Annotated in this window: 45 protein-coding genes; 13 read left to right on the top strand and 32 right to left on the bottom strand. The window is 36.6% G+C overall.

The features are described from left to right. Positions 1 to 141: 141 nt before the first annotated feature. Entirely contained in the window at positions 142 to 492 is a 351-nt protein-coding gene (locus tag JO950_RS05810) for a hypothetical protein (RefSeq protein WP_202701782.1), read from the bottom strand. Between the two features lie 473 nt (positions 493 to 965). On the opposite strand from JO950_RS05810, the gene JO950_RS05805 reads away from it, so the two are divergent. Continuing rightward, positions 966 to 1,715: a 4-hydroxy-tetrahydrodipicolinate reductase gene (locus JO950_RS05805; protein ID WP_202701781.1), complete on the top strand. Its 750-nt coding sequence runs from the start codon at positions 966 to 968 to the stop codon at positions 1,713 to 1,715. 248 nt (positions 1,716 to 1,963) lie between these two features. On the opposite strand, the gene JO950_RS05800 is transcribed toward JO950_RS05805, so the two are convergent. From JO950_RS05800 to JO950_RS05785, 4 genes are all read right to left on the bottom strand, one after another. Beyond that, entirely contained in the window at positions 1,964 to 2,710 is a 747-nt protein-coding gene (locus JO950_RS05800) for a succinate dehydrogenase/fumarate reductase iron-sulfur subunit (protein WP_202701779.1), read from the bottom strand. A 17-nt stretch (positions 2,711 to 2,727) separates the two neighbouring features. Further along, a complete protein-coding gene (locus tag JO950_RS05795) occupies positions 2,728 to 4,638 on the bottom strand; it encodes a fumarate reductase/succinate dehydrogenase flavoprotein subunit (RefSeq protein WP_202701777.1) in 1,911 nt (636 codons plus the stop codon). Positions 4,639 to 5,021: 383 nt separating this feature from the next. Next, positions 5,022 to 6,122 (bottom strand): hypothetical protein, encoded by a 1,101-nt coding sequence (locus tag JO950_RS05790; RefSeq protein ID WP_202701775.1) that lies wholly within the window; start codon positions 6,120 to 6,122, stop codon positions 5,022 to 5,024. A 146-nt stretch (positions 6,123 to 6,268) separates the two neighbouring features. Continuing rightward, entirely contained in the window at positions 6,269 to 7,549 is a 1,281-nt protein-coding gene (locus JO950_RS05785; protein ID WP_202701773.1) for an acetyl-CoA C-acetyltransferase, read from the bottom strand. 211 nt (positions 7,550 to 7,760) lie between these two features. On the opposite strand from JO950_RS05785, the gene JO950_RS05780 reads away from it, so the two are divergent. Continuing rightward, positions 7,761 to 10,142, top strand: a complete 2,382-nt coding sequence (locus tag JO950_RS05780) for a TonB-dependent receptor (protein ID WP_237732289.1) — start codon at positions 7,761 to 7,763, stop codon at positions 10,140 to 10,142. Between the two features lie 139 nt (positions 10,143 to 10,281). Here the strand turns inward: JO950_RS05780 and JO950_RS05775 are convergent, their stop codons facing one another. The 6 genes from JO950_RS05775 to JO950_RS05750 all read right to left on the bottom strand — a co-directional run bounded on the left by JO950_RS05775 (position 10,282) and on the right by JO950_RS05750 (position 14,386). Continuing rightward, the gene (locus tag JO950_RS05775) at positions 10,282 to 11,304 is read right to left on the bottom strand and encodes an LLM class flavin-dependent oxidoreductase (RefSeq protein WP_202701769.1); all 1,023 of its coding nucleotides are present in this window, start codon (positions 11,302 to 11,304) and stop codon (positions 10,282 to 10,284) included. Between the two features lie 257 nt (positions 11,305 to 11,561). Continuing rightward, positions 11,562 to 11,951, bottom strand: a complete 390-nt coding sequence (locus JO950_RS05770; protein WP_230001087.1) for a DUF1634 domain-containing protein — start codon at positions 11,949 to 11,951, stop codon at positions 11,562 to 11,564. A gap of 4 nt (positions 11,952 to 11,955) precedes the next feature. After that, complete coding sequence (locus JO950_RS05765) at positions 11,956 to 12,792, bottom strand: sulfite exporter TauE/SafE family protein (protein WP_202701764.1); 837 nt, start codon at positions 12,790 to 12,792, stop codon at positions 11,956 to 11,958. Positions 12,793 to 12,980: 188 nt separating this feature from the next. Further along, positions 12,981 to 13,223 carry a hypothetical protein gene (locus JO950_RS05760; RefSeq protein WP_237732288.1) on the bottom strand — a complete coding sequence of 81 codons (243 nt, stop codon included), beginning with the start codon at positions 13,221 to 13,223 and terminating at the stop codon, positions 12,981 to 12,983. 286 nt (positions 13,224 to 13,509) lie between these two features. After that, positions 13,510 to 13,947 carry a DoxX family protein gene (locus tag JO950_RS05755; RefSeq protein WP_202701760.1) on the bottom strand — a complete coding sequence of 146 codons (438 nt, stop codon included), beginning with the start codon at positions 13,945 to 13,947 and terminating at the stop codon, positions 13,510 to 13,512. A gap of 70 nt (positions 13,948 to 14,017) precedes the next feature. Next, positions 14,018 to 14,386, bottom strand: coding sequence for a helix-turn-helix domain-containing protein (locus tag JO950_RS05750; RefSeq protein WP_202701758.1), 369 nt, complete (start codon positions 14,384 to 14,386; stop codon positions 14,018 to 14,020). Between the two features lie 81 nt (positions 14,387 to 14,467). Here JO950_RS05750 and JO950_RS05745 point away from each other — a divergent pair, with 81 nt between their 5' ends. Together JO950_RS05745 and JO950_RS05740 are read left to right on the top strand one after the other, a co-directional pair. Continuing rightward, positions 14,468 to 15,346, top strand: a complete 879-nt coding sequence (locus JO950_RS05745; protein ID WP_202701756.1) for an NmrA family NAD(P)-binding protein — start codon at positions 14,468 to 14,470, stop codon at positions 15,344 to 15,346. Positions 15,347 to 15,515: 169 nt separating this feature from the next. Continuing rightward, positions 15,516 to 16,529: a zinc-binding alcohol dehydrogenase family protein gene (locus JO950_RS05740; RefSeq protein WP_202701755.1), complete on the top strand. Its 1,014-nt coding sequence runs from the start codon at positions 15,516 to 15,518 to the stop codon at positions 16,527 to 16,529. A gap of 18 nt (positions 16,530 to 16,547) precedes the next feature. Here the strand turns inward: JO950_RS05740 and JO950_RS05735 are convergent, their stop codons facing one another. Further along, positions 16,548 to 17,252, bottom strand: coding sequence for a LytTR family DNA-binding domain-containing protein (locus tag JO950_RS05735; protein WP_070908448.1), 705 nt, complete (start codon positions 17,250 to 17,252; stop codon positions 16,548 to 16,550). 4 nt (positions 17,253 to 17,256) lie between these two features. Beyond that, positions 17,257 to 18,345 (bottom strand): sensor histidine kinase, encoded by a 1,089-nt coding sequence (locus JO950_RS05730; RefSeq protein ID WP_202701754.1) that lies wholly within the window; start codon positions 18,343 to 18,345, stop codon positions 17,257 to 17,259. A 210-nt stretch (positions 18,346 to 18,555) separates the two neighbouring features. On the opposite strand from JO950_RS05730, the gene JO950_RS05725 reads away from it, so the two are divergent. Then, positions 18,556 to 20,907 carry a TonB-dependent receptor gene (locus JO950_RS05725; RefSeq protein ID WP_202701753.1) on the top strand — a complete coding sequence of 784 codons (2,352 nt, stop codon included), beginning with the start codon at positions 18,556 to 18,558 and terminating at the stop codon, positions 20,905 to 20,907. A gap of 34 nt (positions 20,908 to 20,941) precedes the next feature. Here JO950_RS05725 and JO950_RS05720 read toward each other — a convergent pair whose 3' ends face one another. Both JO950_RS05720 and JO950_RS05715 read right to left on the bottom strand, forming a co-directional pair. Beyond that, a complete protein-coding gene (locus JO950_RS05720) occupies positions 20,942 to 21,700 on the bottom strand; it encodes a LytTR family DNA-binding domain-containing protein (protein WP_202701752.1) in 759 nt (252 codons plus the stop codon). 99 nt (positions 21,701 to 21,799) lie between these two features. Then, positions 21,800 to 22,828: an alpha/beta fold hydrolase gene (locus tag JO950_RS05715; protein ID WP_202701751.1), complete on the bottom strand. Its 1,029-nt coding sequence runs from the start codon at positions 22,826 to 22,828 to the stop codon at positions 21,800 to 21,802. A gap of 394 nt (positions 22,829 to 23,222) precedes the next feature. Here JO950_RS05715 and JO950_RS05710 point away from each other — a divergent pair, with 394 nt between their 5' ends. From JO950_RS05710 to JO950_RS05695, 4 genes are all read left to right on the top strand, one after another. Next, positions 23,223 to 24,068 carry a LytTR family DNA-binding domain-containing protein gene (locus JO950_RS05710; protein WP_237732287.1) on the top strand — a complete coding sequence of 282 codons (846 nt, stop codon included), beginning with the start codon at positions 23,223 to 23,225 and terminating at the stop codon, positions 24,066 to 24,068. A gap of 70 nt (positions 24,069 to 24,138) precedes the next feature. Continuing rightward, positions 24,139 to 25,338 carry an intradiol ring-cleavage dioxygenase gene (locus JO950_RS05705; protein WP_202701750.1) on the top strand — a complete coding sequence of 400 codons (1,200 nt, stop codon included), beginning with the start codon at positions 24,139 to 24,141 and terminating at the stop codon, positions 25,336 to 25,338. A gap of 630 nt (positions 25,339 to 25,968) precedes the next feature. Continuing rightward, positions 25,969 to 27,255: a HAMP domain-containing sensor histidine kinase gene (locus tag JO950_RS05700; protein WP_237732286.1), complete on the top strand. Its 1,287-nt coding sequence runs from the start codon at positions 25,969 to 25,971 to the stop codon at positions 27,253 to 27,255. A gap of 12 nt (positions 27,256 to 27,267) precedes the next feature. Continuing rightward, entirely contained in the window at positions 27,268 to 27,699 is a 432-nt protein-coding gene (locus JO950_RS05695) for a response regulator (protein ID WP_202701747.1), read from the top strand. A 165-nt stretch (positions 27,700 to 27,864) separates the two neighbouring features. Here JO950_RS05695 and JO950_RS05690 read toward each other — a convergent pair whose 3' ends face one another. From JO950_RS05690 to JO950_RS05670, 5 genes are all read right to left on the bottom strand, one after another. Then, the gene (locus JO950_RS05690; protein ID WP_202701745.1) at positions 27,865 to 29,184 is read right to left on the bottom strand and encodes a RagB/SusD family nutrient uptake outer membrane protein; all 1,320 of its coding nucleotides are present in this window, start codon (positions 29,182 to 29,184) and stop codon (positions 27,865 to 27,867) included. Between the two features lie 11 nt (positions 29,185 to 29,195). Next, on the bottom strand, positions 29,196 to 32,540 hold the full coding sequence (locus JO950_RS05685; RefSeq protein WP_202701743.1) for a SusC/RagA family TonB-linked outer membrane protein: 3,345 nt from the start codon (positions 32,538 to 32,540) through the stop codon (positions 29,196 to 29,198). A 25-nt stretch (positions 32,541 to 32,565) separates the two neighbouring features. Then, positions 32,566 to 35,166: a zinc-dependent metalloprotease gene (locus tag JO950_RS05680; protein WP_202701741.1), complete on the bottom strand. Its 2,601-nt coding sequence runs from the start codon at positions 35,164 to 35,166 to the stop codon at positions 32,566 to 32,568. A 105-nt stretch (positions 35,167 to 35,271) separates the two neighbouring features. Continuing rightward, entirely contained in the window at positions 35,272 to 36,834 is a 1,563-nt protein-coding gene (locus JO950_RS05675; RefSeq protein WP_202701739.1) for a histidine kinase, read from the bottom strand. Positions 36,835 to 37,293: 459 nt separating this feature from the next. Beyond that, positions 37,294 to 37,848 carry a GNAT family N-acetyltransferase gene (locus JO950_RS05670; RefSeq protein ID WP_202701737.1) on the bottom strand — a complete coding sequence of 185 codons (555 nt, stop codon included), beginning with the start codon at positions 37,846 to 37,848 and terminating at the stop codon, positions 37,294 to 37,296. Between the two features lie 602 nt (positions 37,849 to 38,450). Between JO950_RS05670 and JO950_RS05665 the strand changes: the two genes are divergently transcribed. Both JO950_RS05665 and JO950_RS05660 read left to right on the top strand, forming a co-directional pair. Then, positions 38,451 to 39,425, top strand: a complete 975-nt coding sequence (locus JO950_RS05665; RefSeq protein WP_202701735.1) for a ribonucleotide-diphosphate reductase subunit beta — start codon at positions 38,451 to 38,453, stop codon at positions 39,423 to 39,425. Positions 39,426 to 39,442: 17 nt separating this feature from the next. Beyond that, a complete protein-coding gene (locus JO950_RS05660) occupies positions 39,443 to 41,140 on the top strand; it encodes a ribonucleoside-diphosphate reductase subunit alpha (RefSeq protein WP_202701797.1) in 1,698 nt (565 codons plus the stop codon). A gap of 114 nt (positions 41,141 to 41,254) precedes the next feature. Here JO950_RS05660 and JO950_RS05655 read toward each other — a convergent pair whose 3' ends face one another. The 11 genes from JO950_RS05655 to ribB all read right to left on the bottom strand — a co-directional run bounded on the left by JO950_RS05655 (position 41,255) and on the right by ribB (position 51,952). After that, a complete protein-coding gene (locus JO950_RS05655) occupies positions 41,255 to 42,094 on the bottom strand; it encodes a hypothetical protein (RefSeq protein ID WP_202701733.1) in 840 nt (279 codons plus the stop codon). Between the two features lie 4 nt (positions 42,095 to 42,098). Then, positions 42,099 to 42,683 (bottom strand): hypothetical protein, encoded by a 585-nt coding sequence (locus JO950_RS05650; RefSeq protein ID WP_202701731.1) that lies wholly within the window; start codon positions 42,681 to 42,683, stop codon positions 42,099 to 42,101. Between the two features lie 516 nt (positions 42,684 to 43,199). Further along, positions 43,200 to 44,414 carry a hypothetical protein gene (locus JO950_RS05645; protein WP_202701729.1) on the bottom strand — a complete coding sequence of 405 codons (1,215 nt, stop codon included), beginning with the start codon at positions 44,412 to 44,414 and terminating at the stop codon, positions 43,200 to 43,202. 24 nt (positions 44,415 to 44,438) lie between these two features. Continuing rightward, positions 44,439 to 45,341 carry a DUF4625 domain-containing protein gene (locus tag JO950_RS05640; RefSeq protein WP_237732285.1) on the bottom strand — a complete coding sequence of 301 codons (903 nt, stop codon included), beginning with the start codon at positions 45,339 to 45,341 and terminating at the stop codon, positions 44,439 to 44,441. A gap of 37 nt (positions 45,342 to 45,378) precedes the next feature. Next, positions 45,379 to 47,805 (bottom strand): TonB-dependent receptor, encoded by a 2,427-nt coding sequence (locus JO950_RS05635; protein ID WP_237732284.1) that lies wholly within the window; start codon positions 47,803 to 47,805, stop codon positions 45,379 to 45,381. A 10-nt stretch (positions 47,806 to 47,815) separates the two neighbouring features. Beyond that, positions 47,816 to 48,289: a DUF4625 domain-containing protein gene (locus JO950_RS05630; protein WP_237732283.1), complete on the bottom strand. Its 474-nt coding sequence runs from the start codon at positions 48,287 to 48,289 to the stop codon at positions 47,816 to 47,818. Between the two features lie 452 nt (positions 48,290 to 48,741). Next, a complete protein-coding gene (locus tag JO950_RS05625) occupies positions 48,742 to 49,089 on the bottom strand; it encodes a hypothetical protein (RefSeq protein WP_202701723.1) in 348 nt (115 codons plus the stop codon). 256 nt (positions 49,090 to 49,345) lie between these two features. Then, positions 49,346 to 49,672: a multidrug efflux SMR transporter gene (locus JO950_RS05620; protein ID WP_202701721.1), complete on the bottom strand. Its 327-nt coding sequence runs from the start codon at positions 49,670 to 49,672 to the stop codon at positions 49,346 to 49,348. A gap of 74 nt (positions 49,673 to 49,746) precedes the next feature. After that, on the bottom strand, positions 49,747 to 50,310 hold the full coding sequence (locus tag JO950_RS05615; protein WP_202701719.1) for a Crp/Fnr family transcriptional regulator: 564 nt from the start codon (positions 50,308 to 50,310) through the stop codon (positions 49,747 to 49,749). Between the two features lie 217 nt (positions 50,311 to 50,527). Then, positions 50,528 to 51,106, bottom strand: coding sequence for a Crp/Fnr family transcriptional regulator (locus JO950_RS05610; protein WP_202701717.1), 579 nt, complete (start codon positions 51,104 to 51,106; stop codon positions 50,528 to 50,530). A 183-nt stretch (positions 51,107 to 51,289) separates the two neighbouring features. Then, on the bottom strand, positions 51,290 to 51,952 hold the full coding sequence (gene ribB, locus JO950_RS05605; protein WP_202701716.1) for a 3,4-dihydroxy-2-butanone-4-phosphate synthase: 663 nt from the start codon (positions 51,950 to 51,952) through the stop codon (positions 51,290 to 51,292). A 396-nt stretch (positions 51,953 to 52,348) separates the two neighbouring features. Between ribB and JO950_RS05600 the strand changes: the two genes are divergently transcribed. Together JO950_RS05600 and JO950_RS05595 are read left to right on the top strand one after the other, a co-directional pair. Then, positions 52,349 to 55,423, top strand: a complete 3,075-nt coding sequence (locus JO950_RS05600) for a non-ribosomal peptide synthetase (protein ID WP_237732282.1) — start codon at positions 52,349 to 52,351, stop codon at positions 55,421 to 55,423. A 620-nt stretch (positions 55,424 to 56,043) separates the two neighbouring features. After that, entirely contained in the window at positions 56,044 to 56,811 is a 768-nt protein-coding gene (locus JO950_RS05595; RefSeq protein ID WP_202701715.1) for a methyltransferase domain-containing protein, read from the top strand. 29 nt (positions 56,812 to 56,840) lie between these two features. On the opposite strand, the gene JO950_RS05590 is transcribed toward JO950_RS05595, so the two are convergent. Next, the gene (locus tag JO950_RS05590) at positions 56,841 to 57,434 is read right to left on the bottom strand and encodes a hypothetical protein (protein WP_202701714.1); all 594 of its coding nucleotides are present in this window, start codon (positions 57,432 to 57,434) and stop codon (positions 56,841 to 56,843) included. Positions 57,435 to 57,671 lie beyond the last annotated feature (237 nt).

Below are 57,671 nucleotides of genomic sequence, written 5' to 3'. Positions count from 1 at the left end.
ACCAAAATGATCTTTCGTATCCTGATTGGAGCTGTTTTATTGAAAACAGACCCAATAAGATTATCAATGCGTTTTGCCTGATCTTTGAAAAAAAGACAAGCAAAAGCTATTTTTTAATTTTTCGGACGAGAATGCAGTAAACTAGCGAATAAATGGGGGTGCCCTAAGTGCAAAAAGACTGCCTTTGAAAACGACAGAAATTGTTTTTTCGTAAAAGAACACGCTGTAAGTTTCAACGGTTGCTTTAAGAAAAGAGTACGTTTGAAAAGTACTTGATATAAAAGTGCTAAACGTAAAATGACAAATCTGACAATTGTTGTCTACTGTATGACTGTGCGTGATTTGCTTTTGCCCGTCAATAGAGGTATGCTCGCAATGTTTACTTGTTAGCTGCTTGTAAACATGCTCGTAAGAATGCAGCATCTGAAACAGCATTGCAAACAATACAGTTACAGACATAAAAAGAGGAATTAATACATTTTTCTTTTTCATTCTTAATGGAAAATGCCCATTTTTAAAGGACTTAATAGCTTATAAACTAACGCAACGTTGTTGCAAATATAGATATCTTATTTAAAAATGTGTCAGAATCGATTATTATTTTATTAGGACTGGATTAATAAAGGGTTGTTTTTTGTTAGTAGATTTTTTGAGTTTTCATAAGATGCAGTTGTATTTCAGGCCGTTTTGGAGGAGAGTTTTTGGCATAAAATAAAATTAAAAAGGGCAGTGCCAAAAATACCATTGTCGTACTTTAGAAATTATTTTGACAATATTATTCGTGTTAACATCGTTGTTTATTAGTAGTTATCTAAGTTATTGCCGGTAATCCCATTATAGATTTCCTATTTTTACTGGAAGACGATAGTGATCGGCATCGTTGATAACTCAATTCTTGATTTGACATGAACTCTACAAAATGTCAATTTTATAAACGGGCGTTCTGCTCCATAAAAAAGTAAATTATGAAAATAGGTTTAATTGGATTTGGAAAAACGGGAAAGTCAGTGGCAACTGTATTACTGGAGAATAATAAATTTTGTCTGGAATGGGTTTTAAGAAAAAGTACTGTTCTGGAAAAGAGATCTGTTTCAGAGTTTTTGGGCATTCCGTCAGAAGAACAAGGGGTCATTTATTCGAGTTCTAAAACTTCAATGGAAGAATTACTGGACAAACATCCTGTTGATGTTATTATAGATTTTTCTTCGAATGATGGCATCTATACATACGGAGAGCAGGCAGCGCAGCGAAAGGTCAAGATTATCTCGGCTATTTCTCACTACAAAGACAAAGAGTTGCAGTTCCTAAAGAAACTGGCACATAAAACTACGGTCTTTTGGTCACCCAATATTACGCTTGGGGTCAATTATTTGCTTTTTGCTGCTAAATTTTTAAAGAAAATTGCTCCCTGGGTGGATATTGAAGTAAACGAAGAACATTTTAAAAAGAAAGAAGGAACTTCAGGAACAGCCGTTAAAATTGCCGAAGCTTTAGAAATTGATAAAGACAATATCAACTCGGTAAGGGCAGGAGGAATAGTAGGTAAGCACGAGGTTATATTTGGATTCCCTTATCAGACGGTTCGTTTAATTCACGAATCGATCTCGAGGGAAGCATTTGGAAACGGAGTGGTTTTTGTTGCCGAAAATTTAGAAAACAAACCCAAAGGACTGTATAATTTTGAAGATATTTTAACGCCTTATTTTGCGGTATGATACTTTACTATAAACCCGACAGGTTTTTAAAACCTGTCGGGTTTGTTTTATAGGTCAATTTGATTTTAAACAATTGGTTATCATTTTAATAAACACATAGAAGCATAGAAATAATGGGGCAAAAAGGTTTCAAAATGAAATACATTTCTTCCGCATGGTTTGTTGCTTGTATTTTCAACTTATGAAATGATATTTCTGAGTTTGATAAGTCTATGTTTCTATGTGTATTTTATTAAATGATTGATGTATTATTTTTTAAAAATTAAAGCTTTGGTATATTCGGCATTCATTTTGGCAATAGAAAGAATCGAAATACCTTGTGGACATTCAATTTCACAGGCCCTGGTGTCTGAGCAGTTTCCAAAACCCTCGGCATCCATCTGGCTTACCATGCTCAGCACTCTTTTTGAAGCTTCGATTTGTCCCTGTGGCAGCAAAGCCAAATGGGTGATTTTTGCCCCCGTAAATAAGGCTGCACTGGCATTTTTACAAGTGGCTACGCAGGCACCACACCCAATACAGGCTGCCGCATCAAAAGACGCTTCGGCAGTTTCATAGGATATGGGAATACTATTGGCCTCGGGTGCCTGACCTGTTGAAGCTCCGATAAAACCACCGGAGGCAATGATAGTGTCAAAAGCTGAACGATCGATTTTTAAGTCTCTGAGTACAGGAAAAGCTTTTGCCCGAAAAGGTTCAATATAAATAGTATCTCCATCTTTAAAACTTCTCATGTGGAGCTGGCAAGTGGTGGTATTTTTTAGAGGACCATGAGCTCTTCCGTTAATCATCACACCGCATTGCCCGCAAATTCCTTCCCGACAATCGTGATCAAATTCAATAACCCGTTCTTTTTTCTGAATTAAGGATTCATTCAAAAGATCGAGCATTTCCAGAAAAGACATATGTTCTGAAACCGCATCTATTTCATAATCGGTCATTTTTCCTTTAGATGAAGTGTCAGATTGCCGCCATATTTTAAGAGATAGTTTCATATTTCTTCAACTTTTGATTATTTGTAACTTCTTACTGCAAGTTCAACCGATTCAAATACAAGAGGTTCTTTGTGCAATTGAGGGGGGGTAGCTTTTCCTTTCCATTCCCATGCTGAAACATAGCAGAAATCATTATCATTTCGAACGGCTTCACCATCGGCAGTTTGGTATTCTTCGCGAAAGTGAGCTCCACAAGATTCTTCTCTTTGTAAAGCATCGTGACACATTAATTCGGCCAGCTCTATGTAATCGGCAATTCTTCCGGCTTTTTCGAGTTCACTGTTTAAGGTATCATCTCCGGTAATCAGTAAATCTTTTTCAAAAGAAGCTTTCAGGGCTTTTATATCTTCGATGGCTTCTTCCAGTTTTTCTTTGCTTCTCGAAAGACCACATTTTTCATAAAGTAATCGTCCAATTTTTTTATGAAAGTGATCGGTTGAAAGTGTGCCTTTGCTATTTAAAAAACGATCGAGCTGTGTTCGCACGGATTTTTCAGCTTCTTCAAAAGCAGGGTGGTCGATGGTTGCTTTTGGAGCGTTTAATTCTCCAGCCAAATAATTCGGAATCGTATACGGAGCAATAAAATAGCCGTCTACGCAAGCCTGAAGCAAAGAATTCGCTCCGAGTCTATTAGCGCCATGATCGGCAAAATTGGCTTCCCCCAAAGCAAATAGCCCGGGAATACTGGTCATTAATTCATAATCGACCCAAAGTCCACCCATAGTAAAGTGGGCAGCGGGAGAAATAAGCATAGGTTCTTTGTAAGCGTTGATACCGGTAATTTTTTCATACATGGCAAACAGATTACTGTATTTGGCTTCAATAGTATTTTTCCCCTGTGCTTTTATAGCATCTGCAAAGTCGAGATAAATAGCGTTTTTCATTGGTCCGACACCATGTCCGGCATCAATCCGTTCCTTAGCTGCACGCGATGAAATATCACGTGGTGCCAGATTTCCAAAAGAGGGATAACGGCGTTCGAGATAATAATCACGTTCTTCTTCGGGAATGGTATTGGGATTTCGTGCGTCCTCGGCTTTTTTCGGAACCCAAATTCGACCATCGTTCCGCAAAGATTCTGACATTAAAGTGAGTTTAGATTGGTTGGCTCCGTGTTGCGGAAGCGAGGTAGGGTGGAACTGAATCCAGCTTACTCCGGCCATATAAGCGCCTTTTTTATGTGCTCGCCAGATGGCAGAACTGTTGCAGCCCATAGCCAGTGTAGAAAGATAATATACTTTTCCGTAGCCTCCCGAAGCCAGTACAACTGCATCGGCAACATGACGTTCTAAAGCTCCTGTTTCGAGATTTCGGGCTATAATACCTTTTGCTTTTCCGTCAATAATTACTAATTCCAGCATTTCATGACGGGTGTGCATGGTTACTTTTCCTAAGGATACCTGACGCAACAATCCCTGATAAGCACCTAATAAAAGCTGCTGGCCGGTTTGTCCGCGTGCGTAGAAGGTTCTCGAAACCTGGACACCTCCAAAAGATCTATTGTTTAAATATCCGGCATATTCTCTGGCAAAAGGAACGCCCTGCGCCACGGCATGGTCGATCAAATGTGCGGAACATTCAGCCAAACGATATACATTGGCTTCCCGGGATCTGAAATCACCACCTTTGATGGTATCATAAAACATTCTGAAAGTACTATCGCCATCGTTTTTGTAGTTTTTTGCAGCGTTAACTCCTCCTTGTGCCGCCACAGAGTGGGCACGTCGGGCAGAATCCTGAAAACAAAACGATTGAATAGTATAACCCTGTTCAGCCAGAGACGCTGCGCAGGATGCACCTGCAAGTCCGGTTCCAACAACAATAACGTTCAGTTTTTTTCTGTTGGCTGGATTTACAAGCCTTGCTTTTGCTTTGTAATTATTCCATTTATCGGCTAGTGGACCTTCGGGTATTTTGGAGTCAATCATTTTTATTTTAGTTTAAAATGAATTTATACACAAATTTTATAAGTGACTTGATTTATAAAGGAGGTCTAATTTACTATAAAAAAATGATTTTTTGTAAAGAAAAAACTATTATTTGAACGGTATATTGCAATTCAAAATAATTGGGTTAGGAGTTTAGCATACAAATCTATGTTTCTATGGGTTAAGTGTTTTTCACGCAGATTTAGCAGATTTTTTTTTGATTATTATTAAACACCTGGAAACATAGATTTTCTAATTGGAATGGTGTGTTTTGTTTCAATTAGTTAGGAAATCCTATGTGAAGGAAATAAGTTTCCTTTACGTATTGAATATATAAATCTATGTTTCTATGGGTTAAGTGTTTTTCATACCTTCTGTAAGTACTATTTGATGAATTTCTCTACATTCGGGATTTTCTCAAGTGCCTTTGTATTTTCGGCCAGCAGTTTAGCAGCAGCTTCATTTATTTTGCTTGCCGGAATTGCTTTCCATTTGTTGATGTCCTTTTCGAAATCGTTTCCAAACAAAACTCTTGATAAATCTCTTATCACGCAATAAGCGGCAATTGAATGACCATTATCGCTATCATAGTTTCCGGTATTGATAAAAAACTGCAATCGTTTCAGCAGACCTTCCTGAGAATAAAGAGAAACTTCAGTTAATTTTCCTCTGTATTCCAGATCGGCAGAACCAACACCTTTTAATTTTGGGAATAGTTTATAATCGGCAAAGTGTCTTCCTTCGTGACCAATGTAGCTTACTCTAAAATTTTCCGATTTTAAGTCATAGGCTTTTTTTACGCAAAACAAAGCTTCTTTTGTGGCCCAGCCCGCAGGATAATAGCGTCCCAGAGTAGCATATTCGCTCCAGCCCAGGGTGACAAAATCGTCCATAAAATAGATTTTAATTGGAGTTTCTTTTCCATCATAGGTAACTTTATAGATGGTGTCTTTTTCTGTTTTCCAAACCAGTAAGTCATATAAACCTCCCGTTTTTCCAAATCCGGTCGTATGATAACCTAAACTTGCGATGTATTTTTTTTGATAGACATTGATACTGTCTTCGTTAATCGTTAGGTTTTTGGCAGACGGAAAATTCGTTTTAAGAAAATTCGAAACGTTTTTCAGGATCAGTGTATCGGTTTTCTTTTCTTTGTTTAAGAAAGAGAAACGCCAGTAATCTCTGTAAATCTTTAACAACTGATCTATTTTTGATTTTCGCGTTTCCAGAAAATCACTTTTGTCTTCTGCAAACTTAAATCGGTTTTCAAAGTTGGTTTTGAATTTTGAGTCTTTATCCGCTATTTTTTTATTGGGATCGATTTCCAATAGTGGCAAAGCTGATTTTGGATTCCCATCTAAAGCCAGCGAGTAGATTTTAGTGTAATCCAGTTTTATGCTGTCGTTTGGAGTGGTCTGAGCATTTATTTTCGAAAATGAAAAGAAAGTGAAAATGAGTAAAGTGGTAAGTTTTAAAGTTCTCATGTAGTAAGGTTTGGATTAATGGATTAGCGTTTTTTATACTATAGAGACTTTTATTTTGATTTTGTTACAGTTTTAATTTTTTTAAACAATAAACCGGACAGGTTTTAGTAACCTGTCCGGTTTGTTGTTTGTAACGATAGGAATAATTATTTTTCGATTATCATGGTCACGCCTTGTCCTCCGGCGGCGCAGATTGAAATTAGTCCGCGTCCGGATCCTTTTTCGTTTAACAGTTTAGCCATAACACCAATGATACGACCTCCTGTGGCAGCAAAGGGATGTGCTGCTGCAAGACTGCTTCCTTTCACATTTAGTTTTTCGCGATCGATTGCTCCAAGGGTTTTAGGAAGTCCAATTTGAGTACTTAGTTCAGGACTCTCCCAGATTTTCAGAGTGGCTAAAACCTGAGCGGCAAAAGCTTCGTGAATTTCGTAATAATCAAAATCCTGTAAGGTCAAACTTGCTTTATCAAGCATGCGGCTGACAGCAAACAAAGGAGCCAATAGAAGATTCTGCTGGTTCTTGACATATTCGATGGCAGCAATTTCAGCAAAGGTGATGTAAGCTAAAATGGGCAGATCATGTTCTTTTGCCCATTCCTCACTGGCTAAAAGAATGCAGGAAGCGCCATCTGTTAACGGAGTTGAATTTCCTGCCGTTAAGGTTCCATTGATTTTGTCAAAGGCTGGTTTTAGCCTGGCCAATTTTTCGAGCGTGCTGTCTTTTCTTAAATTATTGTCCCTGTCAAGTCCGTGGAAGGGAGTAATCATATCGTCAAAAAAGCCGTCATCGTATGCTTTCGCCATATTCAGATGACTTTTAAGCGCAAAGTTGTCCTGATCTTCCCGAGAGATTTTGTAATGTTTGGCAGTGATTTCGGTGTGACCTCCCATTGAAAGTCCGGTTTGAACTTCTTCATTCTTGGGAACCAGCGGGGCCAAATCTTTAGGACGGATTTTTAGAAAGAATTTTATTTTCTCCATTAACGATTTTGCATTTCTGACATGGAGTAGAATTTTCCGAAGTTTATCGCTCACCGCCATCGGAATATCACTTATAGAATCAACACCTCCGGCAATTCCGCATTCAATTTGCCCTAGTGCAATTTTGTTGGCAATATAAATAGCACTTTCGATTCCGGTATCACAGGCCTGCTGCAAGTCGCAGGCAGGAGTAGCGGGATCTAGTGTTGTTTTCAGGACACATTCCCTCATTAGATTATTATCATAAGTATGTTTGATTACGGCCCCTCCGGCAACTTCACCGATTAATTTTCCTTTCAGATTGTATTGGGTGACAAGACCATCAAGAGCAGCGGTCATCATTTGTTGATTTCCAACTTCGGCGTAGGCAGTATTAGCTCTTGCAAACGGAATACGGTTGTATCCCACAATAGCTACTTTTTTGATTGTGTTAGTGTGATTCATAATTGAGATTGTGTTTTTGTCCTTAAAGATAAGCAGAGTTATTTACTATTGATGATTTTATAATCCAAAATGATAGGTCTTGAGGTGATATTCAAGGATTTGGTTTTTAATTATATTTATTTAGAATAATTAAAAATAATTTGCAAAAAAATGTTTTAGCCCTTACTTTTGCCAGCGATATAAAAACCAATAAAAAATAATAATGAATACCATGAGAATAAAAAAAGTTTTATTTTTTCTGATTTTCCTAAACTCATTAGTGATGATGGGGCAGGAACACGGAAAAGTAATCGGAAGAGTTTCCTTAACCGGAAATGTGCCGGCAGAAAATGTTGCTGTTGCTCTTAGAGGAACAAGGTACAGTGCTATTACGAACGAACACGGACAGTACGAAATTAAAAATGTTAAACCTGCCAGTTATACTATCAGCATTAGTGCAGTTGGAATTCGTCCCGTTGAAGACAGAATTACAGTGACATCAAAGCAAACGACAACTAAAAACTTCATGCTTTCGGAGAGCCAGGAAGATTTGGATGAAGTGGTAATTACTAAAAACAAATACAAGCAAGACAAGCCTTCTTTATCCTTACGTCTTCAAACACCTGTATTGGAAATTCCACAAAATATTCAGATTGTGAGTGGTCAGACATTAAAAGATCAACAGATTGTAAGTATGAGTGACGGAGTAATTCGAAATGTGAGTGGGGCAATACGTTCTGAGCACTGGGGAGATTTGTATACGAATATAAAAATGCGTGGTTCACAGGTTCAGGCGTTCCGTAATGGTTTCAACGTAGTTTCTTCTTCCTGGGGACCGCTTACGGAAGATATGAGTTTTGTAGATCATATTGAGTTTGTGAAAGGACCTGCAGGATTTATGCTTTCCGTTGGTGATCCAAGTGGTTTGTATAACGTAGTGACTAAAAAACCAACCGGAATTACAAAAGGAGAAGCCAGTGTAATGGCGGGAAGCTATGATTTTTACAGAGCGAGTATCGATCTTGATGGGAAACTGGATAAAAAAGGAAAGCTATTGTATCGTTTTAATGCTGCTGCCCAAAACAGAGGTGCGCATCGTGCATTTGAACACAATAACCGCTATGTAATTGCTCCGGTAATCACGTATCAGGTTGATGATAAAACAAAAATTACAGCAGAGTACAACTTTCAGTATGCCAACATGACTGAGGTAGGATCTTATTATGTCTTTGGACCTAAAACTGAAGGATATGCCACATTACCGGTTGGATTTACTTTGACACAACCGGGTATACCGGATACTAATATTCAGGATCATAGCGGATATCTTATGTTTGAGCACAAGTTTGATGACAACTGGAAACTGACAGCACAAACTTCTTATTTCAAATACATTCAGCAAGGGTACAGTTCATGGCCTAGTGCCATTGGTTCAAGTGAAAATGCTCTTGGAAAAGGGAATATTATCAGAAACGTAGGTATCTGGGATGCAGAAAGTAATATGTATTTGGGGCAGATATTCATAAACGGGAAGTTCAATACCGGAAAAGTTACGCATAAACTATTAGGCGGTGTAGATTTAGGAAGTAAAGATTATATGGCAGATTGGGGACAGTCTCATGATCTTGATACAGCTGCAAATCCATTTAATGTTTACAATCCAAATTACGGGACGCCTTCTAACGGTTTTCCCGTTTTCAATCGTACAACACCGCTTTCAGTCAGAGCTGGTGGTAAATTAACACAAGAATACGCAGCAGGTTATATTCAGGATGAACTTGGTTTCTTTGAGAATAAATTGAGATTGACTCTTGCAGCACGATATACCTGGATTAGCCAAAACAGTTGGGGAACAATTGAATCTGATAGTCATATTACACCACGTGTAGGATTTAGTTATTCTGTGACCGATAATTTAGCTCTTTATGGTTTGTACGATCAGGCATTTATACCGCAGTCCGGAATTATTAAAAATGGTGATCAGGTAAAACCGATAACTGGAAATAATGTGGAATTTGGAATTAAGAAAGATTGGTTTGACGGATCGTGGAGTACTACATTAGCAGCTTATAGAATCGTAAAACAGAATGAACTTGCTGCCGATCCAACGAACGGACCAAATGATATTTATAAAATTGTTTTAGGAGAAAAAAGAGCGGAGGGTATTGAATTTGACATTAGAGGAAGGTTATTAGACGGACTTAATCTTGTTGCTAATTATGCTTTTACAGAATCTATAGTAACAAGTTCGGTTATTCCAAAAATAACGGTGGGTTCAGTTGTACCGGGATTTGCTAAGCATAGTGCAAATGCGTGGTTGAACTACAGCATTCAAAGCGGAAAGTTAAAAGGACTGGGGGCTTCTATAGGAGGGACTTATCTTGCAGGCCGTCAAACGGACAGTTGGAGTGTAGGAGGTATCAGCTTACCCAACTATTTTAAACTGGATGGAGGTTTATCTTATGAAACCGGGAAGTTTAAGGTTACAGCAAATGTGTTTAATATTCTGGACAAATACCTGTACAGTGGATCTTACTATGAATGGCTTTCTGCTTACTATTGGCAAACAGAAGCACCAAGAAATTTTAGAGTGGGGGTAACGTATAAGTTCTGATTTTTTAGGTACTAAGGCGCTGAGGTGCTAAGGTTCTAAGTGTTTAAAAGTAAACCCAACAGATTTTTACAATCTGTTGGGTTTATTTGTTATTACGAAATAAGAAAATCTTTTAATCGGTACAATCTGTGGTAAAAAACTACCCTTTACTAATAAGCGGAATTACTTTTGCTCCTATAAGTTCGATCGCATTCATGAGCTGTGTATGCGTGAGACCTGCATTGTCCATTTGAAAGGTGAATCTTGAAATACCGCCAAGAGATTCGCTGTGACGCAAAATTTTATCAGCAATGCGTTCCGGATCTCCCACAATCAGTACACCCTGATCGTCAATCAATCCGTCAAATTTGGCTCTGGTCACGGGCGGCCAACCGCGTTCCAGACCTAATTTTGTCCAAAGTTCAGCATAACCGGGATAATATTCTTCAATGGCTTTTGCGGTAGTGCTTGCTGCAAATCCGGGTGAATGTAAACCTACCTGAAGTTCTTCGGGCAGATAACCGGCTGCTTTCCCTGCTTCGCGATACAAATCAACTAAAGGACGAAAACGATGAGTCTGACCACCAATAACTGCGACCATCAAAGGAAGCCCTAAAGATCCGGCCCGGATAAACGATTCAGGAGTTCCGCCGACACCCAACCATACAGGAAGTTTTTCTTGCAAAGCTCTGGGATAAACCGGAAGATTATTTATGGAAGGGCGAAATTTTCCCGACCAGGTCACAAATTCATTGTCTCTAATTTGAAGTAAGAGGTCTAATTTTTCTTTAAAAAGTTCATCGTAATCATTCAGATTAAAACCAAAAAGGGGGTAAGCTTCAATGGAAGACCCACGGCCTACTACAATTTCGGCTCTTCCTTTTGAAATTAAATCAAGTGTTGCAAAATTTTGATAAACTCTTACCGGATCGGCAGCACTTAGAACCGAAACGGCACTTGACAATCGAATGCGTTTGGTTCGCGCCGCCGCAGCACTTAAAATCACAGCAGTTGCCGAATCTAAAAATTCTTTTTTATGATGTTCACCAATTCCAAAAACATCAAGTCCGGCCTGATCTGCCAGCTCGATTCTTTGCAGCAGCTGTTCCATTGCATCAACACTGCTTAAGGTATTGTGGTCTCCATACATCGCCGAAGCGAAACTGTCAATTCCTATTTCCATTTTTTTTTAGGCTTTAGGCTTTAAGCTCTAGGCAGTATGCTTTCTTATTAAGCCTATTGTCAAATGCTTATCGCGGTTAGTATCTTTTTAGCATTAGGCTTTAAGCAATATGCTTTTTTAGAAAGCCTACAACCCAATGCTTATCGTGGTTAGTAGAGTATTATCGCTTAGTAAACCTGACAGGTTTTTAAAACCTGTCGGGTTTGGTTGTTATTAAGAAAGCCTAAAGCCTAAAGCTTACGGCTTATAGCCATTAATTAATGAGAAAAACCAAAGGAAACGCTAATCAGAATAATCACAATAACAATTAAGGTGATGCCTACATACAGATAATCCTTTTCCAGTAAAAACGAAAAAAGCGATAGTAAAACGCGTAAAACCGGAGTTAGAAAAAGCAGAATAATTCCAAAAAAGATTAAAGATTCACCGTTTCCCTGAATTACACCCTGATAAATTGCCGAAATTACTTCAAAGATATTACGGTCATTTTCATGAAAGGCCGAATAATTTTCAATGTCTGCACTATGATGCAGTAAGTAAACAATTCCACCAATAAAAGCTACGGATAAAGAAATCCAGACGCCATAGCGCAATAAATTTCCGATAATGGTTTGAAAATCTTTTTCTCCAAATTTTTCGTGTTGCATAGTCTTAGATTTTTCCATTAATTCCGTTATAGATCATATTTACTGCCAATACAAAGATGAGGCAGGCAAAGAATATTCTAAGTTTCTTAGGATTTGTTTTCACGAGAACTTTAGCTCCTGCCATCGCTCCAAAAAGTACACCAACCACTACAGGCATACAGATTCCAGGTTCGATGTATCCTTTCTGAATGTAAATGACAGAACTTGCCATTGCCGTAACTCCCATCATAAAATTACTGGTGGTAGTAGAAACTTTAAACGGAACTCTCATAATATTGTCCATGGCGATTACTTTAAAAGCTCCGGAACCAATTCCTAATAAACCGGACATCATTCCGGCAATTCCCATCATACTAAAACCTCCTATAACATTTTTAGTTCCGTAATGAATAACTTTGCCATCGTGTGCGGGATAAGTGCCTTCTAATTTTAGTTTTTTAGCCAAAGGACTAGATTCTAATACAATATGTTCTTCTTTTTTACGAAGCGAATTGATAGCCGAGAAAATTAAAGTTAGCCCAAATAAAACGGCAATAAACGAAGTAGGAGCGATAGTTGAAAGCAGGGCTCCGCAAACAGCACCTATTGTAGTGGCAATTTCCAGAAAAATACCCAATCGCATGTTGGTGATTCCTTCTCTCACATACGCTGCGGCTGAACCTGAAGAAGTTGCAATTACGGAAACCAGAGCCGCACCAATTGCATAATGAATGTCAACGCCAAGAACGACTGTTAAAAGTGGAATTATGATAATCCCGCCACCTAAACCTGATAATGAGCCAATAAAACCTGCTAAAAAAGCACCAAGAATCATAATCAGGGTAAACGTAAGTACTGTCATTCGAATCGATTTTGTTACCGCTAATTTACGAATTGAAATTGGGAGAGGAACTTTTTTATTTCTTAATTAAAAACTAAAATGGCAGCATCCTAAAGTATAAAGGAAGAAAAATAATGCCAAAATGATTCTAACTGATTGATTTTTAAATAACAATCAGGGAGGTTGATGATGCGCTAAGGTTGAAGAACTTACTGGTTGTCTTCTATTATTTTTTGCACACTATGGATAAAAGTCTCCGTATCCTTAACATCCTGCTTGATGTATAAATCGTATTTGGTTAATTTATACTGATCAATCATGTCTTTTTTTAAATACTTTATGAGAGATTCGAGAGTTCGGGTATCTTCCTCATTTTGCCTTTTTAGTTCCCTTTGTTTGCTTTGCAAGTAATCCAGACTGTTTTTTAATCTCTCGACATTTAACTTTTCCACTCTTTTCCTTCGTTTAAAATTATTTAATAAACGATATCCCGGGAGGTTATTAAGCTCAATATGCCCCAAAAACCATTACCATTTGAGTTTAATTCCTCCGGAGTATCGTATTTTCATACATACGTTTAAATTGAGAATTTAGATTTGGGAATTGTTATATAATTTGTATTGCGATTTACAAAATTTGTATTTGAGGTAAGCAGGTTGTTGAAAGCCAAATATTTTGGTCTTTTTGCGGGTAGTTATTTTTTGAGGATTTTTTATTTTGAATGAGTTGTATAAATTTTTATAGGGATTGATTGTCTAAAGCAAGATACGTTTTGTCCAAAGAAGAAAGCAATAAGGCTGCCGCAGCACTTGTTAGAACCGAATAATCAAAAGGAGCTTTTACAGAGACAGAAACCGCCATGGAGAAGGCAAAAAGAAGCATTAAACCTGCGGTTCCCAAAGCAATGTAACGGGTTTTAAATCCTATGATGAGAAACAAACCAAACAAAATCTCGAAAAAAGTAGCCAAAGCACCCAATACTTCTGCTAGGGATCTACTCGCAAAGGAGTTTAAGGTCTGGGTGTAAACAATAAAATTGTCCCAGTTTCCCCACGCTACTCCGGGAGCACCGGGAGCGCCCCAAAGACCAAAACGGTCGGCAACTGCAGAGAGCATCGTAATTCCTAAAACAATTCTTAAAACGAAACCTGCTTGTGTTGCACCAATTTTTCTCATTTGGATCTTTTTAGGTAAAGATAACAAGATGTACTGCTACTTTGATGATTATTTTTGAGATCAAATTATTTTAAGAATTCTTAAATCCATCTTCCTTATCCTTGAAGGCCCATGTCGCCATAGCTTCGATAACAGGCATTAAACCTTTTCCCGAAGGACTTAAGCTATAGGTCACAAAAGGAGGTACAACCGGTTTAGCTTCTCTAATGACAAGATGGTCGGCTTCGAGCTGTTTTAAATGTTGTATCAGCATCTTTTCGGTAACTGCAGGGATAGCCCTTTTTAGTTCGCTGTAACGTTTGCTCCCGCCTGAAAGATGGTAAATGATAATGGGTTTCCAATAGCCTCCAATTTTTTCCATAACATAAGTTACAGGGCATTGGTCTAAAGCATATTGCTTGTTTTCCTGAATAGTCGATGATTCTTTGATTGCGGTCATAGTGCATACTTTAGGGTAAGTACTTGTACAAAAGTAAGTACAAATATACCTTTGTTACAGAACATAAAAAAATAAACAAAGATGAAAATTACAATTTCAGGTTCATTAGGAAACATAGGTAAGCCATTGACCCAAAAACTTATTGCCTCGGGACATGAGGTAACAGTAATCAGTAGTAGTGCAGACCGGGTAAAGATGATTGAAGCAGCTGGAGCCAAAGCAGCGATAGGTTCTGTAAGTGATGCCGCTTTTTTGCAAAGCGCATTTGAAGGGGCTGATGCTGTATTTGCAATGACTCCGCCTAATATGGGAGGAGTTAATATCGTTACCAATACTACGGACGCCGGTAAAGCACTTGCAAAAGCCATAGCAGCTGCCGGAGTAAAACGTGTGGTAATGCTGAGCAGCATTGGTGCAGATTTACCGGGAGGAAATGGTCCAATTGCCGGACTTCATAATATCGAGAAATTATATGAGTCATTAGAGAACATATCAGTTACGTATCTTCGTGCGGGTTTTTTCTACACGAATTTGTATCATGATGTTCCAATGATTAAGGGAGCAGGAATTATTGGAGCAAATTATCCTTCTAACACTACAATTCCTTTTGTACATCCTGAAGATATTGCCACAGCAGTGTCTGAAGAATTACTAAAAACGATAACGGGAAAGAACATTCGTTATATTGTAAGTGATGTGCGAACTCCGGATGAAGTAGCCAAAACTTTAGGCTCAGCCATTGGAAAACCGGATTTACCATGGATAGAATTTACCGATGTACAATCTCTTGACGGAATGAAACAAGCGGGACTACCGGAAGAAATTGCTGAATTGTATACCGAAATGGGATCAGGTTTTAGAAACGGTAAAATTGCAGCACATTTTTTAGGCGATTATAGTGCTGTTGAAGGACGAACTAAACTGGAAGATTTTGCAAAAGAATTTGCCGCTAAATTTTAAATAGTAAAAGTAAGAAGCTGGTTTTAGGACCAGCTTCTTAGTATTTGAGAATTCTAAAGTGCTATTGATTTTTGATAAAAATATACTGGTTTAGTATAAAATTATACCGTTTGTAAGATTCGGACTGTATTTATCTTTGTAATAATAATAGAACTTAAAAATTATAAAGATGAAAGCCATAGGATTTAAAACATCGTTGCCAATTGCTGAAGAGGAGAGTTTTATAGCATTTGTAACTCCAAAACCAGTTCCCGGAGAACGTGATTTGTTAGTAAAAATAAGTGCAGTATCGGTTAATCCCGTTGATTTTAAAATTCGTCAGAATAGTACAAAAGATACCGTTTTAGAAACTCCGAAGATTATAGGCTGGGATGCTGTGGGTATTGTGGAGGTAATAGGAGAGAAGGTGACTTTGTTTAAGGTAGGTGATGAAGTGTTTTATGCTGGAGATATTACCAAACCGGGCAGCAATGCCGAATACCAAAGTATTGACGAACGAATTGTAGGCAGAAAACCAAAGTCCTTAAGCCTTGAAGAATCGGCAGTCATGCCTTTAACTGGTTTAACAGCCTGGGAAATTCTCTTTGACCGTATCCGAATCAATCCTGAAAAAGATAAGGGTAAGTCGATTTTGATTATTGGAGGGGCAGGAGGAGTAGGTTCGATCGCTATTCAATTGGCCAAAAAAGTAGCGGGTCTCACCGTTATTGCAACCGCATCCCGCCCAGAAACTATAGCCTGGTGCAAAGAGCAGGGAGCCGATTATGTAGTCGATCACCGAAATTTAATTGCTACGGTTCAGGAAGCCGGGTTTCAACAGGTCGATTTTATTTTAGATTTTGTAGATACGAATTCGTATTGGGATACTATGGTCGAATTGATTAAACCGCAAGGACATATTGCTTCTATTACCGGAAGCAGTGATCCCGTAGCTCTGAACAAATTGAAAAATAAAAGTGCCTCCTTCTCGTGGGAGCTTATGTACACACGATCGATGTATGAAACCGATGATATGCAGGAACAGCACGTTATTTTGAATAGACTGGCAGATCTTTTAGATCAGGGCATTCTAAAATCAACGCTAAATGTAACGCTAACAGGTTTAACAGCAGCGAATTTCAAAAAAGCACATGAACTTTTAGAGTCAGGGAAGACTATAGGAAAAATTGCTATTAAGTTCTAAAGACAAGTAGGGATGAGGTTATGAACCTTTTAATATTTTAAAAACGTATTCTTTATAGCTTGCTCCAATAGGAATTTCTATGGAGCCAATTTCAACATCATAAGCGGTAAAGGCAGTAATGTTTTTTAAATTGATGATAAAAGAACGGTGTACCCGAAGAAAATCTTTTCCCTGAAGTTCTGCTTCAATATCGCCGATTTTGTATTTAGAGGTTAGTTTTATGCCTTCCTTCTGATGAACCACAATGTAGTCTTTCACACTTTCAATAAACAAAACACTGTCTGTATTGATTTTGTGGAATTTAGTACCGCTTCTGATGTAAATAAAACTCTCAAGAGGCGGCGTTATAATTTTTGTATTGCTTGGGCCACTGATGCGTAAATAACGATCAGTGGCTTTAAAAAAGCGATCAAAAGTAATGGGTTTGAGTAAATAATCTACAATATCATGTTCGTAGCTTTCCAAAGCATATTCACGATAAGCCGTTGTGAAAATAATAGCCGGAGGGTTTTTTAATGTTTTTAAAAAATCAATTCCCGTGATCTGAGGCATTTTAATATCCAGAAACATCAGATCAACAGCCGTAGTTCTTAATACTTCGGCAGCTTTTAAGGCATTCGGACAGGTTCCTACAATCTCAAAATAATCCAGCTTACTGATGTGATTTTGCAGCAGGTTTATGGCCAAAGGCTCATCATCGACTAATAAACATCTTATTTTCATTGTTCTAAGCTTGGTTGGAATCGTTTTGCAGCTTAATTTCTAAATGGGCTGTAAAATGAGTATCGTTTTTGGTAACCTCAAAAGTATAGTTTTCCGGATAAATTTTGTCCAGTTGTTGTATGATATTGTTCAGTCCAATTTTACCGTTTTCAGATTCAGTTTCACTCTTCCCAATAGTGTTTTTAACCGTAAAGCTAAAATGACTGTTCTTTAGTTTTAAATCGATAACTATAATTGGGGAATCCGTATCTTCTCCGGCGCCATGTTTAAAAGCATTTTCGACTAATGAAAGTAAAATTAAAGGCGCAATAACATCATTATGGTCGACTTCGGTATTAAAAATGACACTAAGCCTTTCATCATATCGCAATTTTTCAAGTGCAATATAATTGTTCAGCAATGCAATTTCTTGCGAAACAGGTACATAAGTGCCGCTACAGCGATACAAAATACAATCTAATATTTCAGACAAAACGGCAATTGATGGTGAGGTAATTGGTGAATTAACAAGGGAAAGCGAATAAATATTGTTGAGCGTGTTGAACAAAAAATGAGGGTTCAATTGAGCTTTTAGCACTTTTAGCTCTGTTTCTGCCTTTTGTTTTTCCAGTAATAATGCTTTTTTCTGAACTAAATAGAGGTTTTTAACCTGTTTTACAAAAACAAAAAATAAAGAAAGAAAAAAGGATTGTATAAAATACGATCGAAACAGTTTTGAAACATCTGTAAAGATTTCAAAAACAGATTCCTGTTCAAAAGGAGGTTTACGTACAATAGGTTCCAGTACATAAATGACCATGGTTCGGTTAATAGCCGAGATAAGATAAGAGCCCACTATAAATTCAAGCCAGACCATACTATGATTTTTGGGCGTCATTAAGCGCGGAAGAATGCGATAGGAAAGGAAATAGGCAAACAGGATAGAGAAAAACAGATCGAATGCAATTCCCAGCATTTCATATGGAAGATTAAAAGAAGGGTCATCAAAATTGTTTTTACCAAGGAACATGATATACAGGCAAAACCAAAACATAATGTGTGTTGGAAGCCTGTGTGCTGAGGAATAGTTGATGAGTTTTTCGAATACTGACATAGTAGACCAAAGTTAGTATTTATTTAGAAAGAGAAAGAATGTGTCGACAAACAGGTTCAAAAAAGGCATTAACGCATAAAAAGCGAAGATAAACACCGTTAATACTCATTATTAAATGGTTTATCGATCGGAAAGAACTGTATAGCATGCGCTTGATTTTCGCATACAATTAAAGAAGAGTTTTGGTGAAAATTATAAACCAAACCAAAAATGAAAAAGCTCATCTTACTCATCCTCCTTTCTTTAGGCTTTGAAGCTGTGGCACAGACCAATGAATTTACGCTTAAAGGAAAAGTTATGGACTCCAAAACAAAACAATCGCTGCCCTATGTCACCGTCACGCTGGAATCGTCTGATCAGAAAAAGAGAACAGTTTCTTCTGATGAAAACGGGATTTATGTTTTCAAGAGTTCTCCCGGAAATTATCAGTTGAAAATCGAATTGATGTCCTACAAACCATTCACCGTAAACGCGATTTCACTTCAGAAAGATTTGATTTTAAAAGACGTTTTACTGGAAGAAGAAGTCAATGAACTAAATGAAGTGAATGTCGTAGCTGAAAAATCGGCCGTAGAACTAAAAATGGATAAAAAAGTATTCAACGTTGGAAAAGACATTCTCTCCAAAGGCGGAACAGCCAATGATATTTTGAATAATGTTCCTTCTGTGAATGTCGATATTGCCGGGGCAGTAAGTCTTAGAGGCAATAGCGGTGTTACGGTTTTAATTAATGGAAAACCATCCATGTTAACGGCCAATAACGGTTTATCTCAAATTTCGGCGGGGAATATTGAAAAGGTAGAAGTCATTACAAACCCCTCAGCGGCTTACGAAGCGCAGGGGAGTGCGGGAATTATAAACATCATACTAAAGAAAAACAGTATGCAGGGATTCAACGGCTCGCTGCAGGCAGGAATAGGGAATCCGGCAAATCATAGTCTGAATGCCAATGTGAGTTATAAAACCGAAAAAGTCAATTTGTTTTCCAATATAGGATACCGTTACATTGACGTTTTTGCTTCCAACAGACAGTTTCAGCGCAATACCAGCAACAACGTAGTAACCACGCTGAATCAATACGATGATATCCGAAGAAATAATAGCATCTACAATATTTACGTAGGAGGAGATTATTACATTAATGCCAAAAATACCTTAACAGGAAGTTACTATCGCGACAGAAACAATAACAATTATAAAACGGCAATTGGGTACCAGTATACCAATGCCAATCATGCAATTGACAGTATCATCAATCGCTATGAAAATTATAAGGAACCTAAGTTTTACAATGCCTTAGAATTAAATTATGTAAAAACATTTGATAAAAAGGATAAAAAATGGACGACCAGCCTGCAATATGATTTTTGGCACGACGATGAAAATCAATACATCGATCAGCAAAAAACGATGCCTTATGAACCCGAAGTTTCTAATCTGTACAGCCGCGATATAGAAAGCAGTAACGATATCTTTCTAAAATCTGATTTTGTAAATCCGATAAACGAAAATTCTAAAATTGAGATGGGAATCAGAAGCGATTTACGCGCCATCAGAAGTGATTATTATACGATTTTGGATGAGGTGCTGCAGGATCAGTTTACCAATAAATTAAAATACGACGAGAACCTCTATAGTGGTTACATTCAGTTTGGGAGTAAAATTAAAAAGTTCAGTTATCTGGCAGGTTTGCGGGCAGAATTATCCGATATAAAAATTGCCGATTCTAAGAACTTGTTCAGCAACACTAAAAATTATATCAATCTGTTTCCAACCGTTCATTTAGTATACAATCTAACCGAAAAAACGGACTTACAGCTTAGCTATAGCAAACGGATCAATCGTCCGAGGTTTTGGCAGCTGAATCCTTTTTCCGGGCTTTCAGATTTGCGCAATCTTACTGTAGGAAACCCGGATTTGAATCCGATGTTTACGAATTCTTTTGAATTGACTTTACTGGCCAAACCCGGAAAATTCAGTATTAATCCGTCTGTATACTATCAGCACACTACCGATTTTTTCGAGTATATTCTACAGCGTACAGATGAAAATTATTTCGTGAGAACACCGGTAAATCTGGACACCGAAGATCGTTACGGAGCAGAAGTTTCTTCTACCTACAGTCCCACAAAATGGCTGAGATTGTCTTTGGATTTTAATTACTACAAATTCAAACAGCAGGGCACTTACAAAGAGGTGGTCTATGATGTGGAAGATGAAACCTGGTTGTCGGGCTTTCGTTCGGTTGTGAAGTTTCCAAAAATAATTTCAGGTGATTTTAGTTTTAAATACCGAGGTAAAAATCAGGGAGTTCAATCGGTTACTGAGGCACAATACTCGGCCAATATTGGTTTAAACAAGGACTTTTTTAACGATAAAATGTCGGTTACTTTAAACGTGAACAACCTTTTCAATTCGCAACTAACCAAACAAACGGTCAGTACACCCCTCTATTATTTAGAATCAGAGTTTCGTTCTCAGGGAAGATATATCAGATTGACTGTAATTTACCGTTTCAACCGAAAAAAGAATGAAGCCGACAGACTTCCGGATTCTGAATAATCTGGAAATCTATATTCTTTACTCGAATTGAATTTTAGGAATCGAGCCAGTTTTTAAAATTATTGATTTCCTTTTTACTTAAAATAATAGATTCTGTATCCGGAACGGTAACATTCAGTAATATTTCGATTTTCTGGCTCGAATGTTTTACAATTTCCTGAACAGAATGACGGTTGATAATATATTTTCTGTTGATTTTAAAGAAAAGAGCCGGATCAAGTTTATTGATGAGGTCTTTCAAATTATTATTGTACAGATAACTACTGCCGGAGTTGGTGTGGATAAACAGGTGTTTTCCGGTAGCAAAGAAAAAGGGAATTGAAGTGTCATTAACAGAAATTAGTTTGTCTCTGTGGCTCACCAAAAAATGATGCTGAATGTTGCTTTGATTCTCAATTTCAACCAAAGATTCAACAACTGAATTGCTGTTAAAGGTTTCTTTTATGTTTTTGTATTTGTGCAAAGCTTCGAGTAATTCTTCCTCTTCGTAAGGTTTAAGTAGATAATCAATAGTAAAATGTTTGAAAACTTTTACCGCATAAGAGTCATAAGCAGTGATAAAAATAACGGGGCATGACACGAGAGCCTGCTCGAAAATATCGAGGCTTTTACCATCTCCCAAATGAATATCCATAAATGCCAGATCAACGGCATTCGCTTTAAAAAAGGCAACAGCACCCTTTACCGATTTCAGTACTGTAATTTCACTGATCGGAAGGATAGTCTGCTCTTCCAGAATGGTTTTGAGATAGGTAGAGGCGAGATGTTCATCTTCAATGATGACTATTTTCATTTCGTTTATTTTTTGTAAAGTTAAAAAAAAACGGAGCGTTGTGAAACCTTAGTGTCTTGCAATGTACAGTGGTTACACATTTTTCTTTTGTTGATAATCTTATTGGGTTAAAAAATCTTTAATTGTTTTGGTATATAATTCGGGTTGTTCTGCAAAAATCTGATGTCCTGCACTTGGAATTAATTTGAACGTGCTATTACTAAACAAGTCAAGATACTCTTTCGTATAGCCCCAATCAATATTATCGCATTGTCCTTTCATGACCAAAACAGGAATTTTGTTGTTTTTCAGTTTTATTCTGGGATCCTTTAAATCACCATAACTTACACTTGTATTTAAATTACAATAACTACCGGCACCTCCTTCTTCTTTCAATACGTTAGTTGAGTCGCAAACAAGACCTTTCGTAAAAACATTAGCCATACCGGTAAGATAACCATCAGCTTCTTTATCATTAGCCAGTTTTTTTCCAAAAAATCTTGCCCAAATTCCTATAGATACATACCTTGGTTGAAGCACAATTGGAAGTATTTTTGAATTTGGATTGTATGGTTCTTTTAAATTCAGGCTGTCGGGTGCTTTAATTTTTTCTAACGCTTCATTTGCAGGTTTAATCGCACCGGGACAAGTAAAAACAATTCTGTCTACTTTGTCCAAATGCTCAGCGGAATATAATACTGCTAATGCTCCACCCCAGGATTGTCCAACCAGAATTACTTTTTCAACACCTAATAATTTGACAATTGCTTCAAGGTCGTTTACATGGCGTACAGCTGTATATTCGCTAACGTTTTCCAGTCTTTCCGAAAGCCCGCAACCTACCTGGTCGTATAAATATACATCATAGCCCGATGCAGAAAACTTTCCTAATGTTTCAATATTTTTGGTATAGACATATCCTCCGGGACCACCGTGCAGGTAAATAATTGGATATGGTTTTTTTTCTCCTTTGCCTGCAATGTGCGTATAAGCAATTTTTGAACCTGTAGGTAAATTCCAGTATTGAGTAGTTGCGCGAGGTGTAATATGAGGTACATCAGGAGTTGTCGGAATGCATCCTTTAACTATGAATATTGCGAGGCAAATTAGAAGTGCCCACTTTGTAAATTTAAGTATAATTTTTTTCATCGTAATGCTTTCTATATTTACTCCTAACGTTTCCTGGCTTTCTGCAGGTGTTTTTTTGTTCTTTATAACTTGTTTTATTGCGAAACCAAAAATATACAAAAAGACCATTCCATTATACACGGGCTTAAAATTTCTTATCTCCCAGCTGGCGCAGGTATTGAATGGATAATGTTTTACATCAGTTGTTTTATAAAGCAGTTGTGTAACTGATTGAAAAAGAATGTGAAATTGTAAAATCTGATAGTATAGAGACGACTAACAGAACGTCGGTAATGTATCAGATGTGTGGTTAATTTACTAAATTTGTGGTTTATATAACCTATTTTGAATCGTACAAACTAGTAAAAATGTATTTTCATTAGCGCTATAAATTGGTCCTAAACACTATATTTTGATGTTTCAGTCAGTAATAGATCAAATTTTTCAAAGCAAGCAAAAGCCAAATTTTATTATTACGGCTTGTGTACTGTTGTTTGTTTTTACAAACGTAGTATTGGATTATTCCTTTACCCTGTTTCAAAATAGTGCGTTCTACATTTCAGAATCGCTATTGTTCAGTTCCTACTGGGTATTATTTCTTCCTTTACTAATAGTTGTTTTAAAATGGATCAGAAAAACGGAAAACCTGACGGTAAGAATACTGGTAATAAGTGCAGCAATTCTTCTTCATTTGTTTTCTTATCCGATATTGGTCTGGATTATTTCAAAAGCATTCTACGATCACACCTTTTCTTATTGGCAGACTTTCAATTTTGGTTTGTCGGCTTATTTTATAAAAACGGTAATCATTTATGGATTTTCACTGATGGTCTTTATTTTATGGAATAGAAAAAGCGAGTCTTTGCAATTAAAAGAAAAGATCGATGAGCAAAGGAAAGGGCAAAATTTTATACGCTCTATTTTAATTTCTGATCCTCATAATAAAAAGCTGCTTCTGGAAGCAGCTGAAATTCTTTATTTTGAAGCAAATTCACCATACATCAACATTTATCATTCTTCTAAAAAATACCTGCATACTCAAACACTGAGAGCTTTGGAAACCCAATTGGATGAAAAACAATTTGTCCGTATTCATAAATCACATATTGTGAATATAAGCAAGATTTCATCTATACAGTCCCGCCAAAATGGGGACTATGATGTTACACTCTGTGAGGATACTATTTTAAGGGTCAGTCGCAATTATGCTAAAAATTTTAAATCAAAATTTTCAGAACACAATCAGCTTACCTTAAAATAAACTCGTCTTACTGTATTTCATTTGACAGTCAGCTATATCCATCCTGATATTTGCAGAAAAAAGTACTACAATGAAAAAAGTAACCATTTGCAAAACGTTTTTTATAGCCCTGTTGTTTAGCAGTTGTAACGGACAAAATAATCCAAAACCTCAGATTAAAAATAGTAATACTGTAGGTGGAGGGTGTGATGGCTGTGAACTGATGTACATCGAAATGGCAAAAGAAATTTCTTCTGTTAGCACAAGTCCGGGATGGAGTGAAAAAGGACAAAAGTTAATCGTTACCGGTACTGTCTTTCAACTGGACGGTAAAACAGTAGCACCAAATGTAATTATTTACTATTGGCAGACGGATAACGACGGATATTATTCGCCCACACCCGGAATGGACGAAACAATCAAACGGCATGGGCATATTCGCGGTTGGGTCAAAACAGATGCTAAAGGAAAATACACGATAAGAACCATTCGTCCGGCACCGTATCCCAACGATGTTTTGCCGGCACACATCCATTTGTCGGTCAAAGAACCAGATGTTAAAAAGGAGTATTATACAGATGAAATTAATTTTGATGATGATAAATTACTCCTTGCTTATAGAAAGAAGCACCTTCCTGAAAACCGAGGCGGAAGTGGTATTGTAAGGGTCCTGTTAAAAGACAGTTTACAGATTGCAGAACATGATATTGTTTTGGGGTTAAATATTCCGAATTATCCTAAGAAAACACCAGCACTACTTCATTCGGGATTAAATATTGGAGAAGATCAGCCCTCTTTTATGCCTTTTCACGCATTTGGTCCGGACAAAGGAACACAAACCTGTCCCGTTTGTAAGTATGGACGTTATCACGGAATTATTTACTTTGCAGGTAACAATCCTGATTGGACAGCTATAAAAAAGTGGCTGTTGTTTTTAGAAAAAGAAAGCGAAAAACGCAGGCAGTATCTCAAAGTCTATTTTGTATACGGAAACCATAAAAATTACTCTAAAAACCAGCGGCAGCTTCAGTTGGAGAACTTAGGGAAGCTGCTTCATATTAAAAATATAGCTTTAACCTTTGTTCCGTCCTTTACAGACCAGGTAACAGAAGCCGATTTGAATAAGATAAATCCAAAAGTAAAAAACACCTTTATCGTATACAAACATAGAAGCATTGTCGATAAATATATCAATCTGGAGCCAACAGATGAAAATTTCAAAATGATTTCGGGTTCTTTAAATAAAACGCAAGGAGAATATTTTGATTTGCGGGAACCTGAACACGATTAGACCGACCTGTATAGAAATGGGTTACCCCCGAAACATTATCAGGTTGAATTAGGGAGTATAATGTTAAGATAAAATGGTAAAAAATTGACCTGCCCTAATTTGGCGGGTCTGTTTATTTTATAGCATTACAATTGATTTGCTGTCAGAAATGTGCAGTATACGATCTTCTGGCAGTCTACATTAGCATTAGCCGTATTTGTATTGGATATAAACGATTTCATGAATTTTTGTATTTAACCACCTCATTATCAAATGTTTTTCACTATGGTGATTGAGGTTTTTTACCCGCTTTTTAGATATATTATAAGAGATAAAATCCTACTTTATCGTTTTTTTTATTAAATTAGCTAAAGCTTTAATGGTATTGTTCGTCAGCTTTTTGTTAAAGATTGATGTACTATGAGACGACTACTTTATTCAGGTATATTTTTTTTCGCTTTGGAGATATAATAATGGAGCGCAAGTAGAGTTCATCAAAATCTCTTATCTGAAAGTTAGTATTCATTTGCTGAAGCGAATGAAGTAATGAACATACTAAACTAAGCATAAAACTGCTTTTCTTGTCCTTTTTTAATCCAATTGCTTTTACTTTAAAAGAGTATCGCAATGCAGTACCAAATTGAAAAAAGTATGAAAGAGAAAATCGAAAATCTGGAACAATCTAAGAACATTCAGGAATTTCTTTTGGCAATAAAGAGAAAATCGGATAATTTAATTAATTACTTTCTGGTCGCTTTTTTTATTATAGGTTTATTATTAGCGTTTTGTTATGATACCTGGGAGATTGCAATTGGAGTGGGGGGAATATTGCTTATTGCTTATTATTCATCAAAATTAGCGTTGCCGGAATCTGACTTTTATCAGTATGTTCTCAGTACCGTATTAGGGATTTTCATGTGCCAGTTTATTTATCAGATGCACGGTATGTTTGAGATGCATTTTACGGCATTTGTTGCAAGTGCAATACTTATCACTTATCAAAACTGGAAACTGCAAATACCGCTAACATTAGTAGTAATAATTCATCATGCACTATTTGGTTATTTGCAATATAGTGGTGTCAGTGGTATTTATTTTACTCAGTTGGATTATATGACACTGCGCACTTTTGTGATTCACATACTATTAGCCACGACCATTTTTGGGCTTTGTGGATTGTGGGCTTATCAATTTAAAAATTACAGTGAAGCTCATATTAATCAGACCTTTAAAAAAAGAGAAATTGAAAATCAGGAATTAAAAACGGCAAATTACGAATTGGATCGTTTTGTGTATAGTACCTCTCATGATTTACGTGCTCCATTGAATTCTATGCTTGGACTTATTGAAATAGCCAAAGACGATACAACTGAAGAGTTAATGATTGGACATCTTGAAATGTTAAAGGAGAATGCCGAAAAGTTAGATAATTTCATTTGTGATATTCTGGATTATTCACGAAACTCACGGATGGAAATCGAGAAGCAAAAGATCAATTTTAAAGAACTTATCAAAGAGGTAACCCAAAATTTAAAATTCATGGGAGATACTAACCGAAGAGTTGATTTTAAAGTTGATATTATTGGTAATGCTTCGGTCTACTCCGATAAAAACCGGCTTACGACTATTCTGAACAATCTGATTTCAAATTCAATCCGCTATCAAAATTTTAAGGTTTCAAACCCATTTGTCAATATTAAAATTGATATTTCCAACATCGAAACCAATATTGTTGTTGAGGACAATGGAATTGGAATTCAGCAAGATTTACATCCAAAAATATTTGACATGTTTTATCGCGTTTCCCGAGAGTCGGTTGGTTCAGGATTGGGACTTTATATTGTAAAAGAAGCAATCTATAAACTCAATGGAGATATAAAAGTTCAATCTGAAATTGGTCATGGAACCACTTTTACGATTAAAATCCCAAACAAGTAAATACCTTAAGCTATGGAACAGAACACAACACAACCCTACTTTAGAAAAATCCTTGTCATAGACGATAGTGCTACAGATCGTTATATTGCAAAGCGAATGGCCGAAAAGTATTATTTTGCTGAGGAAATTGTTTTAGAAGAGTTAGCCACAACAGCACTTGAATATTTACGTTCGTTAGAAGATACACCTGATTTGCTTCCGCAATTTATTTTTCTCGATATCAACATGCCTGAAATGAATGGTTTTGAGTTTCTTGAGGAATATGCAAAACTTTCTGAATCAATCAAACTAAATTGTATTATAATGATGATTACTTCTTCAACGCATCCCGAAGATCTCAAACGGGCAGAAAGTAACCCCTTGGTAATAGGCTTTCTGAACAAACCCCTTTGTAAAGAGAAATTTGAAGGCATAAAACAGGAGTTTCTATTAAAAAATCATTAAACATAGATGGCTGAAAGTTCAATTTTATTAGTTAGTATAGCTCCGACCTTGATAACCGTATAAGTCTAAAAAGCAATGAGCCCGATGTAATATCGGGCTCATTATTGTAAGTATATAATTCTCTAAAATTTTGGGGCAATTTTACTTTGAAGTTATTTTATAGACTTACAATTCAGGATTGTTTAATCGGGCATCTAAAGGAAATGGCAGCGTATATCGCGGATCATTTTCTATTAGTGTGTAATTTTCTCCATTGAAAGTATGGATGATTTGTTTTTGAGTTGTTCTTCTTAAATCAAACCAGCGGTGACCTTCAACAGCAAACTCACGTTGTCTTTCCTGAGCGATAAAATCAAGAAGCTGAGTTTGTGTCATGGCAGCAATCGATATGCTTAACTGATCAAAAGCCGTAGTTTTATATCTGTTTTTGATGAAAGCGATTACCGTCGTTCTTGCGGTAGGCAGATCGTTTAATTGTGCCGATGCTTCTGCTTTTGTCAGGTACAATTCGGCGGTTCTAAAAGTACATTTTTGTGCAATATCACCACCTTTTCTAAATCTGTATCTGCTTCCGCTTGCCTGATAATACAACGCAAAACGCAAGTCGTTTGTTTTATCATAAGCACCTGTTAAAGTTGGCGCAGCATATGATGTTCCTTTCAAAAGATTAATAAAAGGATCCTCAAGTGCTAATATAGATTCCGGTCCGTTGTAAAGATTAGGTAAAGCAGCAGTAGTGTTTAAGTTGATTAAAGCACTTTTGTATGTCATTGCTTTATCTGCAGCAGCAATAGCTTTTGCCCATTCTTTTCTGTACAAGAAAATTCGGGATTCCATTGCATATAAAGCAGCTTTAGAAAAACGGTAGTTGATACCCGCTGTTTGAGTGTCTAAATTCAATAATTTTTTTGCCTCTTCATTATCAGATAAAATCTGGTCGTAAATAACCGCAACACTTTGAGGAACGTAAGCCTGCTCTAAATCTATTTTTAAAGCCAACGGAACCCCTCTGTCTGTTGCAGCTGTTGCAGCATTAAAAGGTTTACTGAAGATATTCAATAAATCAAAATAAGATAATGCTCTTAGTGCATAAGCTTCTCCTAGTAATTGATTTTTCTCTGCAGAAGGTGCTAATTTTACGCTTGCTTCATTGATGATCACATTGGTATAGAAAATTCTGTTGTACAAAGCAGCATAAGGAAAACTATTGGTAGTTTTATCAGGATTGGCATCGTTCCAGATATAATGATCTCTGTAGAAAGTAGCATTATCATTAGATTCATCTAAAACCAATTCGTCTGTTCTAATAGTAGATAATGCTTTATGAATAGGAGTTGTAGAATAACCAGTTGTCATTACTGCTCTATAATCAGTTAAAGTTTCCGGAATTACTTTACCTACCGGCTCAACATCAAGATAATGATCACAGCTTACAGTTGTAATGGCTACGCCGGCAAAGAATACGTATTTTAGTATATTTTTCATTTTAAATCAGATTAAAAAGTTAGGTTACATCCTAAAGATATTGATCTTGGGATTGGTTGTGCATAGATATTTCCGAACGTTTCAGGGTCAAAGTAACCTTTATAATCAGAGCTGATTACAAATAAGTTTCTTCCTTCGATACTAAATCTAACACTGTCCATAAACAACGTTTTTGTCGCTGTTTTAGGCAATGAATATCCTAAACGAACGCTGCTTAAACGCATATAGCTCATTTCATGAACCCAAGTATCTAAATAGTTGTAAACATTAAGTGGTGCTCCTGCTGGAGAAAACCATTGGTAAGCCATCCATGAATCTCCTGTTCCTGAAGTTGGACTAGTAATTCCAGGTATGTTTGAACCGGTATTAGTAGGTGACCAGGCATTAAGTACATCTGTAGTGTAGTTCTGACCACGATCTAATTGTGTACCATTAAAATTTGGTTTTTCAACAACAGTTTGTTTAAGATTGAAAGTGGTAGCGATAGTAAGATCAAAATTATGAACTTTAAAAGTGTTGATAAAACCACCGGTAAATTTAGGATCTGCATCTCCAACATAAGTAAACAAATCTCTTGTTTCTTCATTCGTAAGTTTTGATTGCGAGAAAACTCCCGGGAAAAAATCTGCATAAGGATCAAAAAGACCAAAAAGAGCTTGCGTGTTTACAGTTTCTCCTTTTTTATTTACAAATAAAGGGAAACCACTTTCATCAATTCCGTTAGTTTTTAAGGCAAATACGGCATTAACAGGTAATCCTTGTCTTGAAGGTAAATAGGTGTTAGATCTTGTCTGGATACGATCAACAGTACTCTTATTATGAGCAAAATTAATAGTCGTGTTCCATTTAAAGTTCGGACGGTCAATGTTTCTTGTAGACAAAGAAATCTCGTATCCTTTATTCGTTACCTGAGCCCAGTTAGCGTTTGTATATTCAAAACCGTTTTCAACAGGAAGTGATTGTAAGCCAATTAAATCAGTACTTTTTCTTCCGTAAACATCGGTTATAATGTTAATACGGTTGTTGAATAACCCCAGATCCATTCCAAAGTTGGTATTGGTCGTCTTTTCCCATCTTAATTTATCATTTGGAGGAGAAGCTACACTAATAATAGGTTCTGATTGTCCCGGTAAAATAATAGTTGTTTGATTTGTTCCAACGACATACGGAGAAGTATTTTTATCGATATTTCCTTGTAAACCGTAAGACGCACGTAATCTTAAATTAGAAACTATTTCGCTATCTTTTAAGAAATTTTCTTCAGATACCGCCCATGAACCGGAAACTGCCCACAATGGTAAATATTTGTACTTAGGATCTGCACCAAATAAATCTGAACCGTCGTAACGAACACTTCCAAAGAACGTATATTTTCTGTCATACGTATAAGATGCTGTTGCGAAGAATGATGCAAATGCATTTTCGTTTTCATTCTTTAAATACGTTCTATAGGTTGGATTAGATGCATAACTTTGAGTTGGAAAAACAATTTGAGTGGTAGTCAATGTTTTCGGGTCGAAACCAAAACCTTTTGTATTAATAGCGGTGCTTTTGTTTTTTCTTAACTCATTACCCACCATAAATTCTAACTCATGTTTTCCTCCAAGAGTAGTGTTATAGTTTAACATCGTTTTCCAGTTGTATTGAAAAAAGTCAGTGTTTGAATTTTGAATAATTCCGCCAACAGGAAGGAAATAATTATAAGCTCCATTTGCAAATACACTTGTTTTTTCTCTTTCTTTTCTTGTAAAGTAAGTGTCTTTACCGGCATATTTTTCAGAAGCATTGTTGTCAAACTGTAAACCAATTTGTGTACTTGCTTTTAATCCTTTTGTAATATTATAATCAACGTCAAGTAATGCTTTTATAGATCTTGTTGTCAATTCGTAATTGGTATTTTCTCTTTCTTCTAAGTAATTAAAAGGAATATATACACTTCCATTTCCATACCCGGTCATGTCTTTATCATAATTATAACTTCCATCAGCATTTAATGGAGCTAGATATGGATTTGCGTTTCTGGAGTAATTAGCAGGATTTGTAAAAGTGTCCGTATCTGAAATATAAGATGATTTTTTACTTTGTGTACCAAAAATTCCAACGCCAACACGCAATTTATCAGTTACATCAAAGTTGTTTTTTAAGGTAAGGTTGTATCGGTCAAAACCAGTTCCGATAGTAGCACCTTGTTCGTTGTAAGCTCCTAAAGAGAAATAGTAATCTGATTTTTCTCCACCACCAGATAGACTTAATGTATATTGTTTGTTGATGGCACTTCGGTACAATAAATCACCCCAATTGGTATTGATGTTTCTTAAAGCGTTGATTGAGTTTTGTGTTGTTGGACTTAGAGACGAAAAACCTCCCGATCTGTAGGCTCCTAATTCATTAGCCTGTTTAAGAATACGGGAAATTTCTCCGTTACCGTCTCTGTAAGTCAAATCTTCTCTTGAAGCCAGCGAAAGTTCAAAATCTACTTTTTGAGAAGAATTTAATAGATTTAATTTAGAAAAATCAGGTTTTTGAGTCATGAAAGTATTGACATTCAAGTCTACTTTCATGCTTCCTTTTTTTCCTTTTTTAGTCGTTACCACAATAACACCGTTTGCAGCTCTTGCTCCATAGATAGCAGTTGCAGCACCATCTTTTAAAATGGTAATATCTTTAATATCCTCAGGATTTAAACCTGCGATAGAAAAATTGCTTAAAACATCGATATTGTCTTTGTCATAATTTTGAGGAACGTCATTTCCTTCAAGAGGTAAACCATCTAAAACCCATAACGGATCCTGTGCACCGTTAAGAGAGGCAGTACCACGAACTCTGATTTTTGCAATGGTTCCCGGAGCTCCTGTTTGTTGTGTTACCGCAACACCCGCAACCTGACCTACTAACATTTGATCTAAACTCGCAACACCCGCTTGTTTGATATCTGCCATATCCACTTTGGCAACAGCAGATGTCAGCTTTCTCTTTTCGATTTTCTGATAACCGGTAACTACGATTTCCTTTAATTCGCTTACATCTGACTTTAAAGAAATGTTGTATTGATTTTTATCTGTAATGTCAATTGTATAAGGCAGGTAACCCATATAGGTTACTCTTAGAGATTTGATATTATGGTTTATTTTCAATTCAAAGGCACCGTCAAAGTCACTTACAGTTCCCAGACCGGCACTTTGAATTACTCCTTTTTCAGAGGTGTTGTTTGATACGGAACTATTTTCGACAGCAATGGTGACTCCCGGTATCGGCAGTCCATCTTTGGCATCAAGTACCTTTCCTTTAATAGTCCTTTCCTGCGCAAACCCCGAGAGGGTAAGTAGGAAACTCAGCATGTAAAATAAATTTTTCATTGGGTTGTTTTTGGATTATGTTAATTTAAAGTGTGTTGTTTAGTGCTTTTTCAATACGCTGGATCAGATCGAAATAGTGATTCTTTGTCTCTTGATTTCCAATGTTTCTTTTCGTCTTTAAAAGTTTCAGAATCTGATTCAATTCTCCTTTTTTGTCAGAAGTCACTTCGGAAACTCTCTTTAATGAAGACTGATTGATGTTGCGCGCCATTTTTGATTCTTGCAGATAATCACATAAATGAGGCATTTTTAAAGTCTCTTCTAATTGAATAATTTTCTTGCTATCTGTTTTTTCAAAAAGTTTATTGGTCGAAACAATCAATACATCTACATAGTTTTTCTGTGTCATACGTTCCATAATCGTAAGCGATTTGTTTTGAATCGTAGGAGCGAAAATGTTTTGGTGAACAGTTTTAAATAATTGTGTTACGGTATAAACATTTTCTTTGGTTTCATTACGTTGGAACAGCTCATTTTCTGTAATTCTCAACAAACGATCATCACTTAACAGGTTGTATAAAATTCCATATTGTAATTCTCTTGCCAGGGTGTAAGGAGTGTACTCATATGGTCCAAGAGGAGAATCTTTCAATGGATTTGTTTTGTCCAGAATTGGGTTAAAGAACAACCATTCCGGAAGCGCAATACTATTTTTCAATAAATACGAAACAGCTCTTTTTTGAATGGCAGCCGGAACCGGAACATAACTTGCTTTATTGTCACCGTGAACCGTGGTATTCAGATAAATTCCTCCCACATTTGTTAGCACATGATAGTTGTAAAGATTCCACTGACCAATAGCTCCAATATAAAGTTTACCCGTTTGATAGTAAGATTCATCTTTATCATACGTCCACTCAAGGATTTTACCCACCACTTTTTTAAGGTTTTTAAGCCCGTATTCGCTGGCTTTCATCGCATCATCACCTAAATCCTCAGATTGCGAACGCGGGTCAATTGTACTGTCACCGTCCTGCTGCTCTCCGTAAAAATAAACCGGATCGTTCTGGTGTTTTGCAATCAGATCGTTAAGCGCAGTGTGTTCTTCGTTCTGGTCTGCATACCATTTGTAACCCCATTCGATAGCATACTTATCGTATTCACCAATTTTTGGCGTAATCGCTTCAACATGATCTTCGGGCTGAGCAATATAGTTGTAACGGGCATAATCCATGATTGATGGAGCTGTTCCACCCATTTTTGCTGTAAAATCTTTAGATCTTAACGATTCCACCGGATAAGCGAATGAAGCACCCATATTGTGTTTTAAACCAAAAGTATGTCCCACTTCATGAGACGATACAAAACGGATCGCTTCTCCCATGTGTTCGTCACTAAACTTATTTCCTCTGGCTTTCGGATCAATGGCACCTGTCTGAATGCGCATCCAGCTTTGCAGTGAAGTCATTACATTGTGCCACCAGATAATATCCGATTCTATAATCTCCCCGCTTCTTGGGTCTACTACTGCAGGTCCCATAGCATTAGATTTTTGAGAAGCTACATATGTAATTACAGAATAACGTACGTCGTCGACATCAAAATCAGTATCTTCCTCAGTAGGCTCCTTGGCGATTACAGCATTTTTAAATCCGGCTCTTTCAAAAGCAACCTGCCAGTCGCGAACCCCTTCAATAATATAAGAACGCCATTGTTTTGGTGTCGATGGATCGATGTAATACACAATTGGCTTTTTAGGTTCTACCAATTCGCCTTTGCGGTATTTTTCGATATCTTCTTTTTTAGGCTCCAGTCTCCAGCGTGTGATTAATTCTTTCTCCTGCATAGCATGCTGACTGTCGCTGAAATACCAGTGTTTTTCAGAGAAATACCCGACACGCTTGTCTGCAAAACGCGGCTGCATAGGTGTTTTATCCAGTAAAATAATGTTGGACGTCACTCCAAGAGTAACCGAAAGGGCAGGACCGCCTTCGCTTACAGATGTAGTAAGTTGTGATTTTACAACAATATTTTTAGGAAACGTTTTTACATTTTCTATATACGATAGTTCCGATTTTACAGATCCGCCAAAGCCAATGTTGCTCAATACATCATTGAAACTCTTTTGCTTACCGTCAAAAACCTTATTGGCTTTAATGACAACCGAAGTCGAATCGTTATTCTTGGTTTCAATATCAAAAACTTCAATAATAGATTCTGAGAAATTACTGTTTACCGAAGCCGTAATAGCATCCCCAACAGGTGATGAAACCTTTGGAACAGAAGATTTTACCCAAACTTTCTTGGCCACTAAATCTTTGTGAAACGTTATAATTTTATTCTCGTAGTTCATTCCTTTATTCAATCCGGCATCATTAACAGGCAAAGGAACACTCGATATTTTGTTGACTACTAAAAACTCTCTTTGAAAAAGAGAATCATTAATTTCCAGGTATAAATCTGTTTTGACCTGAATGGTGTTAAAAAGTCCTTTCTTGAAAGTTCCCTTTTTAACAAGATCATCATACTTTTTTCCTTTTGAATCTTTTAATGAATCTTTAACTTGTACAGTTTTGTCTTCTTTATTCTTTTTATTCTTTTTTTGAGAAACCATAGTACTGGTGCTCAGTACCAATACCAATAAAACGATATTTTTTAGGTTTATCAACAATGCCTTTTCTCTCATTGAAAGTTAAGTTTAGGTTAATTTTTGGCTAAAAATATTGCAGGGGTAACGTTAAAAAAAACAAAATGGAGTGAGTGGCTTTTTTTCGGGAGTGAATGTTTTCTTTTATCCAATTAAAGGCAAAATGCAAGTAAAATCGCCGTCTTTTTTGAAGACTTTGAAATCGTCCTTAGCATAATATTTGTAAATAATTTCTAAGTATTTGTGACCAAACTTGGATTCTTTGCCAAAGTTTTGCTTTTCGTTTAAATTATTGGTAATAATTACAACGTTTTCTTTAATGTCAATTGTTATTTTTAAAGGGGTTTCTTCAGAAGCGATATTGTGTTTTATGGCGTTTTCTACCGCGATCTGAAAAGCCAGATACGGCACTTTTTTAGCCAGATTATTTTCGTCTTCGATCTGAATCGAAAAGACAAATTCTTTCGTAAAACGGGTTTGTTGCAGAAATATATACTTTTCGATAAAAAGCAGTTCTTCCTGTACCGTAACAATATTGTTAACCGGGGGCGTAATCAGATATCTGTAGATTTTGGACAGATTCAGGGTAAATTTTCGCGCAACAGCCGTGTTACTTTCAATAAGCATGTATAACGAATTCAGCGAGTTGAACAGAAAGTGCGGATTGATTTGTTCTTTCAGTTGCTGCAGCTGAATGAGGGCTTTCTCTTTATTAATTTTTTCGTTTTCTATCAAAAGATTGTTTTTTTCCTGTGCCAGTACTTCTTTTTCCTGAAAATTTTTACGAGTGAAAAGAGTAAATAAATAGAAGAATACGATTAGGATAGCTGTTGTAACGATGTAAATTAAGGAAGCATACTTTTTTACAGTATTGACATCTTCATTGGATATTTTCTCCGCAAAGTTTACACAGATGTACCAATCCGTTCCTTTTACATTGAGTCGTTTGGTATAGCGTACAATGTCTAGACCTAAATATTCCGAAAGCGCAATTTGTCGGCTGAAACTGTTTTTATTGGTAAAAGTAGTATCATTGGCACGAAGGTCTGTAATTTTGAAAACATTCTTCTTCAGCAATTTTACTTCAGGATGGTAGAGGATTGTTCCTTTTTTATCAAACACAAAAGCATAATTGAGTGCTTTTTGGTCAATGGTAGAAAAATAGGTTTGAAGTGCCTTCAAATCAATGTCATACCCGTATCGAATGACTGTACCATTTGTCGCGATGTACTTGTAATAAATGCGCCAGAAAAAATCCTGCTTATTCTCAACAATGCAATTGTATGCACTGAGATTCCCGTTTTTAACAGCAAAATCTTTGATGGAAGCTTCCAGATTTGGACTATTTTTAGCAGTTACAAAAGTGATATGCTCCTTATTAATCTGAAACCAATTGTTTTTAATAAGACTGTCATTGGAGTGAATTGTACTGAGTACCTTTAGATTATCCGACAGATTCCGGGTATTGCTCATTTCAACAATACGTTTTAACTCCTTTTGAATTTCTAAAAAATGCGACAATTCCTGTACAAGCACTTCCTGTTTTTTCAGAAAGCCTCGTTCTTCAGTGGCAGTATTTGATTTTTCGGTGATCTCCGTTATAAAACTGCTCAGAATATAAATCGAAAGCAGTGTGAGGACAATAAAGATAATTCCTAAAATAAAGAAGTTCCTGCGGGAAAAGGTATTTTTAAAAGTAAATTTCAACGATGTGGATTAAAGTATAAGGCAGTATTACAGGCCTTAAAGAGCAATAAGTTTTATTTTTTTAGGGTGCAAATATAAAACTTTTTATTTGATACTGTTGTAGTTAGCAAAAGTTAACAGTATTTCGAAGGGTACGTTTAGTAAAAATCTTGTTAAGAGTAGAAAAGTTTCAGGTTTCAGGTTTCAGGTTTCAAGTTTCAGGTTTTATGTTTCAAGTTTCAGGTTTCAAGTTTCAGGTTTCAGGTTTTAGGTTTCTGTTTTCGGGTTTCAGGTTTGGAATGAGAATAGAATTGTGATATGATTTAACCGCAAAGATTTTCGCAAGGTTCGCAAAGTTTAAGTTTAGCTTTGCGAACCTTTTTTTTACAAAATCCTGTTTAGTAAAAAAACTTGCGGACTTTGCGGTTAAATTTTGTAAGTCTTACACCTATTTCAAACCTGAAACCTGAAACTAAAAAACTATGAAATCTGCAGATGTTCCATATTTTTTCCTACCAAAGTTCTGGTACCCTTCACTTTAAAACCTAATTTTAAGTACAGTTTTTTGGCGTTCGGGTTAGCGTCTTCCACCAATAGTCCGAGAGTTCTTTGATTTTGAGTTACATACTCGTCAATTAAAAATTGCAGCAGTTTAGAGCCGATCCCTTTTCCCTGATGATTTGGACTCACACCAACCGAATCAATATAAAATTCACCACTTTGCGTTTCGTCTTCAGGATTAAAATCAGCATTGAAATTCAGACGAACATAATCAACAATTGGTTTTCTCAACGAATGCAATTGTCCTCCGTCATAAACAGCAACAGCACCAATAATTTGGTCGTCTTCCTCCGCTACATAACAATTTTGATAGGAGTATTGATTATTCTCGCTTTCAACAAAATGAAGCAGGAAATAGTAGGCCGTTTTAGGATCCTTTTCACCTGTAAATTTATAGATAATGTCTTCCATTGCCAGCAGCAAAAGTGCTGTAATATTTTCTGAATCTTCAATTGTTGCTTTTCTGATAATCATGATAAATGCGTTTAGTGTACAAAATTACACCAACTTTTACAGATGAATCAATTTTGCTCAATATTTGTGATAAAAAATTGCCTTTTTCATAAATTATAAAGAAATATTTGGCACTATAGGGTATAAATTTCAAATAGTTAATAGGTTTGTTATTAGTGACTTAAGTGTGTTTTAAAGTGTGCTTTTTTATTTGGCTGATCGAGTGTAATAATTTCAAAAATGAGAGTAGTCAGCGTTTTTCTTGTTGTGCAAAACGAGACTTTTTGTAGTATAAAAGCTATTTTTTTAAGAATGGCTGTTGATAACTGTTTTTAGGGCGAAGCCTTTTTTTAGCCCCTATGCTGTTGATAACTCTATTTAGATTTAGTATAAATAACTGATGTATTGTCTCTTACGGTTTATTTTCCTCCTGTTGATAAAACGCAAAAAAGAGGGAAGATTTCAGGGAGTCAAACTGTTGATAATTGCGTTGTTTTTTAACATCAAAAAAGGGGTGAAAGAAGATCGCGGGGTTAAATTTGTACCTATAGAAATGTCGTTTATACCTCCCCAAGAACGAAGCATTTTTATCCAGGTTCAGTCACCATTTAATACTTATATATATGTCTATATTTGATAAAAGAATCAATTATAAACCTTTCGAGTACCCGGAGGTTTTGCAATTTACAGAAGCCATAAATAAAGCGTATTGGGTTCATACAGAGGTTGATTTTACAGCCGATACACAGGATTTTCATTCTCATTTAAATGCTGCGGAGAAAACCGCCATTAAGAATAGTCTATTGGCGATTGCACAGATAGAAGTAGCCGTGAAAAGTTTTTGGGGAAATATTTACGAGCATTTTCCAAAGCCGGAATTCAACGGCTTGGGGAGTACTTTTGCCGAATGTGAATTCAGACATTCTGAGGCTTATTCACGTTTGCTGGAAGTTTTAGGGTACAATGATGAATTTGAAAAACTGATGGAGATACCGGTTATCCGCAAACGTGTCGATTATCTTTCGGATGTGCTTAAGGATACCAAATCTCAGGACAATAAAAAGTATGTGATTTCACTGATTTTGTTCAGTATTCTGATCGAAAATGTGTCGCTTTTCAGTCAGTTTGCGATTTTATTGTCTTTTACGCGATTCAAAGGCTATATGAAGAATGTGAGTAACATTATTGCGTGGACTTCTATCGACGAGCAGATTCATGCTAATGGCGGTATCTATATCGTAAACAAAATTCGTGAAGAGTTTCCGGATTATTTCGATGAAGAAACGTTAACGCTTATTCGTGAGGCCGTGAAAAATTCAATAGAAGTAGAAGCCGATATATTAGACTGGATTTTTGAAGAAGGTGAAATTGAAACAATCAAGAAGACTGATTTGGTTAATTTCATGAAATTCAGAATCGACGAAAGTCTGGTTCAGATCAATATCCCGACTATTTTTAATGTTCCGGCAGATGATTATAAAGCGATGGCCTGGTTTGAAGAAGAAGTTTTTGCCAACAGCCTTGACGATTTCTTTGCCAAAAGACCAGTAGAATATACCAAACACGACAAAAGCATTACCGCAAACGACCTGTTCTAAAAAGCAAAATTACAATGATGAATACAATAGATACAACTTCAGCAAACAGCCTTCCGTTAAGTGAAGCCGAGAATAAAATGTGGTGGAAAAACTCTGAAAGTGAGCAAATCTTAAATCGTGGTTATCTTTTGAAGGGAGAAACTGTAGAAGGTGCAATTGACAGAATTTGTACCGCTGCGGCCCGACGATTATACAAACCCGAATTAAAGGAATCTTTTGTAGAAATGATCGAACGTGGCTGGATGAGCATCAGTTCGCCTGTTTGGGCGAATATGGGAACTGAACGCGGTTTGCCAATTTCGTGCTTTAATGTGCATGTTCCCGATGAAATAGAAGGAATCACCCACAAATTGGGAGAGGTGATTATGCAAACCAAAATTGGTGGAGGAACATCGGGGTATTTTGGAGAGCTGCGCGAGAGAGGAAGTGCTGTTACAGATAATGGAAAGAGTAGTGGAGCGGTAAGTTTTATGAAACTTTTTGATACTACAATGGATACCATTTCTCAGGGAGGGGTTCGCCGTGGGGCATTTGCTGCTTATTTAGATGTTGATCATCCGGATATCGAGGAATTTTTGAAGATTAAAAGTATTGGAAACCCGATTCAGAATTTGTTTACCGGAATCTGCGTGCCGGATTACTGGATGCAGGAAATGATTGATGGTGATGTCGACAAAAGACAAATTTGGGCGAAAGTATTAGAAAGCCGTCAGCAAAAGGGATTGCCTTATATCTTTTTCAGTGATAATGTAAATAAAAACAAACCACAAGTTTACAAAGACAAAAACCTGCGTATTAATGCCAGCAATTTGTGCAGCGAAATTATGCTGCCTTCCAGTCTTGATGAATCGTTTATTTGCTGTCTTTCGTCAATGAATCTCGAGCTTTACGAAGAATGGAGAGATACTGAAGCCGTAAAATTAGCGATCTTTTTCCTGGATGCCGTATTGCAGGAATTTATAGAAAAAACAGAAGGTAATTATTACCTTTCCGCAGCCAATCGATTTGCCAAAAGACACCGTGCACTTGGACTTGGTGTACTGGGATGGCATTCGTATCTGCAAAAAAATAGGATTCCGTTTGAAGGAATGGAAGCCAAGATGAAAACTACCGAAATTTTCCAACATATCAGTGATAAGGCCGATAAAGCTACTCAGGATCTGGCTCGAATTTATGGCGAACCGGAATTGCTTAAAGGTTATGGAAGACGTAATACAACCACTATGGCTATTGCGCCAACCACTTCTTCATCGGCTATTTTAGGACAGACTTCGCCCGGGATTGAGCCTTTTAGCAGTAATTATTACAAAGCCGGTCTGAGCAAGGGAAATTTTATGCGTAAAAATAAATACCTTAAAATTTTACTGGAAGAAAAAGGACTCGACAATGAAGAGGTTTGGAGAGAGATCATGTTAAATGGCGGAAGCGTACAGCACATGACCCAGCTGACAAAAGAAGAGAAAGATGTTTTTAAAACCTTTAAAGAAATCAGTCAGTTAGAGATTGTACAGCAGGCCGCAATACGTCAGAAATTTGTCGATCAGGGACAAAGCATCAATTTGAATATCCCAGCCGATTTACCCATTAAAGAAGTAAACCGACTGCTTATAGAAGCCTGGCAGCTTGGAATTAAGAGTTTGTATTACCAACGCAGTCAAAGTGTATCGAAAGAATTGGTAACCAGTTTGGTGAGCTGTAGTAGCTGTGAATCATAAAAATAGAAAAGGCCGGATGTATTATCCGGCCTTTCTGTTTGTTTTTTTTGAGGTAACTGCTGTTTCATTCTGATGGTTAGTATTTGTAGGGATGTACTTTTTTGGAGTAACATTTTAGTTTATTAAGTTTTTAAGTGTAATAAAATAGTGGCCATATTCATTTGCATAATCGGTTACAGTACATTTATACGTTTTTAGATTCTTTTGCAGTCGAAAGATGCTTACATTAACTTTAAAAGCGGTATCTACAGGCATTGCTTTATTTAAAAAAGCTTCTACGTTCTCGATTTCTACAGCAGCTGTTTCAGTAGTATTGGCAGGAGCCGATTTAAAGACATTTTTCAGTATGCATTTCGCAATATATACGGCGGGTACAATCTGATAGTTTTCAAAATGTCCTTTGCATTGATCGCGGGTAAATCCATTTACAGTGACATTAAATTCATTTTCATTTAAATACTCCAATGAAGTTTCGGGCAGGGTACAGGACGGGAAAGCAGCATCAGTTTCGCCATTGTAATGAGGCTCAAATATTTTCTTGAAAGAAGGTTCGTTGAAAATGTAATAATCAACTTCCATTTGAAACAAGGTATTGGCATCGTCTCTAATTTCAATTAAGGATTTTCCTTTTTGATGGTTTTCCAATTGTGGACTTATTTTGGCCACCAACAATCCAGAGGGTTGTTGGTGCGAGATTCTTCTTATTCGAAGCTTTTCGGCCAGAAAATAATTTTTCTCCTCCGTTTTCATTTCTTTTACTAAGTTTAGACTTCCCATGGTTGTGAGTATTTTAATAAAATCACTAAAATTCTCCCGTTCAAATGACTCAAAGGGTTGATGAAGCGGAAACTCAGTAGGATTGTCCTTAAAAGCAATTTTATCGGCATTTTCAAATAAATAGGGCGAAGTTTCACCAATAAGGTCTACTATATTTCTTTGGGGTTGTGGTATCATCGTACTAAAGTTGTTTAATGTTATACACCGATTTAATTGTAAAATCGGGATTTGTTTGTTCAAACGTATACTCGATCTGACAAGGAATATTTACAACTTCTTTAATTCCTTCAACAAAAGGCAAAAACGTTGGTATCGTAATGTGTTTCTCGATTCCCAGTTCTGTTAGAATTTTTAAATACCGATCGACTCCGGTAAGTTCTACAATTGTGTTTTCGGGACTGTATTTTAGTATTCTGAAGTTGTACTCCGGACTTGAGTTGTATATCGCATAAATAACAACTGCAGCAAATGTCCTGGTGTCTTTTTCCAGTGTAGGGTTTGCCTGGAAAACCTGCATGGTTTTTAGTTTCCCGAGGTCATAGAACAATTTCTTAGAATGCTCATCCATTTTATCATTTCCGAAAGCGGCGCCAATATTTTTTAATAACAAACCATAAAAAGCCGCAGTTACACTCGATAAATTGTGAGTAAGTGTCAATGTATCTTCCGGAAAAAAAGCATTGACTAAATTTTCTTTTATTTCTTGCGATGGAAAAATATCCTTATTTCTGCTTTCGCCTAAATCTTTAAATAACACTTGTTTCATAGTACTCAATTATTAAGGGGTTAACTTATATTTTTTTATGAGGAGCCTACTTGTTGATCGTGATAAAATAATAGTGAAATGAAATGTTTTACGGATGTAGTTACTTGTTTATCATTGTTTTATGTTTTGCAAAAGTAGTGTTTTGTTTGTTAAATAGTAAAATGTTCTCCGATAAAAGTTACATCAGGAGGTTTTATTTAAAAATTGACAGGCATTTGAGCGAGATTCGGTATCTTATTTTCAACGGATTAAAATCCGTTGCTACAAAATAGTGCGTTCCTGCAGAACTGTTTTTGCGAGTGTCGTTGAATTGGGAAGATATTCTGGGAATTAATTTTAATCTTTGATCCAAATAGTAATACTTTCCAAAACGCCAAAAAATATAAAATCTTTGTGACTCTGCGACTTCGCGAGATTTATTCCTTCTTCGGATTTACAATTTTAGATCGAAGTCTAGTAAAGAAGGCCGGATAAATGATCCGGCCTTCTTGATAAAATAAATAATAGAATTACTTTTTAATGGCCTTTGCTATTTTCAAAGCCTAAAACGGTAATCATATATGGTGTACTTGAAACCTTGATTTTCTTTGTAATTGCCATGGTAGACAAATTCAGTTGTAATAATTCTCCTGTAGTGGGAGAAGTAATATAACCAAAGTTCTCTGTTAACTGCATTTGTGGTTTTAATGCCGCATCAGCAGCAGTTTCGGTAATAACTTTAGCTTCCTTTTCAACTTGCAGGCTGGTAAGATTGTACAATTTGAATTCGCCCGTATGCAATAGAATTCCCAGTTTAGTCGCATTAAAACTCACTTTGCATTGCATGATTGTAGTACTTTGGATAATAGGTTTAATGGTCTCAGCTGCTACATCAATTAGAAAAGCTCCTTTTGCAGCGGTATAACCCACAAATTTTCCTTTTGCCTTTGTTTCCAGAATAGTTCCAAACCACGAAGTCCCAAAATCAGCAGGAAGTGCAATAAGCTTTTGTTTTCCGTTACTTTCCACTACAAGAACACCGCTTGCTGATCCGAAAACGGCATAGGTTCCATCTGAGGCATTTCCGTGAATTCCTTTGGTAGCAACCGTTGCATTAAAAAGAGTCTTACCGGAATTATCAATAATTTTAACCTTTTCAGGGAGTGTTCCTGTTATCGAATTGTCTTTTTCAGTAATAGCATAAGTACCATTAGTAAAAGTAGCCATTGCGCCGTGATGTGCCAACAAACCTGCATTTATAATCTTAAATTTAGCTCCCGCAGTAGTAATTTCAGATTCTTTGGCAACCGCCAGTGTTCCGTCGCCATCATTAAAAGTCATCAGCTCTCCGCTTTTGCTTTTAAAATGGGTAGGCATAGGCGACTGGCCAATTAAAGCGCCAAATTTAGGGATTCCGTCTACATCCACGTGATCGCCATGACCTTCAAAACCGCTGTCGAAAGTTTCAACCGTGTTGCTGGCTCTGTGAATGATTCCCGCATATCGTTTGGATTCTGTAGTATAAACAGTAGATTTTGCAAACTTAGCATTAAAAGAGCTTATCGTGGCTTCAACCGGATTAACTAAGGTGATCTCAGTTGTTTTTTCATCAGAAAGTAAAATTCTTAAGAATTTATATTCGGTTAAAGCTTCTTTGGGAGTTTCAGGACTATTGTCATCGTCGTTGCTGCAGGAAAATACAGTTGCAGATAAGGCGAATAGGAAAAGGAGTTTGTAAAAATTGTTTTTCATGGTAAAGGTAATTAAAGTTGATTTTTAAAAATTAATGGTAATAGGCATCGATTTATAGACGCTTATATTGTGTGTAGTGTTTTTATAGAGTATTACCCAATTGTAGGTTCCGGATTGCCAGGCTTTGTCAGCTGTAATTGGAGTTCCTTCGAAATCTGTAGCTGCACCAATAGTGATGCTTTGACCGCCCAAAACACCATTTATTTTTTGAAGGGTAGTAATTTTTGAAGCAGGCCCCAGACCTTTATGTTCGACTTTTGAAATGACAATAACTTTCTTCAAATCGAGCTTGTCAATACTTTCTGGATTGTAATTGGCACTTTTTTTAATCAAAACAGAATATAAAATTCCATCGCCCATAATTTGACTTACCTGTGCATGTGCAGTCAGAAGATCATTCTTTTTGAAAATAAGCTCCGGTTCAACCCAGGTATTCATATAGTAAATCAGATTATCGTTTCGGGAGAGATTATCGCGGCCAATTACGGGATCGACAGGCAAGTTGGCAGGATCTGTAATTGTAACGACCTCTTTAATTTCGAGTTTAGATCCGTTTTCGTCTGTAACAATAAAAAGGAAATCGAATTTGCCTTCCGGAGCATCAGCCGGAATATTGAAATGTTTGTGTACATTAGTATTTTTCGCGCCTTTGTATTCTGCCCAGGACAGTTCAAATTTCCAGTCTTTGCTATAAGTTTCACCTTTTATGGGAAGGATTTTCAACTGTACATCGGCAATTTTATCTCCGGCAAGTACGTCGGCATTAAAGTGAAAATCGCGGCCAATCAGGGCTTTTTTATTATTGGCGGTACCAATTTCAATATTTTCAGCTTTGGGTTTTATAACTTCTTTGTCGTCATCGTTACTACAGGCTGTAAAAGACAGATTAACAGCCAGAAAGAGCAGTATTAGTTTTAGCGTTTTCATTAGGGTACTGGGTTGATTAATTAAATTCATAGGGTATTTATTGGTGTATTAAAAATGGAATTTTCAGCGATATAATAATGTTTCTTCCAGCTTCAGGAAGTTCTATTAACCTGTAGAAACTGGTGTGATTGAGGTATTTTGTGTTGAACAGATTCTGAACCTGAAGACTAATGATAAAATCCTGTTGTCCGGCTTTTAGTTTAGTTCCCATGGCGAGGTTAAAGACGTTACTGCTTGCTGTTTTCTTTTCAGGTGGGACAATCTGATGCTGCTCGGCAGTAAAGCGATAATCAAGAGAGAAATAGGTGTCTTTTAAACTTTTTATTTTTGGATTGTAAGTGATGCCAAACAAAACGGATGGGGGCGGAGAGAAGGGTAGTGTGTATCCTTTTTTATCTCCCGACATTTGCTCGCTATACAGATATTCTGCTAAAATTTCACCGCTTAAATTTTCCAGAAACTGATAACGGAGCTGTAATTCACCGCCATAACGCATAACTTTACTCTGCTCGTATTCAAATACCTGATTGCCGGCTCCGTAATAAATATCATGTTGCGAAGTTGGATTGAGGTAAATGTAATTGGGGAAATAATTAAAGAACGGACTCAGTTGAAAAGACCACTTAGTATTCTTCCATTCCATACCAAGATCCAATTGATACGAACGTTCGGCTGCTAAATTGGGATTGCCTTTTTCAAATCTGAAATAATGATAATTTACCCCATTTGAAGCCAGTTCTTTAGCAATGGGCATTCTGAAACTTGTTCCAAGATTGGCTTTTAAGGACCATTGTCCCGGTGAATAATTAACGCCTGCAGACCAATTGAAACTCTGAAAAGTACGGGTCAGGTCTTCAGAACGTTTCAAATATTCAGAAGTTGTTTGATCGTTTTCAGTGACTTCGCTTGGAAACCAGTCGGTGTATTGTTTCATTTTGATTTTACCATAATCGAGTCGTACAGCGGCATGAAGCAGCCATAATTCGTTAAGCTGAATTTTATCATAAACAAATCCTCCGACATTGAATTGTTTAAAGGCAGGAATCAGAAAACTCCAGCCGTTAATGCTGTTTTGTTGCTGTTCGGCATTAATTCCTGCGGTAAATTGATGATTTCGGATGGAAAACTCATCTTTAAAAGCAGCGGAGAATACTTCTTTATCGTATTGTCTTTCCAGATCTTCCGGAGCATGCCTATCAGAAGGATACAGGGGTGGCATATAACCGTGATTGACATAATGACTCCATTCCCGACGAAAGTTTTTCTGGAAACCCAACTGCGTTTCGAAACGGTGGGAACCTAACGAAAAGGAAGTGGTATTACTGATTTTGGTATGTGTAACTTCCTGAAATGGCATTAAAATATCTCTGCTGGAACGATCGTGCAGTTGGGTGTCTACATTTCGTGGTTCGAGTCCGTGTGCATTGGCAAAAAAGCCGCTTTTGGTATAAATGTTACTGAAATACAAAACTGATTTGAGTTGATCCGTCACATAACCGGTACTGGCGTGTACATCGAGTTCACGTCCTGCCGTGTTGCGCAAGTGGTTTTTGTATAAAGGAACGGCATAATTGTACACCTGTACCGTATCAGTGGGAACGCGGTAGTCTCCGTAATCCATAGCAGTTATTCTGGAATCAAAGAACCATTTTTCATTTCGACCGTAAAGATTGACAGATCCCCCGAATTGTTCGTTATTGCTTTTGCCTGTAAAATCAACTGTTCCGCCCAAAACATGTTGAATAGGAAAAGGTACAGGCTGTATGTTTATGGCGCCGCCAATGGCATCAGAACCGTACATAAACGATGATGGACCTTTGATGATTGCCACGCGGTTTACAGCATATTGATCGATTTCTAAACCGTGATCTGCTCCCCATTGCTGACCTTCGTGTTTGATACCGTTTTCAACTACAATAACCTGATTGAAACTCAGTCCGCGAATGAGTGGTTTTGAGCCACCGGAACCGATAGAAATGGTCTTAACACCTGGAAGTCTTTGCAAAGACTGCATTAAGCTTCCGCCAAGATTACGTTGGATAAAGCTGCTGTTTACGATTTCAAGATTAAGGGATTCCTGTTTTTTGCGACGTACTTCATAACCTTCACTAATGACAACTTCTGATAACTCCTGTATTTCCGGTTTTAAGAAAATAGCAGGCTGCACAATTGTGTTTTGACTTATAGCAATTGCCGTTTCATAAGAAGCATACCCGGAATAGGTTACCGTTAATCGCTTTGTGTTTTTAGGAACCTGATTTAGGAAATACTCTCCTTTTTTATTGGTTATAGTACTAATATGAGCCGGATACAGCGTAACCAAAGCACCTTCCAAAGGTTTTTGATCCTTAGAAAATACGGTGCCGGAAACACGAACGGATTGGGCTGCTACTTTTGTAACCAAAACAAAACAAAAGAGCAGCACGCAATAAGTCCGCAATTGACTTGACTTAGTGTTGTTCATCAAAATCAATTTATAATATTTTAATACTCAAACCTTTGATCGTCTGCCAGCCTTCCTTATCCGTTAAACGAATCAGGAAATGATAATCTCCGGCATCAATGTTTTGTGGAATTTCGATTTCCTGGACCGCTTCATAACTCTTTTGCCCGGAAGGAATCGTAACCGAATTGATGTAAAGCATCGGGTTTACCGGTTTTTTGATAGGATCCTCGTTGCAGGATGCTACTTCGGTACTGTGATTGTGATGGTCGAAATTGTGGTGAATGTCCAGACTATAAGATCCCAGTTGTGCGTTGTCTGAAAACTTTGCTCTGAAAGTAATTTTTTGTCCGCGAGTGATCGTACTGCATTGTATCGGGAACGCATTCGCGGCAGAAACATCAATTACAGGATATTCGGTATCAATTTCGGTTTTATCACTGTCACAGCTTGTGAAAGTAAAGCCAGCCGCCAAAAAAGCCAAAAGCATTTTTGAAGTTCTCATTCGGTTTGGTTTGAGTTTTGTGGTATTCATATGTGAAAATTGTGGGTTACAAAAGGCGTATTCCAAACCTGATAATACTAGGAAAATGGCAGTTTTAGGGCACAGGATTAGGCCGCAAAAAGCATTGTTTTCATCGGGAAGGAAATTGGGAAACAAAAGTAAAAGGGGGTGCAGTGAAGCCATCTCAATACCCAATTACAGGTATCGAATTGTACAGTTTCAGACAATCAACCGACAGCGAAGTTCTTTTGAAACAATAGTGTTGTACGAAAGTGGTATTCCTAAAAGGAATAATTGTATCAATCAGTATCGATCAAAGTACTTTTCTAAATATAGAAAAAGACATAAAATAGCGCTGTAGTGAAAAAGTGAAATACTTTTTCGGTATTGAGGGTGTCTAAAACGCGTAACCGCACATCATCTCAGAATTGAAATGATTTACTTTTGTCGTTTTAGGCAATAGGAGGCGCACGAAGGGCAAATAAAGAGCCTTTGAAAAAAGGAGCAAACGATTTTGAATAAAAATGTACATAAGGAATTGGCGTACTATTTTTATAAAACTGAAAAGTTACAAAGTCAAAAGTGCTGACCGGACTGAATTTGAAATGACAAATAGCACACTCTTCGTTTGAGTGATCCTGCATTTTAAATTCACTTTTATCGGTAGGATAAAGTACGGCTTTTTTAGCAGTGGAACTGTGACTGTGTATATGTTCATATGAATGTATCGCCGGAAATAGTATAGCAAATACTACCACCAACGGCATCAAAAGATTTATAAATTTAAATTTCTTTTTCATTCTAATGAATCCATAGCTAATAAAGCAATGAAGTACAAATATAGAATTCTTATTTGTAAATGCAACATTGTTTCATTAAAAAAATAAAGAAAAAAAATAAAAGGATAAATCTTATAAGTAAAAAGACAGATTAGGTCTCTTTTGTCGTTTCAGGGAACGAAAAAGGGCAAAAAAAATCAGCTTGTACTGAATAAAATTTCCGTTCCCTGAATTGACATTTGAATTTGAAGTAACTATGGTAAATGTTATCGTCTGATTAATGTGATACCGCTTTTAGTCCAATAATAGAACTTACCAGAGTAAAGAGAAAAAATAATCGCCAGAAGTCTACAGGCTCTTTAAAAATAAGAATCCCCATCAATACCGTTCCAACGGCTCCAATTCCGGTCCATACCGCATAGGCCGTTCCGATAGGCAAGGTTTCAGTGGCTTTAATCAGTAACAGCATGCTTATGGTTAGTGATACAAAAAAGCTGGTATACCATAAATAAACATCGGTACCGGTGGCTTCTTTGGCTTTTCCGAGACAAGTTGCAAAAGAGACTTCAAACAGTCCCGCAATAATTAGAATAATCCAGTTCATAATTGTTAAAATTTTAGGACGCAAAGTTCCTTTAACTCCCGCAATAAAAATTTAACAAATGATAAAAAATGAATTTATTTCAGATCAGCTCTGATTCTGCTCAGACTAACCTGCGTGATACCCAGATAGGAGGCAATATGTCCCAATTGAATTCTTTGAAGTAGTTCGGGATGGTATTTCATAAGTTCCAGGTAACGATCAGTGGCATTTCTAAACTGCCTTGAAATGAGGCGTTCTTCGGTTTTAACAAGTTCCTGTTCGGCAAATTTTCTGCCCCAATTGGCAATATGAACATCGGTATCAAACAATTGCTGAAGATGCGCCTTTTTTAATTCGTAGAGTTCGCAGTCCTCCAGAAGTTCAATCGTTTCATAACCTTTTTGCTCCTCAACATAACTTTTCATCGAAACAACGGTTTGTCCTTCTTTTCCGAACCAAAACGTAACTTCACTATCATTTTCATCCACATACGCCCGCACAATTCCTTTTTTTATAAAATAGAGCGCAGACTCAACCTTTCCGGCATTTAACAGTATGTGTCCTTTAGGATATTTTATTTCACTAATACAAAGCTTTAGTGCATTTTTGGACCCCTCGGGAAGCTGAAAGATGTTGTCAAGAATGGTATCGATGTGCATTGTTAATGGTTAATGGTTTATTGTTAATGGTTTATTGTTGATGGTTAATTGTTGATTGTTAATTGTTAATTGTTTATGGCAGATTCTTCACTCTTCACTCTTTACTCTTTACTCTTTACTCTTTACTCTTCACTCTTCACTCTTTATCCTGAGGCTCTGACTATTAATATCTCACATCTCACTAAAAAGATTTCGCACTTCACAGATTGACAGGGAGCTAAATTAAAACCTTAGATTTCAGTCTGCTTAGTGTTTCCTGCGAAATATTGATGTAGGAAGCTACAATTTTATTGGGCAATCGTTTTACAATTGTTGGATTGATTTTGAGCAATTGGGTGTATCTTTCTAAAGCCCCCATAGTGGTAAACGACATGAGTCTGTTGGTGTTATTGACATAGGCTTTTTCGAGATACGAACAATAAAACTCCCTCCATTGAGGAACAATCTCCATTAAATGATTGAAATCTTCATGACTGATATACAATAACTCCGATTTCTCGATAACCTGTATGTATTCTGTCGAAGGCATTTTGGTAATAAAACTTACCAAAGCCGTGGCGAATTGATTCTCGAATGCAATGTATCGGGTGACATCTTTTCCTTCTTCGTTGATGTAATAAATTCTCAAACAGCCTTTATCTACAAAATAACTATTTTGACTCGTTTGCCCAGCCGAAAGCAACAGGTCGTTTTTGTCCCGATCCAAAGGTTTAAAATGCGACAAAATAGTATTGAGGTCTTGATCAGAAACTGCAATACGACTTTTTATATAAGCACCAAGTTGTTTGTAGGGCATTTTTTTAATTAGATAATTAGATTTTTAGATTGTTAGATTGTTAGATTGTTGGATTGTTGGATTGTTAGATTGTTAGATTGTTAGATTGTTAGATTGTTAGATTGTTAGATTGTTGGATTATTAGATAATGAGTATAAACAATTAACTATCAACTATCAACAACAAACCATTAACAATCAGTAATTAAACATAGTCTTTTACATATTTTCGATAGTAGATAATATCTTCTATTGAAAGTACTACCAAATCATGTTGTACTGCAAAGCTAATGATTTTGTCCAGTTTAGCCATGCTTCCGTCTTCGTTCATTAATTCGCACAGGACGGCTTCCGGCTCGAGGCCTGCTAATTTCATTAGATCTACACTGCCTTCCGTATGTCCGTTTCGTTCAAGGACGCCGTTGTTTTTGGCACGTAGGGGAAAGATATGCCCGGGTTTTGCAAGATCTGTGGGTTTGGCATTTAGTGCAATTGCAGTTTTAATGGTTGTAATTCGATCTGCTGCTGAAACTCCAGTAGTTACACCCACTTTTGCTTCGATTGTAATGGTAAAAGGCGTCTGAAAACTACTGGTGTTTTCTTTCACCATATAGGGTAATTCCAACTGATCGGCTTTTTCATTGGTCAGACAAAGGCAAACAATTCCGCTGCACTCTCGTATCATCATGGCCATGTCTTGTACGTTGATGTGTTGTGCCGAAAAAATTAAATCGCCTTCGTTTTCGCGATTTTCGTCATCAGTTAATAGAATTCCTTTTCCGTTTCGCAGTTGTCGTAAAGCATTTTCGACACGCTCGACACTGGTTAAACCAAATTTTTCTAAAGGATAGGATAATGTGCTGATCATCTTTTGTTGCGTTTTTTGAATTAAAGAGCAGCAAAGCTAGACTTGTTTCAGACACAAAAGTTTGATCTAGGTCAATAAAATTGCTACTATTCCATAAACCTGATAGGGTTTTAAATCCCGCCTGTTTATATTTCCCGAAAGTAGATCATCAGATTCAGATTAGCACTGATTTAATAGCTTTTTTTACAAAAACAGATATTTTAATGTTTTGATTATTAATTGTTTAATTTGTTTTTTGTTAACATCGATTTAATAATTTCATTGTAAAAGGTAAGACTTTTTTAAGTTAAATTTATTGTCCGCTTTTAAATGTTAAAAATACGTAAGTGTTTGTTATTTAGATTTTTATAGTCAATTCGTATTTACCCCTAAATTTAACCCTAAATTGAAATCACCATGAACGAAGAAATGAATGCAACTGCGAAGGAGAATCAAGGTCATTTTTTGAACAATAATTTAGAAGAATCTTCCATTAATATTGTCAGGAAGATGGAAGAAATCTTTAAAAAGTATCCCGAAAAATTAGCTATTATTGACGACATTGAAAAAATCACCTATAAAGAACTTAATGAACAAACGAATCAATTGGCTCATTATTTAAGAGAACAAGGGATTGCAGAAAATGGGGTTGTGGGTGTTTGTATTCCGCAATCGGTTGATCGGATTATTGCTTTTTTAGCAATTTTAAAAACGGGTGCAGCTTACCTTCCTATTGACGGAGAGTTACCGGAGTCTCGTATACAAATGATGATCGAAGATTCGAAAATAGACATGATGTTAACGGTGGAACTGCATTTGAATAAAGTTTACAACAATGCCAATGAAAGTATTGCCCTGGACTTTTTGTTTCAAAATGAAGATTACAAAAAGAGTTCCAAAGCTGATTTTGAAATCTCAATTGCACCCGAAAGCCCCGCTTATATTATATATACTTCGGGTAGTACCGGATTACCTAAGGGAGTTAGTATTGGTCATGAGTCTTTTTATAATTTTGTTGAATATCAATCGGATCTCTTGCGATTGTCTGCAGCAAGCACAACACTGCAATTTGCTTCTCCAAGTTTTGATGCCGCAATTATTGACATCTGGACCCCATTAATTAAAGGTGCAACGGTCTATTTGTATCCCAATAACAAAATTGTTGGCGAACCTCTTTTAGATTTTATAGTCAGTCAAAATATCGATACTATTCCATTGCTGCCACCTATGGTACTGGCTTCATTGCCTGTAAACAAGCCTATCGGAAACCTAAAAACGATCGCTATAGGAGGTGAGGCCGGTAGTGAGGCTACTGTTAAATCCTGGTACAAAAAAATTCGGCTTATTAATAGTTATGGGCCTACGGAAGCCACTGTTGCTGTTACGAATTACGAATTTAAGGAAGAGACCAATCCCCGAATTATTGGAGCTGCGATGCCACTGGCTCATTTATTTATTCTCGACAGAGATTTAAAACCGATAGCAGACGGCTCGGTTGGAGAACTATATATTGGTGGGCCGCAACTGGCCTTAGGTTACCTGAACCGCCCGGACGACACAAAAAATGTATTTATTAAAGCCCCTGAATGGCTTAGAAATGATTTAGGGCAAAAACGAATAATCTACAAAACGGGGGATTTAGTTCTGAAAAGACCAGATGGAAATTTGGAGTTTTACGGACGAAAAGACGATCAGGTTAAAATTAGAGGCTACCGAATTGAACTGGGTGAAATTGAACACCATATGACAAAGCTCCCACAGATCTCTAAGGCGGCCATAAAAGTTCATCGGAAGGAAAATGGTCTTCCGGCTCTGATTGCTTTTATACAATTGATGACCGCACACGATGACGAAATACAATCCCTGCAACATATAAGAGCAAAACTACAACAGCTTATGCCGGTATATATGTTGCCTGATAAGATTATTGTGATCGATAAAATGCCGCTGACACATGCCGGAAAAATTGATAGATTATTATTGGAAATTCCGGAAAATCAATCTCAAAACAAAGCAGTTCCTAAACGAGAGACAGCCAATCTTCCCGAAATTGTAAAAGACATCTGGAAAGATTTACTTACCATAGAAGAGATTGATGATGATGACGACTTCTTTGAGTTGGGCGGACATTCATTACTTCTGGCACAGCTTCATGTATTGCTTCCTGAACCCGTTAAAAATTGCATTAGTCTACCGGAGCTTTATATTTTTAAGACTGTTTCTACCTTTGTACAAGAAGTGGAGAAAAGATTTCAGGAAATCGAAATTTCTCAAAAAGAAAGAGCCGGGTTGATGATTGATGAATTAATTAGCGACTCGGAATTGCATATTGATTTTGATATAAAGGAAATACCGGATGCTGCGCTGCTGACTAATCCGAAACGTATTTTTTTAACGGGAGTTACCGGCTTTATTGGATCACATTTGTTAGAAGAACTTTTGAATAAAACCGTCGCTGAAATATATTGCCTGGTACGGGCTTCGTCTCCTGAAAGCGGATTGGAAAGAATTAAAAACACATTTGATAAATTTAAATTGCCATGGCTTCCCTTCTATAACGATCGGGTTGTTGCTATAGTGGGGGATTTGTCATTGCCTCAGTTTGGAATGACTGTGGGTGATTATTCTTTTATTGCGCGACAAATTGAAGTTATTTATCATTCCGGAAGTTCTGTAAGTTATGTACAGCCTTATGCTGTAATTAAAAAATCAAACATAGACGGTTTGCATAATATAATTGATCTTGCCGTAAAAGAAAAGGTAAAATATCTGGTACTTTTATCTTCAATGGGCGTTTTTAGTTGGGGAAGGTCTTTTACCCAAAAAACATGGATGTACGAAGATGATGCAATCGATCAGAATATGGCCGCTGTTTCTCGCGATTTGGGATACATTAAAAGTAAATGGGTTATGGAAAGTATTGCCGAAAAAGCAAAGGCAAAGGGGCTGCCAATTATTAATTTCAGACTCGGTTTTGCCGTATGTCACAGCACCTCGGGAGCAACAGTAATGAATCAATGGTGGGGAGCATTAATCAGAAGCTGCGTTAAACTCAAATCTTTTCCTCTGGTAATGGGATTAAAAGATGAGCTTACAACAGTAGATTATATGTGTAAAGCCATCACACATATCAGTAAAAAGAAGGAAGCTGTTGGTTTAAATTTCCATCTGTCTCCTTTGGCCGAAAATGATGTATCCCTGACCGATTTTTGTGCTAAAATGAACGAATATTATGCTACAGATTTAGAAGGGATGGAGTATCATAAGTGGCTGAGCCAATGGAAATATGATAATAGTTTACCAATCTATCCTTTACTGAGTTTGTTTACCGAAGATGTACATGAAGGAAAATCTTTGGTTGAGGCTTATGAAAACACCTATTATTATGACAGAAGTAATACAAGATATTTTTTATCGGATTCGAATTTAACGCCACCTGTTTTTGATAAAAAATTGATGACTCCTTATCTAAAATTTATGGAGGTACTGTAGAAAGATATTAAAATGTAGGTAAACCCGACAAATTTTAATGAACTGCCCCCAAATAGTTAGACACTATTTGGGGGCATTTTTTATAGAAAAAAGAGTAAAGTATGATTGTAAGTTTCAACTGCGGGCTGTATTAGTCAGGTATTTTGCATTGTGTTTCTGCTGTGGAAACCGCAAGCAATGTTTGGATATTCGATAGTATAAAATTTATGTTTTTACGTGTTTTGAGTAATGAAGTCAAAAGTGATAATTAGATAATTTGAAGATGATGCTTTAAGATTAAAGAAAAACATAAAAAATTAAAAACGTACTCTTTTGTAAAGGAGAGCGTATTAGTATCATTTAAAATTAGTCACTTATTAGAAAGGAGTATTTATTATCAGCATTTTTCTAACAAATTGTACAGTTTTTTAAAACCTGTTCGGTTTGTTTCTTTTTTTAATAAAAGGCAATCTACTACAGAACGACACACTTTTACTAAAAGCCGTATAAATACGCATTGTAATGTCTGTTTTTATTGTTATATCTACCTTGAATAATTTTGTATCTTAGTCTTTAGTAACCTAAATCTGTCCTGATTGTGGTTTTTTTTCAATCAGAACGGATTATAAAATAAGTAAGCAATGCCCTGGAATCCCGAAATTTATAATAAGTTTAAAAATATTCGTTATCAGCCATTTTATGATTTGACCGGTTTTATTCAGCAAGTAAAAGGAATGAAAGCCATTGATTTGGGTTGCGGCACGGGAGAACAAACGGCGATTCTGTCTAATCAATTTGAAGAAGCGTACTTTTTGGGAGTCGATTCTTCGCCGGAAATGCTGGAACAGTCGAAGTCTTTAGAAACGGATCGTTTGCATTTCAGAAAAGCGACCACAGAAAAAACAATAGAATCGGACGAAAAATGGGATCTGATTTTTAGTAATGCAGCTTTACAATGGTCGGACAATCATGAGATATTATTTACCAGATTGCTGCAACAGTTAAATCCGAAAGGACAATTTGCTGTACAAATGCCGGTTCAGCCCGAAAACAAGCTCAATAAAATCCTTTTAGAGCTGGTACAGGAAGAGCCTTTCGTTTCTTTCTTAAAAGGATTTAAAAGAGAATCCCCGGTTTTAAGTATCGATGAGTACGCACAAATTCTGTTTGATGGCGGATTGGAAGACCTTCAGATGCAGCAAAAGGTATATCCAATTATAGCTAAAGATCATGAAACACTTTTTAATTTCATCTCGGGATCGGCTTTGATTCCGTATACAGAAAGACTGGAAGGAGAGGAGAAGGCACTTTTTATCGAAACCTATAAAAAAAGAATAGCGGAAAGTTTTCCCAAACTTCCCGCTATTTATTCTTTTAAAAGACTTTTACTTTATGGTCGTAAAACCTAAAGAAAGAATATTTATTTGTGAAGAAAACTTTATTCTTTATACAGGATAATAGTTGCTTTGTAACCTTTTCCCACATTCCATTGACTTGCTTCAATCACTTTTCCTTTGTCGTCATAAACTTGAAATTCAGCGGTATTAGGTGAAGCAGAACCTTCGTTTAAAGCTTCAAAGTCAATTTTGTTCATTCCTTTTACCAAGGTAATTTTAAAACCCTGATAATCTCCGTTTAAACTTACTTCGGGTTCAATTACTTTATCATTCAGGTATACTCGTATTTTATCGCCATCGACAAAAGCAGCATCGCGATAACGAATAGTAGACACAGCTGTATTGGTGACAAAACCTCCCAAATATTCATTTCTTCTGTAAAAAATCCCTTCCACATTGGCTTCGGGTTTGTACAGACTGTTGTTTTTATACAAATCTTCCGGATTGATTTTTAAAACGGTAGGCTCTTTTGGCAGCGGAAGATCAGGATTTAACGGAGTTTCTGTTGGTGGCGGTACGTCTTTTAATTCAACATTTTTCGAATCAATGGGTTTGTATTTGCCATTCATTTCCTTCTGCGCATATCCCTGTAAAACAGCACCGGTTAGTATAATAGTTAATAGTATTTTTTTCATATTATTTATAGGTTTTAAGACAAACATCAAACGAATGTGTTTGTATCCGGATAGATAACATTTAAGTATAACTATTTATTGCATTTACTGAAAGTTAATTATTTCTAGTGTTTTGTAACATGCAGACAATCAGTTATAAAGTTACGTTTTTTTTCGCAGATGCTTATGCTGTTTATGTGAATACAAATCTCTTTTTGTTGTTGTTTTCCTCTTCATTATGATTTGGAGAAAATAAAC

Source organism: Flavobacterium sp. UGB4466 (assembly GCF_903469665.1).
Taxonomy (GTDB): Bacteria; Bacteroidota; Bacteroidia; order Flavobacteriales; family Flavobacteriaceae; genus Flavobacterium; species Flavobacterium lipolyticum.
Note: the sequence above shows the minus strand (reverse complement) of the source record. Positions and strands in the feature narration are given on the sequence as shown.

Excerpts from the sequence above, each read along its gene's own strand:
- JO950_RS05810 (WP_202701782.1), bottom strand. The coding sequence starts at position 492 with ATGAAAAAGAAAAATGTATTAATTCCTCTTTTTATGTCTGTAACTGTA.
- JO950_RS05805 (WP_202701781.1), top strand. The coding sequence starts at position 966 with ATGAAAATAGGTTTAATTGGATTTGGAAAAACGGGAAAGTCAGTGGCA.
- JO950_RS05800 (WP_202701779.1), bottom strand. The coding sequence starts at position 2,710 with ATGAAACTATCTCTTAAAATATGGCGGCAATCTGACACTTCATCTAAA.
- JO950_RS05795 (WP_202701777.1), bottom strand. The coding sequence starts at position 4,638 with ATGATTGACTCCAAAATACCCGAAGGTCCACTAGCCGATAAATGGAAT.
- JO950_RS05790 (WP_202701775.1), bottom strand. The coding sequence starts at position 6,122 with ATGAGAACTTTAAAACTTACCACTTTACTCATTTTCACTTTCTTTTCA.
- JO950_RS05785 (WP_202701773.1), bottom strand. The coding sequence starts at position 7,549 with ATGAATCACACTAACACAATCAAAAAAGTAGCTATTGTGGGATACAAC.
- JO950_RS05780 (WP_237732289.1), top strand. The coding sequence starts at position 7,761 with ATGAGAATAAAAAAAGTTTTATTTTTTCTGATTTTCCTAAACTCATTA.
- JO950_RS05775 (WP_202701769.1), bottom strand. The coding sequence starts at position 11,304 with ATGGAAATAGGAATTGACAGTTTCGCTTCGGCGATGTATGGAGACCAC.
- JO950_RS05770 (WP_230001087.1), bottom strand. The coding sequence starts at position 11,951 with ATGCAACACGAAAAATTTGGAGAAAAAGATTTTCAAACCATTATCGGA.
- JO950_RS05765 (WP_202701764.1), bottom strand. The coding sequence starts at position 12,792 with ATGACAGTACTTACGTTTACCCTGATTATGATTCTTGGTGCTTTTTTA.
- JO950_RS05755 (WP_202701760.1), bottom strand. The coding sequence starts at position 13,947 with ATGAGAAAAATTGGTGCAACACAAGCAGGTTTCGTTTTAAGAATTGTT.
- JO950_RS05750 (WP_202701758.1), bottom strand. The coding sequence starts at position 14,386 with ATGACCGCAATCAAAGAATCATCGACTATTCAGGAAAACAAGCAATAT.
- JO950_RS05745 (WP_202701756.1), top strand. The coding sequence starts at position 14,468 with ATGAAAATTACAATTTCAGGTTCATTAGGAAACATAGGTAAGCCATTG.
- JO950_RS05740 (WP_202701755.1), top strand. The coding sequence starts at position 15,516 with ATGAAAGCCATAGGATTTAAAACATCGTTGCCAATTGCTGAAGAGGAG.
- JO950_RS05735 (WP_070908448.1), bottom strand. The coding sequence starts at position 17,252 with ATGAAAATAAGATGTTTATTAGTCGATGATGAGCCTTTGGCCATAAAC.
- JO950_RS05730 (WP_202701754.1), bottom strand. The coding sequence starts at position 18,345 with ATGTCAGTATTCGAAAAACTCATCAACTATTCCTCAGCACACAGGCTT.
- JO950_RS05725 (WP_202701753.1), top strand. The coding sequence starts at position 18,556 with ATGAAAAAGCTCATCTTACTCATCCTCCTTTCTTTAGGCTTTGAAGCT.
- JO950_RS05720 (WP_202701752.1), bottom strand. The coding sequence starts at position 21,700 with ATGAAAATAGTCATCATTGAAGATGAACATCTCGCCTCTACCTATCTC.
- JO950_RS05715 (WP_202701751.1), bottom strand. The coding sequence starts at position 22,828 with ATGAAAAAAATTATACTTAAATTTACAAAGTGGGCACTTCTAATTTGC.
- JO950_RS05710 (WP_237732287.1), top strand. The coding sequence starts at position 23,223 with ATGTTTCAGTCAGTAATAGATCAAATTTTTCAAAGCAAGCAAAAGCCA.
- JO950_RS05705 (WP_202701750.1), top strand. The coding sequence starts at position 24,139 with ATGAAAAAAGTAACCATTTGCAAAACGTTTTTTATAGCCCTGTTGTTT.
- JO950_RS05700 (WP_237732286.1), top strand. The coding sequence starts at position 25,969 with ATGAAAGAGAAAATCGAAAATCTGGAACAATCTAAGAACATTCAGGAA.
- JO950_RS05695 (WP_202701747.1), top strand. The coding sequence starts at position 27,268 with ATGGAACAGAACACAACACAACCCTACTTTAGAAAAATCCTTGTCATA.
- JO950_RS05690 (WP_202701745.1), bottom strand. The coding sequence starts at position 29,184 with ATGAAAAATATACTAAAATACGTATTCTTTGCCGGCGTAGCCATTACA.
- JO950_RS05685 (WP_202701743.1), bottom strand. The coding sequence starts at position 32,540 with ATGAAAAATTTATTTTACATGCTGAGTTTCCTACTTACCCTCTCGGGG.
- JO950_RS05680 (WP_202701741.1), bottom strand. The coding sequence starts at position 35,166 with ATGAGAGAAAAGGCATTGTTGATAAACCTAAAAAATATCGTTTTATTG.
- JO950_RS05670 (WP_202701737.1), bottom strand. The coding sequence starts at position 37,848 with ATGATTATCAGAAAAGCAACAATTGAAGATTCAGAAAATATTACAGCA.
- JO950_RS05665 (WP_202701735.1), top strand. The coding sequence starts at position 38,451 with ATGTCTATATTTGATAAAAGAATCAATTATAAACCTTTCGAGTACCCG.
- JO950_RS05660 (WP_202701797.1), top strand. The coding sequence starts at position 39,443 with ATGAATACAATAGATACAACTTCAGCAAACAGCCTTCCGTTAAGTGAA.
- JO950_RS05655 (WP_202701733.1), bottom strand. The coding sequence starts at position 42,094 with ATGATACCACAACCCCAAAGAAATATAGTAGACCTTATTGGTGAAACT.
- JO950_RS05650 (WP_202701731.1), bottom strand. The coding sequence starts at position 42,683 with ATGAAACAAGTGTTATTTAAAGATTTAGGCGAAAGCAGAAATAAGGAT.
- JO950_RS05645 (WP_202701729.1), bottom strand. The coding sequence starts at position 44,414 with ATGAAAAACAATTTTTACAAACTCCTTTTCCTATTCGCCTTATCTGCA.
- JO950_RS05640 (WP_237732285.1), bottom strand. The coding sequence starts at position 45,341 with ATGAAAACGCTAAAACTAATACTGCTCTTTCTGGCTGTTAATCTGTCT.
- JO950_RS05635 (WP_237732284.1), bottom strand. The coding sequence starts at position 47,805 with ATGAACAACACTAAGTCAAGTCAATTGCGGACTTATTGCGTGCTGCTC.
- JO950_RS05630 (WP_237732283.1), bottom strand. The coding sequence starts at position 48,289 with ATGAGAACTTCAAAAATGCTTTTGGCTTTTTTGGCGGCTGGCTTTACT.
- JO950_RS05625 (WP_202701723.1), bottom strand. The coding sequence starts at position 49,089 with ATGAAAAAGAAATTTAAATTTATAAATCTTTTGATGCCGTTGGTGGTA.
- JO950_RS05620 (WP_202701721.1), bottom strand. The coding sequence starts at position 49,672 with ATGAACTGGATTATTCTAATTATTGCGGGACTGTTTGAAGTCTCTTTT.
- JO950_RS05615 (WP_202701719.1), bottom strand. The coding sequence starts at position 50,310 with ATGCACATCGATACCATTCTTGACAACATCTTTCAGCTTCCCGAGGGG.
- JO950_RS05610 (WP_202701717.1), bottom strand. The coding sequence starts at position 51,106 with ATGCCCTACAAACAACTTGGTGCTTATATAAAAAGTCGTATTGCAGTT.
- ribB (WP_202701716.1), bottom strand. The coding sequence starts at position 51,952 with ATGATCAGCACATTATCCTATCCTTTAGAAAAATTTGGTTTAACCAGT.
- JO950_RS05600 (WP_237732282.1), top strand. The coding sequence starts at position 52,349 with ATGAACGAAGAAATGAATGCAACTGCGAAGGAGAATCAAGGTCATTTT.
- JO950_RS05595 (WP_202701715.1), top strand. The coding sequence starts at position 56,044 with ATGCCCTGGAATCCCGAAATTTATAATAAGTTTAAAAATATTCGTTAT.
- JO950_RS05590 (WP_202701714.1), bottom strand. The coding sequence starts at position 57,434 with ATGAAAAAAATACTATTAACTATTATACTAACCGGTGCTGTTTTACAG.